Annotated in this window: 51 protein-coding genes, 1 tRNA gene and 2 pseudogenes (1 of these 54 running past the window's edge); 23 read left to right on the forward strand and 31 right to left on the reverse strand. The window is 36.5% G+C overall.

The features are described 5' to 3' along the window. Both AsFPU1_RS12490 and AsFPU1_RS12495 read right to left on the reverse strand, forming a co-directional pair. Window positions 1-1,071 carry the 5' portion of a glycosyltransferase gene (locus tag AsFPU1_RS12490; protein ID WP_227873595.1) on the reverse strand. It extends 129 nt beyond the left edge of the window, so the window shows 1,071 of its 1,200 coding nt (coding positions 1-1,071); it begins with the start codon at window positions 1,069-1,071; its stop codon lies beyond the left edge, outside the window. Between the two features lie 17 nt (window positions 1,072-1,088). Further along, window positions 1,089-1,841: an LmeA family phospholipid-binding protein gene (locus AsFPU1_RS12495; RefSeq protein ID WP_124976788.1), complete on the reverse strand. Its 753-nt coding sequence runs from the start codon at window positions 1,839-1,841 to the stop codon at window positions 1,089-1,091. 359 nt (window positions 1,842-2,200) lie between these two features. Between AsFPU1_RS12495 and AsFPU1_RS12500 the strand changes: the two genes are divergently transcribed. The 3 genes from AsFPU1_RS12500 to AsFPU1_RS12510 all read left to right on the forward strand — a co-directional run bounded on the left by AsFPU1_RS12500 (window position 2,201) and on the right by AsFPU1_RS12510 (window position 5,363). Continuing rightward, on the forward strand, window positions 2,201-3,355 hold the full coding sequence (locus AsFPU1_RS12500; protein ID WP_124976790.1) for a ferrochelatase: 1,155 nt from the start codon (window positions 2,201-2,203) through the stop codon (window positions 3,353-3,355). Window positions 3,356-4,033: 678 nt separating this feature from the next. Further along, window positions 4,034-4,672: a pyridoxamine 5'-phosphate oxidase gene (gene pdxH / locus AsFPU1_RS12505; RefSeq protein WP_124976792.1), complete on the forward strand. Its 639-nt coding sequence runs from the start codon at window positions 4,034-4,036 to the stop codon at window positions 4,670-4,672. 193 nt (window positions 4,673-4,865) lie between these two features. Continuing rightward, window positions 4,866-5,363: an HNH endonuclease gene (locus tag AsFPU1_RS12510; RefSeq protein WP_124976794.1), complete on the forward strand. Its 498-nt coding sequence runs from the start codon at window positions 4,866-4,868 to the stop codon at window positions 5,361-5,363. A gap of 12 nt (window positions 5,364-5,375) precedes the next feature. Here AsFPU1_RS12510 and AsFPU1_RS12515 read toward each other — a convergent pair whose 3' ends face one another. Then, window positions 5,376-5,576 carry a hypothetical protein gene (locus AsFPU1_RS12515; protein ID WP_124976796.1) on the reverse strand — a complete coding sequence of 67 codons (201 nt, stop codon included), beginning with the start codon at window positions 5,574-5,576 and terminating at the stop codon, window positions 5,376-5,378. A 230-nt stretch (window positions 5,577-5,806) separates the two neighbouring features. On the opposite strand from AsFPU1_RS12515, the gene glyA reads away from it, so the two are divergent. Continuing rightward, window positions 5,807-7,090: a serine hydroxymethyltransferase gene (gene glyA / locus AsFPU1_RS12520; protein ID WP_125061113.1), complete on the forward strand. Its 1,284-nt coding sequence runs from the start codon at window positions 5,807-5,809 to the stop codon at window positions 7,088-7,090. Window positions 7,091-7,226: 136 nt separating this feature from the next. Here glyA and AsFPU1_RS12525 read toward each other — a convergent pair whose 3' ends face one another. Next, window positions 7,227-7,562, reverse strand: a complete 336-nt coding sequence (locus tag AsFPU1_RS12525; RefSeq protein WP_125061114.1) for a DUF8822 family protein — start codon at window positions 7,560-7,562, stop codon at window positions 7,227-7,229. Between the two features lie 30 nt (window positions 7,563-7,592). On the opposite strand from AsFPU1_RS12525, the gene aat reads away from it, so the two are divergent. The 6 genes from aat to AsFPU1_RS12555 all read left to right on the forward strand — a co-directional run bounded on the left by aat (window position 7,593) and on the right by AsFPU1_RS12555 (window position 16,321). Next, on the forward strand, window positions 7,593-8,174 hold the full coding sequence (gene aat, locus AsFPU1_RS12530; RefSeq protein WP_124975233.1) for a leucyl/phenylalanyl-tRNA--protein transferase: 582 nt from the start codon (window positions 7,593-7,595) through the stop codon (window positions 8,172-8,174). 104 nt (window positions 8,175-8,278) lie between these two features. Further along, entirely contained in the window at window positions 8,279-9,520 is a 1,242-nt protein-coding gene (locus AsFPU1_RS12535; protein ID WP_124975235.1) for a putative hexosyltransferase, read from the forward strand. Between the two features lie 141 nt (window positions 9,521-9,661). Next, complete coding sequence (locus AsFPU1_RS12540) at window positions 9,662-11,038, forward strand: DUF2079 domain-containing protein (RefSeq protein ID WP_124975237.1); 1,377 nt, start codon at window positions 9,662-9,664, stop codon at window positions 11,036-11,038. Window positions 11,039-11,516: 478 nt separating this feature from the next. After that, complete coding sequence (locus AsFPU1_RS12545) at window positions 11,517-12,461, forward strand: lysylphosphatidylglycerol synthase transmembrane domain-containing protein (RefSeq protein ID WP_124975239.1); 945 nt, start codon at window positions 11,517-11,519, stop codon at window positions 12,459-12,461. A gap of 394 nt (window positions 12,462-12,855) precedes the next feature. Continuing rightward, window positions 12,856-13,332 (forward strand): DUF2656 domain-containing protein, encoded by a 477-nt coding sequence (locus AsFPU1_RS12550; RefSeq protein WP_124975241.1) that lies wholly within the window; start codon window positions 12,856-12,858, stop codon window positions 13,330-13,332. A gap of 322 nt (window positions 13,333-13,654) precedes the next feature. Beyond that, window positions 13,655-16,321, forward strand: coding sequence for a PAS domain S-box protein (locus tag AsFPU1_RS12555; protein ID WP_124975243.1), 2,667 nt, complete (start codon window positions 13,655-13,657; stop codon window positions 16,319-16,321). Window positions 16,322-16,324: 3 nt separating this feature from the next. On the opposite strand, the pseudogene AsFPU1_RS12560 reads toward AsFPU1_RS12555, so the two are convergent. Together AsFPU1_RS12560 and AsFPU1_RS12565 are read right to left on the reverse strand one after the other, a co-directional pair. Next, window positions 16,325-16,649: pseudogene (locus AsFPU1_RS12560) on the reverse strand (hypothetical protein). After that, window positions 16,615-16,899: a DUF2281 domain-containing protein gene (locus AsFPU1_RS12565; RefSeq protein ID WP_124975247.1), complete on the reverse strand. Its 285-nt coding sequence runs from the start codon at window positions 16,897-16,899 to the stop codon at window positions 16,615-16,617. Before AsFPU1_RS12565 ends, AsFPU1_RS12560 begins: the two are co-directional and overlap by 35 nt. Before the next feature lie 100 nt (window positions 16,900-16,999). On the opposite strand from AsFPU1_RS12565, the gene AsFPU1_RS12570 reads away from it, so the two are divergent. Together AsFPU1_RS12570 and AsFPU1_RS12575 are read left to right on the forward strand one after the other, a co-directional pair. Continuing rightward, a complete protein-coding gene (locus AsFPU1_RS12570) occupies window positions 17,000-17,374 on the forward strand; it encodes a type II toxin-antitoxin system RelE/ParE family toxin (protein ID WP_124975249.1) in 375 nt (124 codons plus the stop codon). After that, complete coding sequence (locus tag AsFPU1_RS12575; protein WP_124975251.1) at window positions 17,371-17,649, forward strand: helix-turn-helix domain-containing protein; 279 nt, start codon at window positions 17,371-17,373, stop codon at window positions 17,647-17,649. Before AsFPU1_RS12570 ends, AsFPU1_RS12575 begins: the two co-directional genes overlap by 4 nt. A 173-nt stretch (window positions 17,650-17,822) precedes the next feature. On the opposite strand, the gene AsFPU1_RS12580 is transcribed toward AsFPU1_RS12575, so the two are convergent. The 5 genes from AsFPU1_RS12580 to cpeB form a co-directional block, all read right to left on the reverse strand. Beyond that, window positions 17,823-18,497 (reverse strand): response regulator transcription factor, encoded by a 675-nt coding sequence (locus AsFPU1_RS12580; protein WP_124975253.1) that lies wholly within the window; start codon window positions 18,495-18,497, stop codon window positions 17,823-17,825. Continuing rightward, complete coding sequence (locus tag AsFPU1_RS12585; protein WP_124975255.1) at window positions 18,494-19,105, reverse strand: HEAT repeat domain-containing protein; 612 nt, start codon at window positions 19,103-19,105, stop codon at window positions 18,494-18,496. Before AsFPU1_RS12585 ends, AsFPU1_RS12580 begins: the two co-directional genes overlap by 4 nt. Window positions 19,106-19,190: 85 nt before the next feature. After that, a complete protein-coding gene (cpeY, locus tag AsFPU1_RS12590) occupies window positions 19,191-20,465 on the reverse strand; it encodes a C-phycoerythrin alpha-cysteine-82 phycoerythrobilin lyase CpeY (RefSeq protein ID WP_124975257.1) in 1,275 nt (424 codons plus the stop codon). A 351-nt stretch (window positions 20,466-20,816) separates the two neighbouring features. Further along, window positions 20,817-21,311 (reverse strand): C-phycoerythrin subunit alpha, encoded by a 495-nt coding sequence (gene cpeA, locus AsFPU1_RS12595; RefSeq protein WP_124975259.1) that lies wholly within the window; start codon window positions 21,309-21,311, stop codon window positions 20,817-20,819. 78 nt (window positions 21,312-21,389) lie between these two features. Beyond that, the gene (cpeB, locus tag AsFPU1_RS12600) at window positions 21,390-21,944 is read right to left on the reverse strand and encodes a phycoerythrin subunit beta (RefSeq protein WP_124975261.1); all 555 of its coding nucleotides are present in this window, start codon (window positions 21,942-21,944) and stop codon (window positions 21,390-21,392) included. 201 nt (window positions 21,945-22,145) lie between these two features. Here cpeB and AsFPU1_RS12605 point away from each other — a divergent pair, with 201 nt between their 5' ends. Beyond that, window positions 22,146-22,691, forward strand: a complete 546-nt coding sequence (locus AsFPU1_RS12605; protein ID WP_124975263.1) for a phycobiliprotein lyase — start codon at window positions 22,146-22,148, stop codon at window positions 22,689-22,691. A gap of 3 nt (window positions 22,692-22,694) precedes the next feature. Next, window positions 22,695-23,279 carry a chromophore lyase CpcT/CpeT gene (locus tag AsFPU1_RS12610; RefSeq protein ID WP_124975265.1) on the forward strand — a complete coding sequence of 195 codons (585 nt, stop codon included), beginning with the start codon at window positions 22,695-22,697 and terminating at the stop codon, window positions 23,277-23,279. 179 nt (window positions 23,280-23,458) lie between these two features. Here the strand turns inward: AsFPU1_RS12610 and AsFPU1_RS12615 are convergent, their stop codons facing one another. From AsFPU1_RS12615 to AsFPU1_RS12625, 3 genes and pseudogenes are all read right to left on the reverse strand, one after another. Further along, window positions 23,459-24,997 (reverse strand): serine/threonine-protein kinase, encoded by a 1,539-nt coding sequence (locus AsFPU1_RS12615; protein ID WP_124975267.1) that lies wholly within the window; start codon window positions 24,995-24,997, stop codon window positions 23,459-23,461. A 150-nt stretch (window positions 24,998-25,147) separates the two neighbouring features. Beyond that, window positions 25,148-25,591: a hypothetical protein gene (locus AsFPU1_RS12620; protein ID WP_124975269.1), complete on the reverse strand. Its 444-nt coding sequence runs from the start codon at window positions 25,589-25,591 to the stop codon at window positions 25,148-25,150. Between the two features lie 204 nt (window positions 25,592-25,795). Further along, window positions 25,796-26,941: pseudogene (locus tag AsFPU1_RS12625) on the reverse strand (anhydro-N-acetylmuramic acid kinase); the annotation flags it as partial. Between the two features lie 227 nt (window positions 26,942-27,168). Here AsFPU1_RS12625 and AsFPU1_RS12630 point away from each other — a divergent pair. Then, window positions 27,169-29,148, forward strand: a complete 1,980-nt coding sequence (locus AsFPU1_RS12630) for an ABC transporter ATP-binding protein/permease (RefSeq protein WP_124975273.1) — start codon at window positions 27,169-27,171, stop codon at window positions 29,146-29,148. Window positions 29,149-29,328: 180 nt separating this feature from the next. Here AsFPU1_RS12630 and AsFPU1_RS12635 read toward each other — a convergent pair whose 3' ends face one another. From AsFPU1_RS12635 to cbiT, 4 genes are all read right to left on the reverse strand, one after another. After that, window positions 29,329-30,171 (reverse strand): PEP-CTERM sorting domain-containing protein, encoded by an 843-nt coding sequence (locus tag AsFPU1_RS12635; RefSeq protein ID WP_227873539.1) that lies wholly within the window; start codon window positions 30,169-30,171, stop codon window positions 29,329-29,331. Between the two features lie 386 nt (window positions 30,172-30,557). Beyond that, window positions 30,558-32,183, reverse strand: a complete 1,626-nt coding sequence (locus AsFPU1_RS12640; RefSeq protein ID WP_124972238.1) for an IS1634 family transposase — start codon at window positions 32,181-32,183, stop codon at window positions 30,558-30,560. A 243-nt stretch (window positions 32,184-32,426) separates the two neighbouring features. Then, window positions 32,427-33,314 (reverse strand): phosphatidate cytidylyltransferase, encoded by an 888-nt coding sequence (locus tag AsFPU1_RS12645; protein ID WP_124975275.1) that lies wholly within the window; start codon window positions 33,312-33,314, stop codon window positions 32,427-32,429. 131 nt (window positions 33,315-33,445) lie between these two features. Further along, entirely contained in the window at window positions 33,446-34,036 is a 591-nt protein-coding gene (gene cbiT, locus AsFPU1_RS12650; protein ID WP_124975277.1) for a precorrin-6Y C5,15-methyltransferase subunit CbiT, read from the reverse strand. A gap of 109 nt (window positions 34,037-34,145) precedes the next feature. On the opposite strand from cbiT, the gene AsFPU1_RS12655 reads away from it, so the two are divergent. The 3 genes from AsFPU1_RS12655 (at window position 34,146) to AsFPU1_RS12665 (ending at window position 39,036) form a co-directional block, all read left to right on the forward strand. Beyond that, the gene (locus tag AsFPU1_RS12655; protein ID WP_124975279.1) at window positions 34,146-35,096 is read left to right on the forward strand and encodes a homogentisate phytyltransferase; all 951 of its coding nucleotides are present in this window, start codon (window positions 34,146-34,148) and stop codon (window positions 35,094-35,096) included. A 21-nt stretch (window positions 35,097-35,117) separates the two neighbouring features. Further along, entirely contained in the window at window positions 35,118-37,250 is a 2,133-nt protein-coding gene (recQ, locus tag AsFPU1_RS12660; RefSeq protein ID WP_227873543.1) for a DNA helicase RecQ, read from the forward strand. A gap of 85 nt (window positions 37,251-37,335) precedes the next feature. Next, entirely contained in the window at window positions 37,336-39,036 is a 1,701-nt protein-coding gene (locus AsFPU1_RS12665) for an ABC-F family ATP-binding cassette domain-containing protein (protein WP_124975283.1), read from the forward strand. A gap of 83 nt (window positions 39,037-39,119) precedes the next feature. Here the strand turns inward: AsFPU1_RS12665 and AsFPU1_RS12670 are convergent, their stop codons facing one another. Next, complete coding sequence (locus tag AsFPU1_RS12670) at window positions 39,120-39,590, reverse strand: DUF29 domain-containing protein (RefSeq protein WP_124975285.1); 471 nt, start codon at window positions 39,588-39,590, stop codon at window positions 39,120-39,122. Window positions 39,591-40,032: 442 nt separating this feature from the next. Then, window positions 40,033-41,109 carry a magnesium-protoporphyrin IX monomethyl ester (oxidative) cyclase gene (acsF, locus tag AsFPU1_RS12675; RefSeq protein ID WP_124975287.1) on the reverse strand — a complete coding sequence of 359 codons (1,077 nt, stop codon included), beginning with the start codon at window positions 41,107-41,109 and terminating at the stop codon, window positions 40,033-40,035. A 318-nt stretch (window positions 41,110-41,427) separates the two neighbouring features. On the opposite strand from acsF, the gene AsFPU1_RS12680 reads away from it, so the two are divergent. Then, window positions 41,428-42,288 carry an MBL fold metallo-hydrolase gene (locus tag AsFPU1_RS12680; protein WP_124975289.1) on the forward strand — a complete coding sequence of 287 codons (861 nt, stop codon included), beginning with the start codon at window positions 41,428-41,430 and terminating at the stop codon, window positions 42,286-42,288. A gap of 76 nt (window positions 42,289-42,364) precedes the next feature. On the opposite strand, the gene rsmG is transcribed toward AsFPU1_RS12680, so the two are convergent. From rsmG to fabI, 6 genes are all read right to left on the reverse strand, one after another. Next, window positions 42,365-43,111, reverse strand: coding sequence for a 16S rRNA (guanine(527)-N(7))-methyltransferase RsmG (rsmG, locus tag AsFPU1_RS12685; protein WP_227873540.1), 747 nt, complete (start codon window positions 43,109-43,111; stop codon window positions 42,365-42,367). 9 nt (window positions 43,112-43,120) lie between these two features. Further along, window positions 43,121-43,555 carry a DUF6334 family protein gene (locus tag AsFPU1_RS12690; protein WP_227875720.1) on the reverse strand — a complete coding sequence of 145 codons (435 nt, stop codon included), beginning with the start codon at window positions 43,553-43,555 and terminating at the stop codon, window positions 43,121-43,123. A 58-nt stretch (window positions 43,556-43,613) separates the two neighbouring features. After that, entirely contained in the window at window positions 43,614-45,494 is a 1,881-nt protein-coding gene (locus tag AsFPU1_RS12695) for a calcium-binding protein (protein WP_124975293.1), read from the reverse strand. Window positions 45,495-45,670: 176 nt separating this feature from the next. Next, window positions 45,671-45,847: a hypothetical protein gene (locus AsFPU1_RS22660; RefSeq protein WP_172957511.1), complete on the reverse strand. Its 177-nt coding sequence runs from the start codon at window positions 45,845-45,847 to the stop codon at window positions 45,671-45,673. Window positions 45,848-45,999: 152 nt separating this feature from the next. Then, complete coding sequence (locus AsFPU1_RS12700; RefSeq protein ID WP_227873541.1) at window positions 46,000-46,311, reverse strand: PDDEXK family nuclease; 312 nt, start codon at window positions 46,309-46,311, stop codon at window positions 46,000-46,002. 222 nt (window positions 46,312-46,533) lie between these two features. Beyond that, window positions 46,534-47,310: an enoyl-ACP reductase FabI gene (gene fabI, locus AsFPU1_RS12705; RefSeq protein ID WP_124975295.1), complete on the reverse strand. Its 777-nt coding sequence runs from the start codon at window positions 47,308-47,310 to the stop codon at window positions 46,534-46,536. A gap of 231 nt (window positions 47,311-47,541) precedes the next feature. On the opposite strand from fabI, the gene ntcA reads away from it, so the two are divergent. Genes ntcA through AsFPU1_RS12720 form a run of 3 tightly spaced genes read left to right on the forward strand, consistent with a single transcriptional unit; the run spans window position 47,542 to window position 50,135 of the window. Then, a complete protein-coding gene (gene ntcA, locus AsFPU1_RS12710) occupies window positions 47,542-48,219 on the forward strand; it encodes a global nitrogen regulator NtcA (protein WP_124975297.1) in 678 nt (225 codons plus the stop codon). 26 nt (window positions 48,220-48,245) lie between these two features. Next, window positions 48,246-49,715, forward strand: a complete 1,470-nt coding sequence (locus tag AsFPU1_RS12715) for a DUF3084 family protein (RefSeq protein WP_124975299.1) — start codon at window positions 48,246-48,248, stop codon at window positions 49,713-49,715. A gap of 21 nt (window positions 49,716-49,736) precedes the next feature. Then, a complete protein-coding gene (locus tag AsFPU1_RS12720) occupies window positions 49,737-50,135 on the forward strand; it encodes a pre-16S rRNA-processing nuclease YqgF (RefSeq protein WP_124975301.1) in 399 nt (132 codons plus the stop codon). 4 nt (window positions 50,136-50,139) lie between these two features. On the opposite strand, the gene AsFPU1_RS12725 is transcribed toward AsFPU1_RS12720, so the two are convergent. The 5 genes from AsFPU1_RS12725 to AsFPU1_RS12745 form a co-directional block, all read right to left on the reverse strand. Then, window positions 50,140-50,212: transfer RNA gene (locus AsFPU1_RS12725), tRNA-Ala, on the reverse strand. Window positions 50,213-50,619: 407 nt separating this feature from the next. Further along, a complete protein-coding gene (locus AsFPU1_RS12730) occupies window positions 50,620-51,411 on the reverse strand; it encodes a DUF1828 domain-containing protein (protein ID WP_124975303.1) in 792 nt (263 codons plus the stop codon). A 9-nt stretch (window positions 51,412-51,420) separates the two neighbouring features. Beyond that, window positions 51,421-51,909, reverse strand: a complete 489-nt coding sequence (locus AsFPU1_RS12735) for a hypothetical protein (RefSeq protein ID WP_124975305.1) — start codon at window positions 51,907-51,909, stop codon at window positions 51,421-51,423. 186 nt (window positions 51,910-52,095) lie between these two features. Continuing rightward, a complete protein-coding gene (metH, locus tag AsFPU1_RS12740; protein WP_124975307.1) occupies window positions 52,096-55,671 on the reverse strand; it encodes a methionine synthase in 3,576 nt (1,191 codons plus the stop codon). 631 nt (window positions 55,672-56,302) lie between these two features. After that, window positions 56,303-56,998 carry a Uma2 family endonuclease gene (locus AsFPU1_RS12745; protein WP_124975309.1) on the reverse strand — a complete coding sequence of 232 codons (696 nt, stop codon included), beginning with the start codon at window positions 56,996-56,998 and terminating at the stop codon, window positions 56,303-56,305. A gap of 129 nt (window positions 56,999-57,127) precedes the next feature. Here AsFPU1_RS12745 and AsFPU1_RS23565 point away from each other — a divergent pair, with 129 nt between their 5' ends. Beyond that, window positions 57,128-57,592 carry a PEP-CTERM sorting domain-containing protein gene (locus AsFPU1_RS23565; protein ID WP_438357516.1) on the forward strand — a complete coding sequence of 155 codons (465 nt, stop codon included), beginning with the start codon at window positions 57,128-57,130 and terminating at the stop codon, window positions 57,590-57,592. Window positions 57,593-57,671: the final 79 nt, after the last annotated feature.

The raw sequence follows: 57,671 nt of genomic DNA on the forward strand, positions 1-57,671 counted from the left end.
CTTAAATAATACTACCCCTAAATTTTGATGGGCAGGGGCATAAGTAGGACTCAAAGATAATAATTTCTCATAAACATTAACCGAGTCTCCAAATCGTCCCATTTGACTGTAGGTCATGGCTAAATTATAATAGCCTGTAACAAATCCTGCGTCAATTTGTATGGTAATTCCATACACTTCTGCTGCTTTTTTTAAGTCACCAATACCCTGTAATACTACTCCTAAATTGTTATAAGCCCCTAATTTTAAAGGCCCCATAATTTTCTGTTCAATTGCTTTTTGATAATGTTTAATCGCGTTTTCGTAATTTTGTTGGCGAGTATAAGCATTAGCTAAATGATAATGTAATTCAAACAAAACATGAGTATCTGCTAGATTAGATTTTAACCCCTGTTTCAGTAATTTTATGCCTTTTTTCTCTTGCTCAACTTGTAAATAAAGGGCCCCCAATTTACTACAAGTATAAGCATCAGTTGGATGTTTCTCTAAAAATCCTTCCATGGCTTTTTGCGCCCTGGTATACTTATCTAAAGACGCGATCGCCCCTGGTGTATAACCATAATGAAACATAGAAACAGCAGGAAGTTCAGCAATTTTCCAGTGATTTTCTTTCTTTAATAATTCCGTCACACTATCATCAATCATGGCATGATAAGGACGAGAAAATTTAATCTCTGGATGTTTACGAAATAACCGAGAAACTAAAGAATAAGGAGACTGAGACGCGCCAATTTCATGACGGACTAAATTAACTACTAAACTATCTGGATTTTCGATAGCTTCTTTGAGTTGTTCGACAACTTTATTGTTTAAAAGTTCATCAGCATCTAATACTAATACCCAGTCTCCTGTGACATATTCTAATGCCACATTACGCGCGATCGCAAAATCATTACACCAAGCAAAAAAAGGAACCGTCGCCCCAAATTGTTTGGCAATTTCTACCGTTCTATCTGTTGATCCGGTATCCATTACTATCATCTCATCAACAACGTTTTTAACGCTGTCTAGACATTGAGGTAGGTTCTGTTCTTCATTTTTGACAATCATGCACAGACTGAGTTTTGTCATAGTTCCTCATTATTTGATTACTTACGTTGAGGAAATTGATCGATTTTCGCCATTCCATAAAAGATAATTTGTTGATTACGAATGCGAATCCGATCAACCCGTAATTGGGTTCCATCTAAGGCAAATTTATCTAAGTCTAGCAAAGCATTTACATGATCGATCAACGCTTTTCCTAATGCGATCGCTTGCTCATTTCCTTGATAAACTACATCAATAAATTGTAACTTACGTCGCTCCTCAACTTGTAATTGAGCAGTAATATCTACTTCAATGATTTCTGATTGGTTCCCTAAACTAATCTGACTTTGAATACCTAAAGACTTATCATCATTGACTTTCATTTTGGTATTCTGAAAGTTGAGAGATTGTCCCTCATATTCCAACTTTTGTAATTTTTCTACTACAAAGGGAGTATTAAATGAGTTGGTTAAGTCTTCTTCCGTTAACATCACCCTCATGGTGGCTTGGGTGGGTTGTCTTAATTGTACCTGCCCTTTGAAAATTGCTCCGAAATCGATAGAAACTGCTTCGACATACAATTCCATGTCTTCAATGCGTAAGCCATTGTACATCAACATTCCATTGCCGATGAAGTCAAATCCGTCTACACTGCCTTGGAGTAACTTAGCAACGGGTTCGGCCCGTACAGTCGCGGATATTTTACCTGTTCGCTTGAACAAGGCTGAAATAGCCGCGCTAACTGCTTTGCTGACGATTTTATCGCCACTTTGATTGGGGAAGGGTAAGGTGCCAAACACGAGTGCTGTCATTTCCATTACTGGGTTGTACGCATTTTGATTTTAACATTAAGAATTATTAAGTGCTGTAACATTTCTTTACAAAGATTTGTACATAGAGATTAGTCAATTGAGACCATTTAACTTAATCTACAATTACAGCACACCCTCCAGGGAGACTCAAGGAACTTAATTAAATAAAGTTTAAATCTTTGTTGGCAAAAGCTGGATTTTGGATCTCTTATCAATGAGTTAACTTACACTGACTTAAATCTATCTTGAAATTATCCCCCCCCAGGGGAGGGTATCTTATACTGAGAATAAGAGGGTTTGTACAAGATAACCCCTAAATGTAGATTTACTAATTAGCAAGTGCAGTTGAGGGTAAGAACATGGTTGCCACATCCGAACAAATATATCAACAGTCTATAACTGGGTTAAAGGCCAGCGATCGCGTGGCTGTGTTATTAATGGGTTATGGTGAAGTGGAAAGTTATGAAGATTTTGCCAATTATAATGAACAAGCATTGAATCTTTTGACGGCTAAATTTGCTCCTGTTCCTACTTGGTTTTATCCTCCCATAGCGAAGTTATTGGCTATTTTTGATTTACATGAATGGCAACATCAACACGATCATTTTATTTCTCCTCATAATCATATTTTTGAACATCAAAGAGAAAGTATTGAGCAACAATTACAAGAAAAATGGGGCGACCGTGTTCAAGTTTTCAAAGCTTTTAATTTCTGTAAGCCTTTTTTACCTCATGAAGTTTTAACGGAAATTAAAGCGCAAGGATTTGAGAAAATACTGATTTATCCTTTGTTAGTGGTAGATTCTATTTTTACCAGTGGTATTGCGGTTGAACAAGTGAATAAATCTCTTGAACAATTAACTGAAGGAACGGAACATTGGGTCAAGGGTTTAAGATATATTCCTTCCTTTTATAATGAACCTAAATATTTGGACTTAATGGCCAAATTAGTTGAGGATAAAATTACTGAGGAATTAGGGAATAAATATCTTCCGTCTCAAATTGGTATCATTTTAATGAATCATGGTTGTCCCCATGAAGCAAAAGGGTTTACTTCAGGTATTGATGAAAGTCAAATGTTATATGAATTAGTCAGAGAGCGATTAATTCATCGTTATCCTTTAATTTCTGTAGGTTGGTTAAATCATCAAACTCCTTTGATTAAATGGACTCAACCTAATGCAGAATTAGCAGCTAAAAACTTGTTGGAATTAGGAGCAAAATCTTTAATATTTATGCCTATTGGGTTTGCTACTGAAAATCATGAAACTCTCTTAGATGTGGAGCATATTATTCATCATTTACAGCATAAACATTCGGATGTTACCTATGTGCAAATGCCTTGTGTGAATGATCACCCCGAATTTTGTAAAATGGTGGCACAATGGGCAGATTCTCACATTGCTGATTTATTATCAGCCGAAGCGTTAACTGTAAATCCCTCTTTAGCGAGGGTAAAATTAAATGCTGAACATCATCATGATCATGCTCATAATGGACATCATCATCACTAATTAATAATAAATAATTGTAGGGACACATGGGGCAAGGACATATTAACATTTAGTTGACAATCATAATTTTCCTATGCCTTGCCCCTACAATTATTAATCATTGATAATTAATGCAAAAAACCTTGTCAAACTTGACTTGACATGATATTATATAGATAATGGAGAATCTGCGCGCATATAACCTGTCTCCTAACAGCAAAAAATGTAGGGACACGACGTTAACAATCTTCGTATAAAACCATAATCTATAAATTGCCGTGTCCTATTAATTAAATCAGCGATCGCCTAATATGGGGCAAGGCAATATTAGAATTTAGTTGACAATCATAATTTTCTCATGCCTTGCCCCTACAATTATTAATCATCGATAATTAATGCAAAAAACCTTGTCAAACTTGACTTGACATGATATTATATAGATAATGGAAAATCTGCGCGCATATAACCTGTCTCCTAACAGCAAAAAATGTAGGGACACGACGTTAACAATTTTTGTTTTAAACCATAATCTATAAATTGCCGTGTCCTATTAATTAAAACAGCGATCGCCTAATATGGGGCAAGGCAATATTAACATTTAGTTGACAATCATAATTTTCTCATGCCTTGCCCCTACAATTATTAATCATCGATAATTAAGGAAAAACCCTAACTAAAACTTTATTTACATTAACAACAATGGATTTAGGCGCATTAAGAGAAGACTACACCCGCAACGGATTATCCCGTGAAGATCTTAATATTAGTCCTTTTAAACAGTTTGAAAAATGGTTTCAACAAGCTTGTGAAGCTGAGTTACCTGAACCGAATGCGATGAGTTTAGCGACTGCTTCGTCCCAAGGAGAACCATCATTAAGAACGGTTTTATTAAAATATTTTGATGACAAAGGGTTTGTTTTTTTTACCAATTATGAAAGTAAAAAAGCACAACAAATTGCTGAAAATCCAAAAGTAGCTATCTTATTTCTGTGGTTGCCATTAGAACGTCAAGTAAAAATTCAAGGAACAGCCACTAAAATTACCACAGCAGAATCTTTGAAATATTTTGTCACCCGTCCTAGAGGTAGTCAACTAGGGGCCTGGTGTTCTTCCCAAAGTTCAATTATTACCTCACGACAACTATTAGAAATGCAGTTTGAAGAACTCAAGCAAAAATTTGATCAAGGAGACATTCCCTTACCTTCATTTTGGGGGGGTTATCGCATTATTCCTCGACGTTTTGAATTTTGGCAAGGACGACCTAACCGATTACATGATCGCTTTTCTTATACAATAAAAGATCAAGAAAATTGGGAAATTCATCGTTTAGCACCGTGATTTTTTTATGCTACTGAAAACGGAAATGACCCTCTGTTGGGTTTCGTTCCTCAAACGCCACTTCCTCTACTTGGGGTCTCCCCAACCTACGGAAATTATTTATTATTTAATTACAATATGTTAATCTCGAAGCACATAAACAACCAATTATGCTAGTATCTGGGATAAATTTACAACCATTTCTTGATCACCTATGGGCAAGGTTCTGGTGCTAAACGCCTCTTACGAGCCGCTCAATATCACGAGTTGGCGCAGAGCGGTTGTCTTGTTGCTTAAGGGGAAAGCCGAGCAACTTGAAGACAATGGACAAATTCTCTATCGTGATTTTCCCTTTCCTTCTGTAATTCGGCTACGGCACTATGTAAGAGTTCCCTACAAAGAAATACCTTTAACCCGGCGTAATATTCTCGAACGAGATCGCCACGCTTGTCAATACTGTCACTATAAAGGAGAACAATTAACTCTCGATCATGTTTTTCCGCGATCGCGTGGTGGTGGAGATACCTGGGAAAACCTAGTTGCTGCTTGTGTGCGCTGCAACGTCAAAAAAGGGAATCGTACCCCCAAAGAAGCCAATATGATCCTGCGATCGCAACCCCGTCGCCCCTATAGTAGTCTACATTTTGAACTCGTTAAACATACCAGAGGAAATCTTAATCATGAGTGGCGAAAATATGTGATCGGCATTTAATTAATAGCCTTGTTAACCTTCTAATTGTGCCACCTGAAACCCCATTTCACATTCATAAACAGCCGCTTGATTATTCCCTACTGTACCAACAGAGTGACCACAATCTAGCTTACCATGATGCCAACGGGGTAAGCCTTGACGATCAGCCAATAAACAGCCCTGACAAACTTGTTGGACAGATAAAATATTTTCACGGGTTAAGACAACCAACATCTAACACCTCTCCTTAATGTCCAATGATCTTGAATTTCATTGTAATCCGTTAACAGGAAAATTATGGTTTTATCAAAAAAATTGCTACATAGCTTAATTTATTGTAATTATTTTCAAAATTAGACCCAAATTTTGGGAGGCTGAGGTTCATTGAGTTGGCCTTGCCAGTGAAATTAACTATAATGTTTAATTTGGGACATTGTGAGCCAACACAAAAGGATTGACAAAACGTGACTGATACTAATTTAGATTTTTTGGCCAAAACCGATCCGGCGATCGCAGAAATTCTTCAAGGAGAACTGCAACGTCAAAGACAGCATCTGGAGTTAATTGCTAGTGAAAATTTTACCTCGGCGGCGGTTTTAGCGGCTCAAGGTTCGGTTTTGACCAATAAGTATGCAGAAGGACTGCCAAAAAAACGTTACTATGGCGGTTGTGAACAGATTGATCGGGCCGAACAATTAGCCATTGATCGGGCTAAACAACTTTTTGGTGCAGCCCACGCCAATGTTCAGCCCCATTCAGGCGCACAAGCTAATTTTGCGGTGTTTTTGACCCTTTTAGAACCTGGAGATACCTTTTTGGGCATGGATTTATCCCATGGAGGACATTTAACTCATGGTTCACCTGTAAACGTTTCTGGGAAATGGTTTCAAGCGCGTCATTACGGTGTTGACCCCCAGACAGAACAACTCGATTATGATCAAGTTTTAGAGATCGCCCGCAAAGAACGACCTAAGCTGATTATCTGCGGTTATTCTGCTTATTCAAGAATTATTAATTTTGAGAAATTTAGAGCGATCGCCGATGAAGTGGGAGCCTATCTATTGGCTGATATCGCTCATATTGCCGGATTAGTAGCCACTGGACATCATCCTAACCCGATTCCCTATTGTGATGTAGTAACAACGACTACTCATAAAACGTTGCGGGGGCCCAGAGGTGGCTTAATTCTGACTAAAGATGCTGAATTAGGCAAAAAATTAGATAAATCGGTGTTTCCTGGGAGTCAAGGTGGGCCCTTAGAACATGTTATTGCGGCTAAAGCGGTCGCTTTTGGAGAAGATCTCCAACCATCGTTTAAGACCTATTGTGGCCAAGTTATTGCTAATTCCCAAGCTCTAGCCCATCAACTCACTGAACGGGGCTTAAAAATTGTTTCTGGTGGCACTGATAATCATTTAATGGTGGTAGACTTGCGTTCTATTGGGATGACAGGTAAAGAAGCTGATCGTTTGGTCAGTGAAGTTAATATTACTGCTAATAAAAATACCATTCCTTTTGATCCTGAATCTCCCTTTGTCACCAGTGGTTTACGGTTGGGTTCTCCTGCTATGACTACACGGGGTATGGGAACTGAAGAATTTAAGGAAATTGGTAATATTATTGCTGATTGTCTCTTAAATCGGGAAGATGAAGCGGTTAAACAAGATTGTTTACGTCGGGTTAAGGTTTTGTGCGATCGCTTTCCTTTGTATCCTCATTTGACAATTCCAGTTCCAATGCTTGTATAATAGGCTGTCACCCCGTCAGACCAAAACCCTCTATAACCATTTTAAATGCTTAATAGCTTAGGGATTACTTAGGGGGATAATGATTCCCCCTTCACAATGACAATAAATAATTATTTTTTGTTAAGCAGTATGAGCGTTAACTTTGTCCGCAACAACGATCAATACCTAAACTATCAAGAATTAAATCACTCACAGCATTAGCCACGGCAAACTCACTAAAAAAACTCTGGCGAAAGTCAAAAGCTTGCATCTCCGTTACAATCGCAATAACCAGAGAACCTAAATCATTTTCTCCTTCAAGTCGTTGGCGAACAAAAATTTGAGCCGCCCGTTTAGCAATAATCTGATTAACTAATTCAGGAATAAATTCTTCATCAAGCCAAGTTTGTAAAGCTACTCTTAGCCATTCCCCTTCCTGTTGGGGATTACTGATTGGGGGTAAAGTAATAGGAGGGATGGGTTCGACCGTCATGGGAATTTGCTGATTACGGACAGTGAGAAAATGGAATTTGCCGGAGATATAGAGTCTATTATACAAGGATATGCCCAAGGTTATTTTTTAATGGCGGATGATTTGGATATTCTTAGTTGGTATTCCAGTCGTCAACGGGCATTAATTCCCCTTGATCATCGTTTTCGTTATCCTAAATCATTACGTCGTGTTTTGAATCAAGAACGATTTTCTGTGGCTATTAATCGGGATTTTTTAGCGGTTTGTCAAGGTTGCGCGGATAGAGAAACTACCTGGATTTCTCCAGAATTAATGAAAATCTACTATCATCTGTATCAGGCAGGTTGGGCCCATAGTTTTGAAACTTGGCAAGGAGATGAATTAGCTGGCGGTATTTTAGGTATCGCCATTGGGGGGGCTTTTATTGGTGAATCTATGTTTTATCGTATTCCTGATGGCTCCAAAGTGGCCATGGTTCAATTAGTGGAACATTTAAAAGCGCGGGGTTATGTTTTATTTGATGCTCAAATGCAAAATCCCCATTTAGCCAGATTTGGAGCTTATAAAGTCAATAATAAAGATTATCAAGTTTTATTAGAAAAAGCCTTAACTCTTTCCTGTGTTTTTGCTTAAAAAGACTTACACAATGCCTCTAAAAATTGTTTATTTTTTATAGAGTCAATTCATGAATTACCCCTACAAGTATTAGTACTACTTAAAACAAATTAACTAACAAAATGCGGTCTGATTTCTGGTTTGTCTTAGCAATGTGGCTATTAAGTCGTGGGTTAATTCTCATAGCCTTATTAGGGCTTGCTCCCTTATTATCTGCCCCCCCTGGAGCCATTCAAGCTCAATTTGGTTGGGATGTATTTTCTGCTTGGGATAGTAATTTTTATGAACAAATTGCTACCACAGGTTATGAAGGTATTGGTAATACTCCTGGCTCTAATGTAGCTTTTTTTCCACTTTTTCCCTTAATTATTAGGGGGTTCATGAGTTTAGGACTTTCTGCTAAAGTAGCAGGAATTTTAATTAATAATAGTGCCTTATTAGGAACCTTATTTGTTCTCTATTATTGGGTTAAAAGAACTAATGGAATTAAAGCTGCTTGTTGGACAACAGCCATATTAGCTTGGTGTCCCTTATCTTTGTTTGGTACAGTTGTCTATACAGAGGGATTATTTTTATTATTCAGTACCTTAGCCTTATCTGCATTTGATGGGGAACATTATAAGAAAGCAACGGGATGGGGTATTTTAGCGACTGCTACCCGTATTACTGGACTAGCTTTAATTCCTGCTTTTTTGCTAACTGCTTGGCGTAGAAATTCACCAATAAGTGTCTATTTAGGAAGTTTATTTAGTGGTGGAGGTGTCTTACTTTACAGTGGTTATTGTTGGTTAAATTTTCATGATCCTATTGCTTTTATTACTGTACAACATACCCAATGGCAAAGAAAACAAGGTTTTGACTGGGAAGGTTGGACTAAAATGTTCGGGGAAATTACATTAGGAATTAAGAACTGGGAACAAGGCAGTCTTCAAGATCCTTTACATCCATTATTATTTTTGTTAATTAGTATATTAGCCTATGGATTATGGCATTATCGTCATCGTTTAGGGATAATTTGGTTTGACTATGGTTTTTTTACATTGTTCTTCTTATTATGGCTTTTAGTTGGAGATCCTTTGCTTAATACTCTCTTTATTTTAGGCGGTATTTGTTTATTATGGCAGTTGCGTTATGAGATGAATTTTGTGGCTTTTGTTTACGGGTTATGCGCCTTGGGACTATTATTAAGTTCAGGGGGAACTATTTCTTTAAATCGTTTGGCTTACGGTATTATTTCTCTGAGTTTAGCTTTAGGAATATTAGTTTCTCAATATACTCGTTGGGGATATGCTATATTGATTTTTTTCACCCTTTTATTGATGATTTTTTCAGTTCGCTTTGCTCAACATCAGTGGGTTGCTTAAAGCAGTGAACAGTAAACAGTTATCAGTAAAGGAATATTCTCTACTGTTAACTAGTTAATTTTGTCTACCTACTTAACTGAAATGACCCCTACTATTAATGACTTATAACCTAAGAACAGTTCAGGATAATAAAACGATAAGATGAAAATACCTCGTTTGCTTGGATTAATAATTGTAATTAGTGCTTTAATTTTATTTATTTGTGCTAGTTTAAGACACTGGTTATTTCAATCAAATGCGTTAGATTTAGGTTGGTTTGATCAAGCACTTTATCTTATTAGTCAAGGAGAAAACCCTATTGTTTCTTTTTCTGAGGATCATATTTTAGGGGATCATGCAGCTTTTATTTTTTATCCTATTGCTTTATTATATCTTATTTATCCTAGTGTTCATTGGTTATTTGCCATTCAAGCGATCGCGTTATCTATTGGTGCATTACCCACATGGCAATTAGCAAAACAAGCAAATTTATCAGATAATTTATCTTTAACAATGGCGGAGGTTTATTTACTTTATCCCCTCATTTTCAATATTAATTTATTTGATTTTCATTCAGAAGTCATTGCCTTACCTACTTTCTTATGGGCAGTTTTAGCGGCAAGAAATAGCTATATTTGGAAATTTTTAGTAGCTATAATTATTATTTTAAGTTGTAAAGCGGTTCTCTCTTTAACAGTAGCAGCAATGGGATTTTGGTTACTATTATTTGAAAGAAAACGTCTTCAAGGAAGTTTAGCATTAGGGTTAGGCTGTTTTTGGTTTCTAATAACAACTCAATTAATTATTCCTAGTTTTAGTGGTAATGAAGTCGCCGCAGTAGGACGTTATTCATTTTTAGGAGATTCAGTAACAGAAATTATACAAAATTTATTATTTAATCCTGGCATTATTTTAAATAGAATTTTTACAAAAGTTAATTTAGAATATGTCATTTTATTAGTAGCTCCTGTTATTTGGGGACTATCTCCAAATCATTTAACCCCATTAGTAGCTGCTTTACCCGCATTAGGATTAAATTTATTAACAGATTATCAACCTCAAAAAGATTTAGTTCATCAATATTCTTTGCCTATTTTACCCTTTCTTTTGTTATCAGTAATTGCCAGTTTAGCTGCAGGTAAAGGATGGTTACGCCGTCCTAAAATGATCATAATTTGGTCATTAATTTGGTTTTTAATCTTAACTAAATATACTTATTTTGGCTCAAAATATTTAGAGCAATTAGATACATTGTCTGCTATGAGAGAAGCAGTAACATTAGTACTTGAGCAAGCAAAAGTGTTGACTTCTCCTCAAATTGCCCCTCATTTAACCCATCGTTCTTTGATAAAATTAGCCATTAAAGAAGCAGAACCTATTAACATTGAATCCTTTGATTCTATTTTATTAAATAGACGTTATCCCAGTTGGGATAATTCAGAATATTTAGTAATTAAATTAGTTGATGATCTGCAAAAAAATAGTAAATATAAGTTAATTTATCACCAGAATGATGTATTTTTATTTAATATTAAATAATTTAAGCAGATACGGTTCTACCGGACAAACTATGCTAAATTAATAATGAATAAAAGGCTAAAGCCTTATGCTATGGAAACAAAGTCCACCTTCGTGGACTAAATTCTAGGTGTGGAACGCCGCATACTTCGTCTTCGCTCAGTACAAGTCTTGCCTGTTTTGTAGGGGTCAACGTGGAACGCCGCATCTTTCCTGTGCTTGACCCCTACGATGAACGAGTTAAAGTCCTTTATTTGTAATAATAAAGCATAACTTGTCCGGTAGAACCAGTTAATTTAACTCCTTATAATCAGGGTTTAATTTAGCCTCCCTTCGGAGGCTTCGTTCCTATAGTACCAGACTTTAGTCTGTTTGTCTGTCTGTAGAAGTTAATTTAACTCCTTAAACCTTGAATTTATAATTTATAATTTATAATTTATAATTTAATAATTTTTATAATATGATATAATTGAATTAAATATTCTAATTATTTTTACCTATGAAACGATTTATTTCTATTGCTGTTAGCGTTGCTATTTTACTAATTATTTACTCAAAACTTGATATTAATGGCTTATTTAAAGTCTTTCAAAACTCCAATATTATTGTTTTGATAATTAGTCTAGGTATGGTAATACCAATTACCTTATTTACCTCTTGGCGGTTACAACAATTAATGCCTAAAGGAACAAGTCTAGAATTTATTGAAGCTAACCGTCTAATTTTAGGAGCAAGTGTTTTAAATATGGTACTCCCTTCTAAAATGGGAGATATTGCTAAAGCTTATTTTATGCGAGATAGAGGACATTTAAGCGGTTCTTTATCTGTCTCTTTGGTAGTCTTTGAAAAATCCTGTGATATGTTATCGTTGTTAGTTTGGTGTGTCTTTGGGTTGATGCTTTATCCCGAAAAAAATGGCTTATTTTGGACAATGACAATGGCAGTAACTGGAGGATTAATTCTAGGCTTATTATTACTTGGTTCTCGTAAATTTGCTCAAATATTTTTTGAATTAGCTAAAAAAGTAGCCCCTAAAAAATTAAAAGAAAAACTACAAAACATGCAAATCTCTTGGGGAGAAATGCACGATTATTTTTGGGGAGATAAACAACAATTATTTAAAATAGCAAGCACCTCTATTTTTATCTGGTTTTTACATCTGTTTCAAATCTGGTTATTTATCCTTGCGTTGAGAGCTTCAACCCCATTTTTAATCAATTTAGCCCTTTCTCCTTTAGCTATTTTAGCAGGTTTACTACCCCTGACTTTTGCCGGTGTAGGAACTCGTGACGCGGCTTTAATCTTTTTTTATCACCCTTATTTTGATGCACAAACAGGAGCAGCATTAGGATTATTATGTACATCAAGATATTTTCTCCCAGCCCTTATTGGCTTACCATTTCTAGGTGAAATGATGAGTGCTGTACGAACTTTTTCTAAGTGAAATTTTACCTTAATTTTTAATCGTTTTAGTGATCGCAGGTAACTGTAAATAAGTGCGAAATCTAACCGAAAGAATGAGTTCCTGTGAAATAATTACTTTTATTTGAGACTGATTATTTGTTGTATAATATCCTAACCATTTACTGATGGATTGCGCTATCGCTTAACCCAACCCCAATTGCGATTAAAAGCCAATATTCACATCTACCTCTCGCAAAAGTATCAAAGGCTACAATTTAAGAAATATTTACATTGCTCTCCCCAATCAGCGATTTACGGGGGAAGGAGTCTCAGGTGGTTTCCCCTGTTTTATGCTAAACTCGTAAAGAATCAGAAGTAGCCGTTCAATTAATAATTAAATTAGCAATTTCTAAATTTAAGTAATCAATACAATTATGACTACATTTCAAACAGGAAGAATGTTCCTTTCTCACAATTTTGATATCTCAGAAGATATCTTTCCTCAATTAAGTAGAGAAGAATTTACTCAGGTATTTACTGAGGGATTAAGTGCCTATACTCAGATTAAATGTCGTCAATTAAATCATCCCCATTGGATAGTTGAAATTGTCTTTTCCTCTGATTATTTTTCTCCCTCTGAAATTGGCTCACTTTGCAGTAAAGTCTTATTAGAAAAACGAATAAGTCAAACAACAACTGATTCTTATCTTCCCGATATTTTAATTTTAGGAGGTGTAAAAACAACTCCAGCATTAAATGATTCGACCGATACTCTCCAAACTGGAGAATGGGGAGTTGATGTGGTAGAAACTGAATCAGCAGAAAAATTTTTAGTGGCAATCGAATGGGAGGAAAAAACAGCAAATAAAACAATCAATGATGTTTTCAAAATTGAAAAAAGAAAAGGATAACGGTTGCATGGAACTTATTATGCTAAATTAATAATGTTTGGTAGGAGTCTTGTGGTACAGGTATCTTGCCTGTGGTTAACCCCTACTATGAAAAGTTAAAGTCTATTATTTAGGTAAAAAAAACAGGGCGGGTTTATCTAGTTTTTTGGTGAGAATCATTGATTTATGTAAAAAACCCAGGGCGGGTTAAGAAAAACCCGCCCCTACGAATTTTATGTAATTAATTTTGTGTGACTACTTATAGCATTTTTTGGACTCATGAGGTACACTCTATTTATCCTCTTTTACTTGTTGCCTGTTGCCTAAAACTAGAATTATTTTGATGAATGTTTTCTCTGTTAATATTAATTTATTTCACTTGATCAGTCCTATTCAACTTATAATTGGGCTAATTGTTGTTACGTTTTTTCTAATTTATCGCTGCTTTCAAAAAGAAATTAATCAACGTCAAAAAGCAGAAATTAGCCTCAGACAACAAACAGAAAGAGAAAGATTAGTTAACCAAATTGCTCAACATATCCGTCAATCTTTAAATCTAGAAAAAGTTTTAGTAACGACGGTTGCCGATGTTCAAGAATTTTTACAAGTAGATAGAGTCTTGATTTATCGTATCTGGGAAGATGGAACAGGTAGCGCAATTACAGAAACAGTTTCTCCTGAATATCCGAGTATTTTAGGACAAACCTTTCCCGAAGAAGTTTTTCCGACTGAGTATCATCAAACTTATAGTTTAGGAAAAATTCTTACTATTACAAATATTGATCAAGAAGAAGTTGAACCTTGTTTAGTAGAATTTGTTAAACAGTTTGACGTAAAAGCCAAATTAGTTGTGCCAATTTTACAACAAATACGAGAAAATTCTCAGAGTTCTCTAGATAATAATCCCCATCTGTGGGGATTATTAATTGCCCATCAATGCAATAATTCCCGTCAATGGCAACCTTGGGAAATTGAATTAATGAAACAACTGGCAACTCAAGTAGCGATCGCAATTCAACAATCAGAACTTCATGAACAGCTACAAAAATTGAATACAGAATTAGAAAAGCGAGTGCAAGAAAGGACAGAAGAACTGGCAAAAACTAATGATTCTTTAAGGGATGAAATTGTGGAAAGAAAACGCACAGAAGCCGCTTTACGTCACACAAATTATACCCTACAATCCCTTATTGCTGCCTCTCCGCGAGCGATTTTTACTGTCGATTTAGAGGATAAAGTTAAAATCTGGAATCCCACCGCAGAAAGGATGTTTGGTTGGAAAGAAAGTGAAGTCATCGATCATCTTAACCCGATTATTTCTGAGGAAACGGTTGAAGACTATCAAACCATTAAACAAGCAATTTTGCAAGGCATTACCCCTTCAAGTTTAGAACTATGCCGCCCTAAAAAAGACGGTTCAGTGATTGATATTGTCTTTTCGGCCGCTCCTTTGCAAGATAGTGAAGGTAAAATTAACGGTATGGTGGCGGTTGTTGCTGACATTACGGAACAAAAGCGACAAGCTGAACAAATTCGCTTACTTCAGTCAGTTGTTGTTAATACCAAAGATGCGGTTGTTATTACGAAAGCGGAACCAATTAATGAACCAGGACCAACAATTATTTATGTCAATGAAGCTTTTAGTCGCATGACTGGTTATACCTCCGAAGAAGTGTTAGGAAAAACCCCTCGAATTCTGCAAGGAATAAAAACTAACCGCCGCGAATTAGACAAGGTAAAAAAAGCTTTACAAAAGTGGGAATCTATTACAATTGAAGTTATTAATTATCGTAAAGATGGTTCAGAATTTTGGATGGAATTTAGTATTGTTCCTGTTGCAGATAAAAAAGGTTATTATACTCACTGGATTGGTGTACAGCGAGATATTACAAAACGAAAAAGTACAGAAGAAGCCTTAAAAAGAAGTGAAGAACGCTTTCGTTCTTTGATTGAAAATGCTTTAGATATTATTACAATTATTAATTATGAAGGCACAATTTATTATGAAAGTCCTTCCGTAGAAAAAGTATTAGGTTATCCAGTTTCTCAATTAATTGGGCAAAACTTTTTTGCTTATATCCATCCCGATGATTTTGAGCAAACGAGTTACAGTATTACCAATGCTATCCAAAATCCCGAAGTCGCTAAACCGATTGAATTTCGTTATCAGCATCAAGATAGTTCTTGGCGCACTCTAGAAGCCATTAGTCAACGATTTGTTGATGATTCAAATGAGTCTCGAATTGTTGTTAATTCCCGCGATATTACTGAACGTAAACGTCTGGAAGAAGTGCGTCTTGCTTTAGAAAGAGAAAAAGAATTAAGCACTTTGAAAACTCGATTTTTCTCCATGGCTTCCCATGAATTTCGCACTCCTCTGAGTACGGCTTTAGCGGCGGCACAATTACTAGAAAATTCCTTGACAACTTGGGATGATACTGAAAAACGCTTGAGAAATTTACGGCGTATTCAAGATTCAGTTAAAAACATGGTGCAGCTTTTAGATGATATTTTAATGATTAATCGTGCGGAAACAGGAAAACTAGAATTTAATCCACAATTGCTGGATATAGAGAAATTTTGTCGTCAATTTGTGGAAGAAATTCAACTGAGTGTTGACTCTCAATATCCCATAAATTTTGTTTGTGAGTCTGATAATAATCAGGTTTGTTTAGATGAAAAATTATTGCGTTCAATTCTCGCTAATTTACTCTCAAATGCTATTAAATATTCGCCTCAAGGTGGAGAAATTAAGGTTTCATTGAAGTTAGATTTAGAGACTGTTATTTTGCAAATTTCAGATCAAGGTATTGGCATTTCTTCTGAAGATCAAAAACAATTATTTGAACCTTTTCATCGAGGCAAAAATGTACGCAATATTTCTGGAACAGGTTTAGGCTTAGTTTTTACTAAAAAATGTGTTGATTTACATGGAGGTAATATTGCCGTTAAAAGTGTTCTTGATGTAGGAACAATGGTGACTGTTACTCTCCATCGTTACTCAAAGTAGTCATTATTTTCTTTTATTCGCTTTTTCATAAGCTGGATTATGTTCAGCAAAACTCAAAATCATAACTCGTTTCGGTGCAGGTTTTTCATAAATACGATAAACCAAGCGATAACTCACTTCATTCCAATGAATTTCTAAAGGCCCGATATCCCCTTAAATCACCCTTAAGAGTATGATTATTTAAACCAAAACAATTATAATGATCTTCGACAAAGATGGAATTACAAAAATCTTCAAAGTCTTTCCTTAATTCTTTGGGTAATTCAGGTAAATCCTGCTTCCTAACAAGATTATTAACTTTGACTTGATATTTTGACTTTATATCCACGTTTTCTTAAATTCTCCAAACTAGATTCAACATCAATTTCATCATCAATATTTATCATCGTTTCCCATTTATTAGGATTATCAGCATCCTCAACATCTTTTAAACGTTCAATTGCTCTTTGTTCGGCTGATTTTTTTGCATTTCCCTGTTGATACTTTACCATTAAAAATTCTACAAAATCTAAAACTTGATCTTGTTTGTCCAGGGGTAAAAATTGCATTTTTTGGGTAACTAAATCAATAGTATTCATTAATTAAGCCTCAATCTACTTACCAATAATAACTATTATACACTTTTCATGTTTAAAATGGTGCTATAGTGATTTCTGGAGTTAAAAAATTTCCAATAAAATGACTAACAGTAAGGAAAATATAGACGTTCCCTTACGCCCTTTGGTTTGGATGGGAGATTCTCGCAAAAATATCCGTGAGTTTCCAGAAGGAGTTCGTGTATCGATAGGCTATGGGTTACAATTGGTTCAAGCGGGGGAAACACCTCTAGAAGCCAAGCCTTTTAAGGGAGTTGGAAGTGGGGTGTATGAAATCGTTAAACGCTATGATACTGATACTTATAGGGCAGTTTATGCTGTTAAAATTGGGGAAACAATCTATGTTCTGCACGCTTTTCAGAAAAAATCAAAAAAAGGTATCAAAACACCACAAGTTGACGTTGAATTAATTAAACAACGTTACAAAGATGCAGTAGCAAGGGAGAAACTAAAATGACACAAGAACAAGTTTTTGAAGAAAGTAGCGGTAATGTATTTGCTGACCTCGGTTTGGAGGATGCAGACGAGCTTTTTGAGAGTGGAAAAATAGGAATTAAGGTGATACGTTTGCTGAAACAACGCAACCTTAAACAGCCCGAAATTAGCGAAATTCTTGATATTACACAACTAGAAGTGTCTCATTTGATGAAGGGAGAATTTCATCATTTTAGTAAGGATAAATTACTCAATTTTCTCCAGCGAATTGATAAAAGCCTTTTAATACAGAATTAGTTTTGAACAAAATTGTTTCGCGCAGTCCCCATCTAACATCTTGGCGTTGCATCACTACGGGATGATTTAACTTTTTCCTAATTTTTAAAGTTTCTAATTTTAGCCGCGATCGCTGCCATAAAATTTTCTCCTTAATTATAAATCATCCCGTAACTGTGCAACGCCCGATTTTGCTAATACAGCATTAATCGATAACCAATACCATGCACTGTTTCAATAAAATCTTCTGGCGCACCTGCTGCTTTAAGTTTTTGACGTAAACTTCTAATATGAACCTTGATAGTATCCCCTTCGGGGGACGTTTCTAAATTCCAAATTTTATCAATAATAACGCTACGACTTAAAACCCGCCTACCATTGCGCAATAGTAATTCTAAAATGCTGTATTCTTTAGGCGTTAACTGTAAGGGACGATCAGCATAACTCACTTCGTAGGTACTAGGATTAAGCTTTAAATGACCCCATTCAAGAATCGGCAAACAACAAACTCCACCCCGACGCAATAAAGCCCGAATACGAGCAAATAATTCGCCTAAGTCAACAGGTTTAATAATATAGTCATCTGCACCCGCATCTAACCCCGTAATCTTATCTGTGACTGTATCCCTTGCAGTTACCATAAGAATTGGCATAAGATAGCCATTAGCTCGCAATTGTTGACAGAGACTAATGCCATCTAGCTCAGGTAACATCACATCTAAGAGCAGTAAATCATAGTCGAGTGCTTTAGCATAATCCCAAGCTAACGCGCCATCAGGGGCAATATCAACCGCGTAGCGTTGATCCATCAGTGCTTCTGCCATAGTTTCGGCTAAAGGCAGATCATCTTCGACTAAAAGAATCCTCATCTTGCCCCTTTATAGTTCATTACCAAATCTAACCGGGATAAAGAACTTGTAGCAGATTCGCGCACATAGGAATCTACGGATTCATTATTAGCAAAAGTGGTAAGAACTTCCATACAGCGCGCTTCCCCGATGGATGCAAGAGCATTAACAATTGCTACCTGTACCGCCACATTATCAGTTGTATTCAAGGATTCTACCAAAATATCAAAAGCAGGAGAACCCATCTCACCCAAGGCCATCACCGAGGCAATATGTACCACTGGATTAGGGTCATTAATGGCCGCTTTTAATCCCTGTAAACCTGCTTCTGGGAAAGGCAAATCTCGATAGTTAACTGCAATCTGGGCCAATGCTTTGGCTGCACTGCCTCGCACCGTTACATTATCACTGTGTAGCAAGGCCTCAACAACTGATGGTACAGCATCTGCACCAATCACTCCCAAAGCTTTAACTGCTGCGCGACGATAGATGACATCCTCATTATCTAAAATACTGATCAGCCGAGAAATTGTATTTTCGTCACGGGAATCAGCTATTTCTAGCATTGCCCGTTCTCGTAGATGGGGATTAGGATGTTTTAGTTGTTCAAAAAGAGAATCTGTAGTCATGGTTTAGGGGTTAGGGGTTAGGGGTTAGGGGTGTTTGTACTTGGGAACTTCTGAGTTGATAAAGGATTTTGCTGGGTTTCGTGCCTCAACCCAGCCTACTAGATTTTAACCGTGCGGAGTATAACCAATCTTCATCAGTCGTGACGATTTCAATCTTACTATCATCACCAAGTTTTTCGAGTGCCATCAATGCCGCATATTTGAGATCCCAGATTTTAGTCTCTAGACTAGCTTTAAGATCTCCAATAGCCCGTTTATCACCCAACTCTCCTAAGGCAATGGCGGCCGCAGCACGGGATTTCTGAAACTGAGGTTGTTTGTTATGCAATGCCTCAATCAGAAGATCATAAGCTGGAGAATGTTTCAACCAACCGAACAATTTCATAACATGAAAATGGGCCCCATAATCATTCCTTGCTTCTTCTTCATAAGTAGCAAAGAGGGCAGCCGGGGCAGATTCTGAATAATGATCAAGAATCGTTTTAGTCGCTAGATAACAACGTCCAAAGTCAGTTTCGTATAATTCTCGTACTAGAAAAGACAAATCCGGTATATCTTCGTAACTATGGACTAAATCTAGAGAATCTGGATGATCCCGCAAAGTTTGCTCTAAATGAGGCTGAATCGTCGCAAAAGTGATTGCACCTGCTGGTATTCCCACTTCCGCCAACATTCTAATGCCCCGTAACCGAAAGACTAAAGATACTGGACATCGGGCAATATGGGGAATAGCATCATAGTAATGGGCATCAATCAAATCCTGAATCGACAACCGCCGCCCCAATACCTTCGGATGTTGCAACATGGCCACCACCTTATCCATCTGGGAATAATCCCCAGTTAAGCGGCAAATAGCAGAAATAGCAGCACTAGCAGTAGGCGCGTCAGCATCATCAACAAATTTACGAATTCTCTCTATAGCAGGCTGATAATTTAACTTTGTCAGAGTGTGAATAATCACCCGATAGGTTTGTCCTGGCTTCTCTAATAACTTAGCCACTTCTTCAAGTACATCTCCATTGTTTGTACCAATTTCACCGATCGCCCAAACAGCATTTTCTACGGTATAGCAATCCGTATCAGCCAGACAAGTATAAATTACTGGTAATGCTTGTACTGCTTGTAGTCGTCCCAAGGTTTCTATAGACTTGCGGCGCACGATGCGGTTATCTAAAATGGGATCATCTTCTTGTACAGCACGAATTAGAGCCTCTATTGCTTGCTCAGTGGGGAAATTAATTAAATGGGAAGCGGCAATGTAGCGCGAATCATTCTCAGTGATCTGAGCTTGAGGCGTATCTAAAATAGCGATCGCTTGAGCTTCTGTCAGATTAAAGAAAGAAAAAAAACGTTTATCCATAAAATTAGTAGGATGCGTTCCCTAACGCATCCACTTCAACAAAATTGGGAAATTTGGGGAAATTTATTAACATTTAACATTATAGCAAAACCGTAAATTTAATTAACCTTGGTGCGTTAGGGAACGCACCCTACGACTTGTTAGGGAACATAACGACTGGATGCGTTAGGGAACGCACCCTACGACTTGTTAGGGAACATAACGACTTGGTGCGTTAGGGAACGCACCCTACGATAACAAGCCTAGAGGGTCTTAACCATCACTTAACATTTAGTCAAGCGAAAAATCAAGAGCCTCCAGACTTGTCTGGAAAATATTATCCTGTTACAAGATCACAAATCTGTCTATTGACTAGGACAGAGAGTTGATCGCATAATCAAGGAGGGCATTGTACTCAGTCAGAGCTTGAGGAGATAAATCACGGGGAGCACAACCGCGATTACGAGCGAAGCTGAGAGCTTCAACATAAGGAGCAGTAGGTAAACCTAAAGCGCGATAGACTTCACGTTGTCCAGCAATACCCCACTCATCAAGAGGACCTGTACCACCTACGATTAAGCTATATTGGATCAAACGCATATAGTGTTTGATATCACGATGACATTTTGCTTTGAAAGTATCGGTAGAATTAGCTTCACCTGCATTATTGAGGTAAGGATATTTCTTGATACAAGCATCATAAGCTTCTTTAGCAACACTGTCGATATTATTGCCGAGTTTTTCAGCAGCTTCTAGACGAGCAGCAGCCCGTTGAATAGAACCTTGTACGGATTCTAGATCGGAAGTGCTAGGAAAACGACCTGCTGCATCAGCAGACGCGATAACGGTGGTAACAACTGATTTCATGTTTTGAGATCTCTCCAAAAATTAGATGTTTTGACGATTAATTAAATTAGCTAATAGCGAGTTGCTATCGGCGTTTACTTAGCTAAGAGCAGAGATAATGCGATCAAAATAGCTAGAGGCTTCAGCAACTAGGGTAGCGCAACGATCTTCGGTGACGATGGAACCCATTTTGCGTAATTTAGCACCAGCAAAAGCTTCACTGGGGGTGTCTTGGATGTGAGCCGCAGCTTGAGCTTTCATGATTTGAACAGCACGCACGGTTGAAGTTGTAGGTACACCTAAAGCTGCATAGGTTTCTTTCAAACCGTTTAAGCAACGATCGTCTAAAACAGACGCATCACCAGCTAAAAGAGCGTAGGTGACATAACGCAAAATGATTTCAGCATCACGCAGGCAAGCAGCCATGCGACGGTTGGGGTAGCAGTTACCACCAGCTTGAATTAAACCTTGGTTTTCGCAGATCATTCCAGCTACAGCATCGGAAACCATGCAGCTGGCATTACTAGCAATTGCATTTACAGCATCTAAACGTCTGTTACCACTAGCAACAAAGGCTCTGAGAGCAGCAATATCAGAAACGGTGGAAGTGCTGGCATCGGCCGCAACTACAGCTCTTGAAAAAGCATCAAGCATTGATTTCTCCTTAACTTTAGACGTTGGACAAAAAATGATTTTCTATCAGAGTTGGTCAGTATTTGTGACTGACTGGGTATGAATATATATTTGGAATGTTACCCTTGTCTCACTCCTTAAAAACAAAGTAATAATTTGTTACTTTTGTCACTAAAAGTACATTTTTGGGCTTGGGGTAAAGTCTCAAGTATAATAAACCTCATGAATATTACACAGTTTGTCGAACATTCCCTGGGACGTTGGCGATCGCAACGCAGCGCGCATCACTTGATTTTCAGTCACTTTGAGGCTGTACAGTCGGTCATTGATATTGTTCCCCTTTCCCCTGATGATGAGGAGGTAATTAACCTCTGTAACTCTTATGATATCGCTCCAAGTCTTGCTGTATCTCCTTTTGGCATGAGTTGGGAAGGAGAGTCAGATTGGGATGATAACGCTCAGGTCAAGGGAAGTTGTATTTTGGTACCAGTACCCGATCCAATTATACCCAATCGGGGTAAGTTGCTACGAGATCAAGGATATGCCGAAACCATTGCAGCAGCAGGTGACTATCATATCACGGAGGATGGAACTTTTGTCTTATTAACAAGCTATGATCGAGCGGCCGCTGAGGAAAAAATCTGGTTTGCTAATCCTAATTTACGGTTTCGAGTTTCTCTGATCAAAACCAGTGAGGGAAGTGGAGTGGTAACAGCATCATTTTCTTCAGAAATTCGCTCACTTTCGGATAATAAAATAGACACTTAAATTATGACTCAAGTTAAAAATAATGACTTAATAACTCTGGCTCAGTGGATGGCCGGTGACTTTAGTAACTATAAACAATCGTTGGAAAATCCACAACAATTTGCTCATATTCGGATCTTTTTTCGTCCCTTACCTTTTGAGTTTTTTAATAGTATTGGCTTTTATTCTGAACAGGTTTATGATCACGATTTATGGACTCCTTATCGTCAAGGAGTTCATCGTTTAATTGATCAAGGAGAGCAAATTTATATTGAAAATTACGGTTTGAAAGATCCCATTCGTTATGCTGGAGCAGCCAGAGAATTAAGCATTCTTAAGACTATTACAGTAGATTCTTTAGAACGCCGCTATAATTGTTCTATGGTTTTTAAACGAGAAGGTGAACTATTTCGCGGTAGTGTAGAACCTGGAAATAAGTGTTTAATTGAAAAAAAAGGTTGTCTAACTTATTTAGTTAGCCAAGTAGAGATTACTCAAACAACCTGGAATAGTCTTGATCAAGGTATGGATGTTAATACTCATCAACAAGTTTGGGGATCATCTTTTGGTTATCTCCAGTTTGAAAAGCGTGAAAGTTTCGCGCTTTGAATTATGCTTTTGAAACTAATATTTTACAAAATCAAGAAAGGGTGTTTCTCCCTACACTCCCGGTAGGGGCGGGTTTTTTGCATAAATCAATGATTCTCACAAAAAAGTTAAATAAACCCGCCCCTACACCACATTTCCTGCTGTGATAGATAGTGGGGTAACGCGCATCGGATTTATTCTTAGAATGTGGCAATATCTTGAGGACGAGAAGGGTTAGTATTAACATCTTCAAGTCTAGCTAAAATTGTTGGTTTGAGCTTCTCAAATTCTTGTCTTAACATTCTTTTGGTAATTTGTGGTTTACCCCCTCGCATCAGTTGACTTTTATCTGACCATTCTTGCAGGTTTTTGCACTGGTTAGGGGCTATATTCGTAGTAAGGACGTGCTGACAACGGTCGGTTCCTTCGACGGGAAAAAATAAAAGCCAATAAGAACCTAATTCTCCTAATAAACGAGCAAATCGCTGACCGGAGGGGGTTTTTAAGTCGAGATAACAGGGTAGCCATCTGGGGCCATGTTCACGATGATAGAGAACCGTTAGCCAGAGTATCATCGGATGGGGACTGGTCATAAACACAAATTGATTGTAACGAATACTCGACATTCGATTGAGGATATCTTGCTGGTCGAGCATCACCCATAAACTAGCAAAAGTTCCCTCTGAGGCCCGCATCACATGGGGAAAAACAATTTTTTGTCTAGGTTTATCTTGAGGCCAAGCCATTTTTAGACAGATATCTTCCGCTTTAGCTAAGGATTTTTTAGCATTGGGAGTATCAGCAATCATGGTAGGCATAGCTACCAGGGTTTCTTGACATGATTCGGGTTGACTCGGTTCTAGACTTTCTAAAGAGTTTAGTAAATCGGTAATAGTTTGAGGACGGTCATTAGAAGCTTTAGCTAAACATTGCATAATCAGCTTTTCTAAAGCCTCTGGGAGATTAAGCTTAGTGGGGAAAGGTTTGGGTTTAGAATAGTGATGGGCTTCATACCAGCCACCAAATGATGAGTTTTCGGGGAAAATAGGCATTTCTCCGGTAAGCATTTCATACATCATGATGCCTAAACTGTAGATATCTGAGCGACTATCTAGTTCTTTACCTTCTATTTGCTCAGGGGAACAATAGGCCAGAGTTCCCATAAACGACTGAGTTTGAGCTTCTCCTGACTGAACTAATTTAGCAATACCAAAGTCGAGTATTTTAACCAATTCTCCTAAAGCCGGATCATGTACTACCAGCACATTACTCGGTTTAACATCTCGGTGAATAATAGGACACATTTCCCCTTCAAACATAATGCCTTTGTGGGCGCATTCGAGTCCAAAACAAATTTGTCGGGTTACTTTGAGAAATCGAGATAGGGATAAAGGACGAAACTTAATAATTTCGCAAAGACTTTCTCCTTGAAGATATTCCATGACATAAAAAGGAATTTCTTTCTCATCAACTCCATAATCTCTAACCCGAACAATATGATTACTTCTTTCTCCCAACAAAGCAGAAATAGTAGCTTCTCGTTCAAATCGTTCTCGCATACGATTATTGAGTAAAGCTTGGGAGAGGAATTTAACGGCGACAGTGACACCACCTAGTAATTTATCTTCTCCCCGATATACTTGGCCCATAGCACCACTACCAACTAATTCTATGAGTTGATAGCGATTAGCCAGTAAACGTTGGTGGCGAGAATCATTCGTTGTACCTGGGCGACTCATAATAATTTGTCAATAATGGCTAAGGTGAGTAATTAACAGTTATCAGTTATCAGTTATCAGTTATCAATTATCAGTTATCAGTTATCAGTTATCAGTTATCAGTTAAAAGTTTTGGTAACTGTTTACTGTTCACTGTTCACTGGTTTAAGGTTAGGGTTGACGTTCTAAAACGGCTTCCATCGTGCTAGTCAGATAATGACCCGCTAAGATGCCACTAGAAAGGTGGTAAGTGTTGTTGTCAAGACGATAGAAGGTTTCAAAGCCACTACGCCGTTGACGGTCGCTTAAGACCCAGTATCGTTGAATAATAGACTCAGGGCCTATCCATCCTTCTCCTTCTACTTGTCCTAATAAACTTTGTTGTAGTACATAAGTATATTGTTGTTCTTCTCCATTAAGGCGGCCACGATATTGAAAGGAAATTTCAGGGCGATCGCTATTAGGAAAGACCAATTTAGTTACCATCGTGAACCAATTATCTTGACTCCAGGCGACAATGGTTCGACCCTTAACAGGTAAGGGCATTTCATTGCGTTCGAGCCAATGTCCTTCAATTGTCCAACGTCCAACTTCCATCAAAAAGCTATGAGCCAACGTTTTGCTCCTTATCTCCTAACAATAATCATCAGATCCTTATATGGAAAAGAGTAACTCTTTCTAGATTTATAATTCCCTAAAATTACAGGAAACTAACAGTTATTTAAAATTCAATTTGAGGTTTCACTTCTGTAGGGGCGGGTTTTTGCCTAAAATTCTCTAATTTTAATCAATCCTTCCGATAAACCCGCCCCTACATACTCATAAGGGAAGATGGACATCACCGAGTAACATTGGTTGTTTGGCCCCTGTTACTTTGGGTAAATTGCCTGGTACACCCTTGACAAACCGCCAATAAGCAAGTACCGCAAAGGCGATCGCTTCTTTATAATCTGCATTCATACCGACTTCATCAGTAGTTAAAATATTGGCCTGGGGTAAGTGTTGTTTTAGTCTTTGTTTTAAGTATAAATTGTGACTTCCTCCTCCACATAAAAGAACTTCATTAATAGGTTGTTTAATAAATTGACCATAACTATCAGCAATAGAAGCGGCGGTAAAGTCGGTAATTGTTGCTAAAAAGTCTTCTTCTGATAATTGATAAGCAAGTGATTCTTGCCAACATTTTTCTAAAAATTCTACGCTAAATAATTCACGCCCGGTGGATTTTGGAGGTTCTTTTTGAAAGAATTCCTGATTTAACCATTGTTTAATTAAAGATTGATTAGGGGTTCCTTTGGCTGCCCATTCTCCATTTTTATCGTAGGTTTTTTGGCCGTTTGTTAATTTTTGAATTGCCAGATCAATTAATACGTTACCTGGGCCTGTATCCCATCCCATAACTTTATTTTCCCAGTCTATTTCTTGACGAGGAGGTAAATAAGTTACATTGCCAATGCCGCCGATATTTTGCACACAACGATAATGATTAGGATGACTCAAAATATAGGCATCTACTTTGGGGACTAAAGGCGCACCTTGTCCCCCGGCTGCCATATCAGCAACGCGAAAATTATTAACCGTAGGAATTTTTGTTAAATTCGCAATTATTGCCCCTCTGCCTAATTGTAAACTATAGCCTAATTCATCTTTTTCTGGGGGACGATGAAAGACAGTTTGTCCATGGGAACCAATTAATTCTATAGGAGTATTATTATTTTTTAGTTGATTAACTGCTTCGACAAAAGAGAAGGCTATCGCTTCATCTAATTGAGCAAATTCTGTCATAGAAAGTTTTTGTTCTGCACATACTTCTAATATTTGATGCCTGAGTTTTTCTGGATAACAATGAGTAATTCCTGCTATAAAATTTATCTTTAAATCTAATTCTGTTCCGGTGATTTTTACTAAAGCGGCATCAATTCCATCTACAGATGTGCCACTCATTAAGCCAAGACAATACATAGATTTACCTTGAGAATTTTGATGCTAATCATTATCATATCACTAAATGACAAAATTTTTGTGGAATAGGCATCTTGTGTGGAATAGGCAATGGGCTTCTTTTGTGGAATGGGCATCTTGCCCGTTTACCCCTGCGGATAATTCAAAATTCAACTTGACTTTTAATACTTTTTACTGTAGGCTATATTTAATTTTGTTGAAATTTTCAAGATTAAATACCTAATAATTTAATGACAAATTCTTCTCGTTTTGAGTTTAATAAGAAACTTTGGCTACGTTTCATTGAAATAGCACAACCTTATTTTTTTCCAGTTGCTGCGGGGCAAACTCGACTTTTTTTCGGATTGATTTTTACTTTATTATTAGGGGTTATTTCTTTCGCTTTCTTCCTGACGGTTGGATTAACTTTTTTAGGTGAAGCTGTTCTTCCTGCTTTTTTTAATAGTTTTGCTAAAGATTTAATTACTGGTATCAACAGTTTATTAAATAGTCCTATTCTTTATATTTCATTAGGCGCATTTTTAATTTTTGCCATAAGTTTTGCTTCTCAGAAACAAAAAATTGAGAATAAATGGATACAATGGTCTTTTCTGGGACTTCTGTTATTTTTATTGTTTGCTGTTAATGGCTTAAATGTGGTTATTAGCTATGCTTTACGGTTAATTCAAACTGCTCTAAATGAGAAAAATGCGCCTGTTTTTTGGCAGTATATAATGGTCATTTTCCTTATTTTTGTGGCTGCCATACCCATCATTACTATTTATCGTTATACTAGGGAAAAATTAGGCTTACTCTGGCGAGAATGGTTAACAAAAAGCTTGTTAGAACGTTATTTTAAAAATCGCTCTTATTATGAGCTTGATTCTAATTCGATTAACCCAGAAATTGACAACCCTGATCAACGTATTAGTCAAGATATTAAATCTTTTACAGGTGTTACTTTAAATTTCCTTTTAGATATTTTATCAGCCATTCTGAGTCTCTTTTCTTTTACAGCAATTCTTTACAGTATTTCTCCAGAGTTAATGTTTGCATTATTAGCTTATGGGATATTGGGAACTCTAGCAGGTATTAAGATAGGCAAACGATTAATTGGTATTAATTATGAACAATTACGTTTTGAAGCTGATTTTCGTTATAGTTTAGTTCGAGTACGAAATAATGCTGAATCTATTGCGTTTTATAGAGGAGAAGAACTAGAACAAGGTCAAGTTATTAAGCAACTGATGGCAGCTATAAAAAACTTTGATTTCTTAATTATATGGCAATCAATTCTTGTTTTATTTCAGAGGGCGTATACTTATATTCCTGTCGTTATTCCTTATCTTATTGTTGCTCCATTGTATCTGTCAGGTAAGTTAGATTTTGGAGCAATTCTTCAAGCTGATGTTGCTTTTTCACAAGTGTTCTCTGCTCTTTCCCTAATTACGGATAATATGAAAGATATTACTGAATTTGCTGCTAGTATTACCCGTTTAGGAGAATTTTATGAATCTTTAGATGATTCTTCTAGTACCAGAAAAATGACAGATGATTTCCAAGTTGAAGTGACTTATATTGATTATGAATACAAGTCTCAAATAGAGCTTAATCAAGTTACTTTAAAAACTCCAAATTATGTAAGAACTCTGATAGAAAACCTTTCGGTTACTATTAATATCCATGATAATTTATTGATTATGGGAGAAAGTGGTTCAGGTAAAAGTTCTCTATTAAGAGCAATTGCTCAATTATGGACATCAGGAACAGGAATTATTCTCTGTCCAAAACCTGAAGATATGTTATTTTTACCTCAACGTCCTTACATGATTGTAGGAACATTAAAGGAACAGTTGCTATATCCTAAACTCAAAGAAAAAATAGATAATAATAAGTTACAAGAAATTTTAGAAACGGTTAATCTACCAAATTTAGTTGAACGTTTTGGGGGATTTGATGCTCAAGAAAACTGGGAAAATACCCTATCTTTAGGGGAACAACAACGGGTAGCTTTTGCTAGAATTCTAGTTAATCAACCTCGCTATGCGATTTTAGATGAATCCACCAGCGCGCTAGATGTTACTAATGAAGAATTTCTCTATCAACAATTATCTCAACAGGGTACAACTTATATTAGTGTGGGACATAGACCGACTCTGTTACAGTACCATCAGCAATTATTAACAATATTTGACGGAGGAACCTGGAAACTCCAAAAGATTGAAGGTTAACTTTAGGGGCAATTCATGAATTGCCCTATTTTACCGGACTTACTATGCTAAACTAATAATTAATAAAAGGCTAAAGCCTAATCCCATAAAAACAAAGTCCGCCTTCGCGGACTAAATGATTCGGTTGCGTAGGCAACCTTTGTTTTTATAGCTTAACTCTTTAGAGTTTAAGAGATTATCTTATTTTTGTTTTTTAGAAAGTTTCCGTTTAAAGAAACTACCAAATCCTAGAGCTATTGCCGAACCTAAAATGGTAAGGGGTTCAGGAACTAATTCTACCTGAATGCGAGCGACCTGATAACCAGGAGCTAGGAAATTTGCATTAGCAAATCGGGGATCTGATAAAATTGGGCCACCAGGAATAAACCCAGAATGAAGGGCAACAATACCGTTCTCGTCAACACCAGTATTAGGGGTCGCTTGTCCAAAGAAAGCTGTATTAGTGGTGCTTTCATCATTGACCTCTGTACCCCCATCAAGAACACTAGAACCTAACACAATAAAGTCAGCACCGATGAAGTTACCTGAATTATCAAAGATAGGATGAGCTAGGGGATTACCATTAGCAATAAAAGCATCATTACTAGGGATAATCATTGAAGCATAGCTGAAGTAACGACTACTAGCTAGGGTACGATCGACTTCAAAGGAAAGACTTGTGGTTTCACCCGGATCAATGACAGGGGCAGCAGGAAAGCCACCTGGGGCAGTTATAGTGCCTTGGACTGTGCCAGCACCAACGGCATTAAACTGGGCAGAGATGGGCCCAGTGTTTCCATCTTCTATCAGAGCTTCAGTACCAGGAAATGCATTTAAGGAGACACCGCGATCATAAATATCAAAGCCACCGTTATGAAAACCTACCCATAGAGGAGTTAAAAAGGTTCCATTGGTAGGAGATAGGTTAGTGATGGTAACTTTCAGCTTGGCAGCAGAGGCAGCAGAGGCAAAAGTTAATAAAGACCCGGCTGTGAGTAGGGTGATCATAGCACGGAGCTTTAAAGACATTGTGAGAGTATTCATATAGATATTTGATCCCTAAAAAAAATCGAATTCATGAGCCATTAAGCTTCAGTAATCTGAATAATTCGTGATAATTTCCTGAGAATATAATAAGAAATTCAAGAAGACTTTGAATAGAAAAAATGCTAGCTAGATATTATACAACTTAGATTCCGCACTTCAAAATGTAGTATTAAAAAATACAGAGCTTTGAAAAGGCAAAAAATTCAGATGGAATAAAGAAAAATTCTCAATCCATCAGATGTTTGGGTGAACTTATCAAATTTAGAATATTTTAACTCGTTGAAAATTAGAAGAAGTCACCACAAACAGAGGAGTATTTCCCCTCCTCTGTGAATATTATTCAACTCTTATCGATTTATTCTTTTTGTTGTATTTGCTTAAAATTATAGATAATATTTTTGACAAGATGCGGGCAAACAACTTAAAATAAAACGTCTTTCTTCCGTTAAATTAACAATCTGTTTTACTTCGTTTAAAATTACAAAATGAATCCCTTGGAAACATTGAAACATCCATCTCAATGTAGGACGCTCTGTTAATTTACCAACTTGATTTTTGACTCCTACCTTGGCTCTTTTTAAACACTTTCTTAGTTCTCTTTGTCCCAAGTTATACAGGAGCAAACAGAAAGACATCAAAAATAACATTGTCTCTATTCTTTCCGGTTTCTCGACAAAAAAACTATCGGCAAAAAATAAAGGATCTTTCAAGAATCGAAATCCTCTTTCAGAAGATTGCTGATTTTTATAAGTTATGAGAATTTCAGTCGGCTCTAATTTATTTTCCTCTACTAAGTTAGTCGCTAAAATAAATCTCCCTGATTCTTTAGTTCTTTTAGCTATCTCTTCATTATTTTTCTGAGCCAGACCAACAATTTTATAAATCGTTTCATTTTTCTTAGAGCAAGCTTCAATAAGTTCAACTTCTATTATTTCAAAAAATCTCAGTTTTTTGTTAATGGCTTTTAATTTATATCTAGCAGATTGGGGATGCTCAAATTCTTCAGATTGTAATTGTTTAAGAAGTTTTTGGCATTTATCTTCTTCTTGTTTGAGTTGTTTTTCTAGTTTCTCTAAGTCACTTTTTTGTCTTTTTTCACTTGATACTATTAACCAAGTTTGCTTGATTCCACCATAAGTTACTATTTCCTCTTTCCAAGTATAACCTTCTAAATGTAGGTGACTTCTTTTCTTTTTTTCGTCATCTGTTATTTCTTCTATTTCTACATTTTGTATTAATTCTTTCGCTTTTTTGAGGGTCATTGGAACCCTAGTTATCCATTTTAAATGTTGGATTAGTTTGAGATTTTCTTGACTATATAAAGCACTATCACAGACCATGATACTGTCAAACTCTATTTGTTTTTTAAATTCTACTAAGATTTTTCCAAATACGGCTTTGTCAGCCTCATTTCCATCTCCAACTCTGACAAATAAGGGTAAGTCTCCATCTTGGGTTGTTATTAAGTCTAAAACGCATTGTTTTAAGTCTGGTCGATGGTCACGAGAGTATCCTTTCTTAATAAAAATTGGTCTTTCTTTTATAATCTTTTCTTCTTGCTCTTTCTCGTATTTTTCTTCACTTTTATATTCTCCATCTAGATGGAATGATGTGGCATCTAAATGGGAATATTTAATCTCTATTTCAAATTTATTTATAACTTCTAAGATAACTTCTATAAAGAGATTATTTAGTCCATATTTATATAATTCATCCATGACTCTCCCAATTTTATCATCATTTATATAATTAGGTTCTATTCCTTCTCCTAATAATTTTTCGACGGCTTTATCTTCAAAAAATTGGCTAAATAAATATAGGGGTCTTGAGACAAATCCTAGTCCATTGATGAGAATGGACTTAACTACCGTGCCTGCTGAGATTTTTTCTCTGACATCTATTCCTAATTTATTATTGATTATTTTGACTATTCCTATTTCATCAATTAATCCGGCTACTATGCCTAAATGGTCTATATTTTTAACTTCTATTTCTTCTAGATAAGACACTTTTTCGTTTTTCTTTATGGTGGATAACTCAAACAATTATCTCATCTTTTTGCCTCATCTTCTTTAAGCAATTATACTTAGAACAAATTAGAAAAGACTGTAGTATTTAATACTACTTTTTTGAAGTGCGGAATGTGGGATACAATTAATAGGTTAAAAAATCAATGAAAATATAAATATTGTGAAAACAGGATTTTTAATCTATTTTTTAAGTTAGTCAACAAATTTTAAGCCAAAGTCTTTCTACTGTAATAATGGTAAAAATAAGGTGACAAAATAGTAAACTAAAGGGGCTGTAAAAACATAACTATCCGTTCTATCTAAAATACCTCCATGACCTGGAATTAACTGTCCTGAATCTTTTACTCCAGCATCTCGTTTCATCATCGATTCAGTTAAATCCCCTAATAAGCTAACAATCCCAATTAATACTCCTAATAACATTCCTGTCATATACCAATAGGGCCATTCCAGATACCAAGCCCCAATTTCTGCGACAATAACACTGCCTAATATTCCAAAAAATGCCCCTTCTACTGTTTTTTTCGGACTAATATCTGATAAGCGAGTTTTCCCTAACCATTTTCCCATAATATAAGCCCCAATATCAGCAGCCCAAATACAACCAAACGCTAAAAAAGTAACGGTTAAAGCAGGAGGAAATAATTTAGGATGAGTCCAAGACTCCGGCCAATATCCCATCAAGTGTAAGTTACTACTAGCAATGTCTATGGTAGGGACAGGATGAGTAAATCCTACTCGTAATCTTACCCAATAACTCGGCAAATATCCTCCATAAAATAATCCTAAAATAGAGGTTGAAATATCAGCAATGGTGGCTAATTTTGGTTGGAATAACAGATAAAAACAAATCAAGGCCCCAGTCAAAGGAAATAGGGCATCTGTAAGGGAAGAAGCCACCGCAGAGGTAATGAGTAATATTTGAGACAGAACAAGGGTTGTTTTCCCTGCTGGTGCAATGCCTTTAGCTCTTACTAACTGAAAGTATTCTAACTGTCCCAGGAAGACAATGACACAAAATCCCAGGGTAAAATACCATCCTCCGATAATAAGCATTGCCAAAGCAAGGGCTAGAGCAACAATTGTACTGACAATGCGAGTCCAGGGCATAAGTAACCGTAAGAGTTAAATGGGAAGTAAGGTAAGCACGATGTTAAGAATTCTTTATGAAAGGTTAACAAATTATGCTACCTAAATTGTATAAATTTCCTTGAATTCTTGGTAGTCCCATTTTTATTCCCTTAAAATTTCTCTCCACTTAGGATAAAAATAGGGTCAACGGCCGCAAAAGTTTGATTTATCCCTCGCGTTTCTAAACGGTTGATGCCTGATTGTACTACTTCTATGTTACGCGCTTGTAATTCGGATAATCCTTCAGAGATGAGATATAAAGTTTCTAAATTTCCGGCTGTGGCGACTAAACGTCCTTCTGGCTTTAAATATTGCCAAACTTTGAGTATTATCTCTTTAATGGGACGACCTCCTTCGATACACACCCTATCGGGTAGGGGTTGTAGTTCCCCTAGACAGTCGGGGGCCTTTCCTTCAAAGATTTTGACGTTCTCGACTCCAAAGCGATCACAATTTTGCCGAATTAATTTAACTACATCTTCGTCCCGTTCTACGGCAATAATGGTATTTTCTGGGCAAAGTAAACCTATTTCTACAGGAATTGTTCCAGTTCCTGCGCCAATATCCCAGATGACTGAGTTTGATTTAAGTCTGAGGGCAGAAACCAGCAATAGACGTACTTCGCGTTTACTTAGAGGAATACCTGGTAAACGTTCAAATAGTTCGTCAGGAATGCCAGGAGTTTTGTAGGGCCAAAGCATGATTATAAGGTGGGGAGGAGAAAAGATTAATTAGGGTTGCGACATTAATTATAAAACCCTTTATGATTTAATAAAGTATCAACATAAAAAGAAAGACTAAAGTTATTCTATGCCTCAAATTTCTTTGGTGAAGCCTAAAAATTTTACAGCCTCTATTTTTTCTGGATTATGGAGTTTTTGGAAGTTTTCCCGTCCTCATACCATTTTTGGCACGAGTTTAAGTGTTTTATGTTTATATTTTATTGCTTTGCCAGCTACTAATAATGTTATTAATTTAAGTAATTTCGTTTATTTATTAGGGGCTTTAATGGCTTGTTTATGTGGCAATATTTATATTGTAGGATTGAATCAATTAGAAGATCGAGAAATTGATCAGATTAATAAACCTCATTTACCTATTGCTGCGGGAGAATTTTCGGTTAAACAAGGCATATTAATTGTTGCAATTACAGGTATTTTATCCTTAGTATTAGGTTTTATTTTTGGTTGGTGGTTATTGGCAACTATTGGCATTAGTTTAGTCATTGGGACAGCTTATTCTTTGCCACCTATTCGTCTGAAAAGATTTCCTTTTTTTGCCGCTTTATGTATTTTTACTGTAAGGGGTTTAATTGTTAATCTAGGATTATTTTTGTATTTTACCAGCCGTCTCAGTAATACTGCTTTTTTGCTTCCTTCTATTTGGATTTTAACTGGTTTTATTGTAGTATTTACTGTAGCGATCGCCATTTTTAAAGATGTTCCAGATCTCGAAGGTGATAAACAATATAATATCATAACTTTTACTTTATTACTAGGAAAATCTAGTATTTTCAAGATAACTTGTGGCATCATTATTTTTTGTTATTTGACCATGATTGTGATAGGAATATTTCAGATATCTGGTATAAATTCTTGGATTTTAATATCTTCTCACCTTAGCTTATTAGGGTTAATAATTTGGCGTAGTCAAGGAGTTGATTTAGACAATAAAGGAGAAATTACTCAATTTTATCAGTTTATTTGGAAACTCTTTTTCTTAGAATATTTCCTGTTTCCTACCGCTTGTCTTTTCTCTTAAACAATTATCCATTATCTAATGATGTCTAATTTTGATTCTCTTGAACAGTCCCTAAAACATTTTTTTGGTTACGATACTTTTCGTCCAGGACAGGCTAAAATTGTCGAAGAAGCTCTACAAAATAGAGATTTATTAATTATTATGCCCACAGGAGGAGGCAAGTCTTTATGTTTCCAACTGCCGGCCCTTCTGAAACCAGGATTAAGTGTAGTTGTCTCTCCTTTAATTGCCTTAATGCAGGATCAAGTAGATTCTTTATTAGACAATGGAATTGGGGCGACCTTTCTTAATAGTACCCTAAGTTGGGAACAATTACAATCACGAGAACAAGCTATTATTAAAGGTAAAATTAAATTACTTTATGTGGCCCCAGAAAGATTATTAAATGACAAATTTCTTCCTTTTCTTGATTTTATTGCTTCTAAAATAGGACTATCTGCTTTTGCCATTGATGAGGCCCATTGTGTATCAGAATGGGGTCATGATTTTCGTCCAGAATATCGACAATTAAGACAACTGCGTAAACGATATCCTCAAGTTCCTGTATTTGCTTTAACTGCCACAGCAACTAAACGAGTTAGAGAAGATATTGTACAACAATTAAATCTCAGAGAACCAGGAGTTCATCTTGCTAGTTTTGATCGACCTAATTTATATTATGAAGTAGTTCCTAGATCTGGTAATAATTATCTTGAATTAGTTAAATATGTTCGCCGTCAAAAAGGGTCAGGAATTATTTATTGTTTTAGTCGTAAAATTGTTGATGAAGTAGCTTTTCTTTTACAAGAAAATGACATTAAAGCTTTACCTTATCATGCGGGATTAAGTGATGAAACCAGAAGTAGTAATCAAACTCGTTTTATTCGAGATGATGTTCAAATAATGGTAGCTACCATTGCTTTTGGTATGGGAATTAATAAGCCAGATGTTCGCTTTGTTCTTCATTATAACTTACCTCGTAATTTAGAGAGTTATTATCAAGAATCAGGACGAGCAGGTAGAGACGGAGAACCAGCAAAATGTACCCTATTTTTTAGTTTATCAGATTATAAGAAAATTGAATTTTTAATTGAACAAAAAAGCAGTGCAGCAGAACAAAAGATTGCTCGTCAACAGTTAAGTCGAGTCATAGATTATGCAGAAGGTACTGACTGTAGACGCACCATTGTTTTACGTTATTTTGGAGAAAGATTTCCGGGTAATTGTGGTAATTGTGATAATTGTCTTAACCCTAAACCAATAGAAGATTGGACAATTGAAGCCCAAAAATTTCTCTCTTGTGTTGCTCGTTGTCAACAAAAATTTGGTATGATTCATATTATTGATGTTTTAAGAGGGTCAAAAAAGCAGAAAATAGAACAATATGGACATCATTTACTCTCAACTTATGGCATTGGTAAAGAAAGAAGTGTTAACGAATGGAAAATGTTAGGACGTTCTTTAATTCATCAAGGATTAGTAGATGAAACCACAGATGGTTATCCCATTCTTAAACTCAATAAAAAGAGTTGGGAAATATTCCGAAATGAGCGCAAAGTCGAGATTTCTATTAGTGATTCTTCTGCTTCTAAAGCCTTAGAAAATTATAATCCTAGAGCAGCAGAAAGTGATTTATTATTAGAACGTTTAAAACAGTTACGCAAGTATATTGCCGATGCTAATCGAGTTCCTCCCTATGTGATTTTTGCCGATTCAAGTCTGAGATTAATGTCCCATATTAAACCTCAAACCGTAGAAGATTTTCAGAAAATTTCTGGTGTAACTCAATATAAAGCTGAACAATATGGAGATAATTTTGTTTCAGAAATAAGGTCTTTTTGTCAAGAGCAAATATTACCTATTTCTTTGCCTTCTCGCAGTAATATGACTACCCTTGAACTCTATCAACAAGGATTAAGTATTACAGAAATTGCCCAAAGACGAGGATTGAAAGAAAGCACAATTTATTCTCATATATCAGAACTTATTGAAATGAATCAACCTATAGATATTAATCAATTTGTATCACCCGATAAACAAGCCATTATTATTGAGGCACTTACAACCCTTCAAGAATCATCTTTAACCCCCATTAAAACCTATTTAGGAGACAATTATAGTTATAGTGAAATTCGCTTAGTTATGGCTTGGCATAGACGACAAAATAATGGATAATTAACAATGATTAGTTATTGCTTCTAACTTCTGCTATAGTGCTTATATATGAAACTTTTAGTATCCCCAAACGAGAGAAAATTCAATGTTACGACTTGAACACATCAGCAAAATTTACTCTACCGGAGAGGTATTAAAAGATGTCACCTGGGAAGTTAAACCAGGCGATCGCATTGGTTTAGTTGGGGTTAACGGGGCCGGAAAATCCACCCAACTTAAAATCATTATGGGGGATATTGAACCTACTTCTGGGGAAATTATTCGGCCTGCTAGTTTACATATTGGTTATCTAACGCAAGAATTTGAAGTTGAACCGAGTCGAACCGTACAAGAAGAATTTTGGACAGTTTTTACGGAAGCAAATAAGGTACATCAAGCACTAATTCATGTGCAACAAGCGATGGAAACGGCAACTCCAGAAGAACTAGATAAACTAATTCATAAATTGGATTCTTTACAACGACAATTTGAAGCTTTAAATGGTTATGAATTAGATTCTGTAATTGCTAAAATTCTGCCAGAAATGGGGTTTAAAATAGAAGATAGCGATCGCTTAGTCAGTGCCTTTAGTGGGGGTTGGCAAATGCGAATGAGTTTAGGAAAGATTCTCCTGCAAAAACCTGATATTTTATTATTAGATGAACCGACAAATCATCTCGATCTAGAGACAATTGAATGGTTAGAAAAATACCTCAAAGGTCTTAATACTCCGATGGTCATTGTCTCTCATGATAGGGAATTTTTAGATCGTCTTTGTACCCAAATTGTGGAAACAGAACGGGGAGTTTCTACCACTTATCTGGGTAATTATTCAACCTATCTTGAACAAAAAGCATTCAATCGTGAGATTCAACAAAATACTTACGAAAGTCAGCAAAAAGAAATCGCAAAACAACAGGTATTTGTTGACCGTTTCCGGGCTAGTGCTACTCGTAGTACCCAAGCAAAAAGCCGCGAAAAACAACTTGATAAAATGGAACGGGTTGATGCACCTATCAATGATCTAAGGGGTTTACGTTTTCAATTTCCTCCTTCTCTTCGCAGTGGTCAAGAAGTAGTTATAATTGAAAATTTAGTGCATATTTATGATGAAAATATTCTCTTTTTAGAGGCATCATTATTAATTGAAAGAGGCGATCGCATTGCATTTTTAGGACCAAATGGTTGCGGAAAATCTACTTTACTCCGTTTAATTATGAATCTGGAAACGCCTACAGATGGGTTAATAACATTGGGTAAACATAATGTTATTCCTGGTTATTTTGAGCAAAACCAAGCAGAGGCTTTAGATTTAACTAAAACAGTTATTGATACCATTCATGATGAAGTTCCCCAGTGGAAAAATGTAGAAGTTCGCTCATTATTAGGGCAATTTTTGTTTACGGGGGATAGCGCATTTAAAAAAGTAGAAGCCTTAAGTGGAGGTGAAAAAGCCCGACTTGCTTTAGCTAAAATGTTGTTGACTCCGGTTAATTTACTAATTCTTGATGAACCGACCAATCATTTAGATATTCCGGCGAAAGAAATGCTAGAAGAAGCACTTTCTAAATATGATGGAACCGTATTATTAGTGTCTCATGATCGTTATTTCATCTCAAAAGTTGCTAACAAGATTGTAGAAGTTCGAGATGGAGATTTAGTCGTTTATCCAGGAGATTATCATTATTATTTAGATAGATTAGAGGAGGAAAAACAGAAGGCAGAGGAAGAACAAATAAGGGCTGAAAAAGAAGCAAAAGCTGCCGCTAAACGGGCTAAAGAAAAAGCTAAAAAAGGTAAGAAGTAATAGGATATAACAGTCCTGACTCATTTTTGAGAAGTGGCACGCCGCATCTTGCCTGTGAGATGTGTTAAATTCTATCAACCTACTTAATATTCCCCATAAAAATCATCATCCAAAATTTGTTGAAAGGTAAAAGGACATTGACTCGGATATTCAGATTCATTGGGCATACGAATACCAAAAGATGTCCTTTTTCCTTCTTTTATAGCAATATCTCGGCCATCGGTATAAGCTTCTTGTAAAATAGTGGGTAAATAAGCTTTTAGAGAAGGAGTTTTAGAAAGTTGCTTTTTGATTCGTTTTCGATGTTCAATTACTGAATTATACCAACTATTTTTCATGGTTTCTGGTGCATCTGCTTGAATATTTAATTTTAATAAATGTGCCAACAAAATCATTAAATTACTTTCTAACGCATTCTTCTCAGCTTTCCCCAAATCTCTTAATTCCTCAATAAGATTAGCAATATCTAAAGACTCAAATTCCTGGTTTGCTAATTGTTCAATGGTTTGTTCTATCCATAAATTAAAGTCTTTTTCGTAAAGTTTTGTACTCATTATAAATCCCTTTTTAAAAAGCAAATTATCGAAAATTAATCAAGTAGGGGCATATGTAGGTTGGGTTGAACGATAGTGAAACCCAACACAGGGGTTTGGTTGGGTTTCGTTCCTCAACCCAACCTACAAACTGCGATAACTCCTAACTCATATGAAATGGAAAAAAGAATGCTACATAAGTCCTCTAGGGGCGGGTTTATCTAATATCCTGGTTAGAAGCATAAACTGTTGTAAAAACCCGCCCCTACACCCGACCTTATTTGTAGCAAACATTTAGCGATTCCATATCAGGTTGTTGGGTTTCGTTCCTCAAACTTAGGTTGTTGGGTTTGGTTCCTCAACCCAACCTACAAGAGGGTATCAAAACCCTAAAAATAGGGGTAAGATATATCTCACCCCCGCCTGATCAATTTTCACTAAATTTAATTACCACCAGAGTAAATTAACGGACAGTTCCAATTAATTGATCAACCCGAATAGGCTTCATGAAATAGAGTTTTAAGAATTGCACTCCATTAGACACAAAAGCAGGTAATTTTTGCAAGAATTTGATGGGTTCAGCACTATTAGAAGCATCAATTTCCCGTAATCTTTCGTTATTTTTGATGCAGATTTCCAAGGTTCCATAGAATTCAGGATTTTCTACATCTAACATCACAGGGAAAACTCTTCCAGCAGTTTCATTGGTTTTCTCAATGACATATTTATCATAACTTCGTGCATCTAATCCCAGAGACGCATAAAAATCAGACCGTTGAATATCATTAAGATACATGGTCGCAAATACAGACAACAGGAAGAAACGACACCATAGACGGGCTTTCCAATCATTTAAAATATCAGGACTAGCCTTCATAATGGCATCAAAAAAGTCGCCGTGACGGTTTTCATCCTGACACCAATTTTCAAAGAAATGGAAAATGGGATAAACTCTGTTTTCGGGATGTTGTTCTAAATGACGATAAATGGTAATATAACGCCAGTAACCAATTTTCTCAGATAAATAGGTCGCGTAAAAGATGAATTTAGGCGCGAAGAAAGTGTATTTACGACTCTTAGTTAAAAAGCCTAAATCTAGAGACATATTAAAATCTGACAATGCTTTATTAAGGAACCCCGCATGACGGGCTTCGTCACGAGACATCAGATTAAAACACTCAGCTAAGACAGGACTTTTTCCTTTTAAACGTCTGCCTAATTCTTTGTAGAGAAGGAACCCCGAAAACTCCGCCGTACAGGAACGTTCTAAAAATTCCACAAACAAGCGACGGGTATCCCCATCAATATGTTCCCATGATTGATCAAACAATTCATTGCGAATGAAGTGATGACGGTTGTAGTCAGTGCGAAATTCTTCGAGAATGGCTTGTAATTCCTCTTCGTTGACTGAAATGTCCATCTTGGCCATCGCGTCAAAGTCTGTGGTATAAAAGCGAGGGGTGAGAATGGTTTCTTTAGCAGGAACTTTGATACCTGGGCGTAGTTCCTCAAACTCAGGTTTTTGAAGGGTATTGACCATAGCTTGTTTAAAGGGATTTTTCTTTAATCGGATAGAGTCAGCAACAAAAAGTTACTTTATTTTGGCCTTGTTAGACGCGGCTTGTATCATAGTTTATCAGCCTCTAGGTCAATATTGAGCTTTCTTTTTATTAAGAGTTACAACACAATGTCAAGTTATGTTAAAAATAAGGTCATTAACTAATAAATAAGGTAAGTATTTTTCCGTGAATGGGAAACTTGACCAAAAAAATCCGACCGATAGAGCCAACATATTGATACCCTAGTGAATAGTCCGATTAAATAAGGGTTTTGCTTTAGCCGCTTGTTTAGGAAATTTATGTCTAATATTGATGATCGCTTTGAAATAAAATTTTGGGGGGTTAGGGGGAGTATTCCTTGTCCTGGAACCGAAACCGTCCGTTATGGGGGGAATACCTCTTGTGTAGAAATGCGTGTGGGAAAAGAACGCTTAATTTTTGATGGGGGGACAGGACTGCGAATTTTAGGACAGTCAATGTTATCAGAAATGCCTCTTATGGCCCATTTATTTTTTACTCATTCTCATTGGGATCATATTCAAGGATTTCCTTTTTTTATTCCTGCTTTTATTAAGGGAAATAAGTTTAATATTTATGGTTTACCGGCCCCCAATGGAGCAACAATTAAACAACGTCTTCATGATCAAATGTTGCATCCTAATTTTCCAGTTCCTTTACAAATTATGCAAGCAAATTTAGAATTCTATGATATAGAAGCTGAAGGAAAAATTACAATTGGGGATGTTATTATTACCACAGGAAAGTTAAATCATCCAGGGGAAGCATTAGGGTATCGTGTTAGTTGGAAAGGTTCAACAGCCGTTTATATTACGGATACAGAGCATTTTCCTGATCGTCTTGATGAGAATGTTTTAAGATTAGCACAAGATGCTGATGTGTTAATTATTGATACTACTTATACTGATGAAGAATACTATCAGAAGGGTTCTAGTAAAGTGGGATGGGGTCATTCTACTTGGCAAGAAGCGGTTAAGATAGCCAAAGCTGTTAATGTTAAAAACTTAGTTCTTTTTCATCATGATCCTGCCCATAATGATGATTGTTTAGATCGTATTGGAGAACAAGCAATATCAGTATTTCCTAATACTGTCTTAGCCAAAGAAGGATTAATAATTAAATTAAAACATCCCTTATCATAATCATTGTTACTATTTTAAAATTAAATTAATCGGTTATACCAAACCTAGTATGTAAAACCATGCCACAATAAAAAGTTTATAAAGGATGTTGTTTAGGAATGCCAACCTGACGGGGAAATTGAGGGGGAGTTTTAACAATTTTTTGTATATAAATAAAATGACGGACACTTTGAGTTAGTGGGGTTTGTAAGGGTCTAATTAAAGCCATTTTACCCCCTAATTGTTTTAATGCTAATTCAAGTTTTAAGGTTTCTTCTTCTTGCCAATGTCCTCGATATAATATAGCAATTCCCCCTATTTTTAATAAGGGTAAGGCATATTCAGCACAAATAGAAGGTTCTCCTACTGCTCTAATTAAGGCTATATTATAATTTTCTCGATAGTGTTTAGTTTGTCCAATTTCTTCTGATCTTCCGTTTAAAGTTTGACAATTTTTAAGTTCTAAAATCGGCAAAAGACAGTCAATAAAATTAACTTTTTTGCGCGTTGAATCTAATAAGGTAATTTGCCAATTAGGAAAAGCGATCGCAATGGGAATTCCAGGAAATCCGGCTCCGGTTCCAATGTCAATAACTTGTAATAAATTGTTAGGATTAACTAAATCTATGCCGATAACACCTGCTAAAGAATCCCAAAGATGTTTTTCCCAAAACTCATTAGGATCAGTAATTCGAGTGAGATTAATTTGGCGATTAGCTGCTAGAATTTCTTGATATAATCTTTGGTATTGTTCTTGTTGTTGTTGATGAGGTTGCCATCCTAATGTTTGCTGCCAAATTTCATTAAATTCTGGTAAGGTTTCATCGTTCATGACCGTAGACATTGATTTTATTTAACTGATAAGAACTTGATTATACTGTAATTTTGTGTCAGACAAAACACGGTAAATTGGCTCATAGTTAAATACTTTAATCACTGAACCTTCAGAAACAAAAGCAAGACTAGGTCGTAGATAACCAAAAGCAAAAATAACTTGATCTTGATATCCTTGATCGTTATCACATACCCAGACGGTCATTAATTTTTTGTTGATAAAAGATTCACACCAAGAAGGACTATTTGTTATGTACTTATCAACTTTATTCTCTTTGATGATTTTTATTTCATCTGTATCAGATATTGGTAAGAGAATAATTGTTTGTTCTAGAAAAAGTAATTTCACTTGTTCTAGACAGAGTTCATTTCCACCAAAGTCTTTGTCTTCAATAACTGTGACTCCGGTTAAGGTTTGTCCAATGGGAAATTTATTGTTTATCAAATTTCTCACAAAAAAAAAGTTTCACAAGCATTGTACCAGTGAAACGCTTCTTTGTCAGTCTTATTATCTAAACAACAACAAAGGAACTATCAGTTAAGTTGAGATTGGCAGAAACATCCTGAATAATACCAATGAGTTCTCGACGGGCTGTTACTCCTGGATCGTACAACACAGCAGCATTAATTGATCCTTGTGAAGTTGTATAAAAATCAAGCTTATAATACTCAATGGGGCCATGTAATTGAATAACATCTTGATCAGCTTGGAAATCAGTAATCAAAGCATAATCAAATTCACCCAGAGAAACCGGATCACCATCATCATAATAGACTTTATTGGCATCTCCTAAGATAAAGCGATCGCCACCAGAACCTCCTGTTAAAGTATCTTGTTCAAAAGCACCACCTAAGCTAATATTAGCCCCAATTAAAGTATCATTCCCGTCTCCACCAGAAAGCAGGTCACTTCCTGCGTCACCAAAAAGCTTGTCCCGTCCCTGGCCACCAGAAATAGTGTCTTGGCCTAAACCTCCACTAAGGACATCATGGCCATTACCACCTTCAATATTGTCGTTTCCGTCTCCACCAGCGATGCTATCTTGCCCCTGGCCACCAAAAAGGGTGTCATTGCCTAAACCACCACTAAGAACATCATTTCCTTGTTGTCCAGAGATAACATCATTTCCTGCGTCACCAGTAATGACATCACTACCACTACCACCGTCAAGGTTGTCGTCTCCGTCTCCTCCTGAAATGGTGTCGTGTCCTTGTTCTCCTAAAATGGTGTCATTACCTAAACCACCACTCAACTGATCATTGCCATTTCCACCTGAAATATCATCATTGCCTTCATCACCAGAGAGGGTGTCGCTTCCGTCTCCACCTGAAATGGTGTCATTGCCTAAACCACCACTGAGGTCATCATTACCCTGATCTCCTGAGATAAAGTCATTTCCTGCGTCACCAGTAATGACATCATTACCTAAACCTCCTTCTAGACTATCATCTCCATCTCCACCAGAGATGGTGTCATGTCCTTGTCCGCCAAAAATTGAATCATTACCACCGAGGCCCGAAAGATCATCATTCCCTTGGAAACCGTAAATGATATCTCTGCCATCCGTACCAACTAAAATATCATTTCTTCGGGTTCCGTTAATGATATTAGGAGGAGTATTAATAACTGGGCCAGGAATAGGAAACGGATAAACAGGAAAAGGCGGGAACGTTGTTATGATAACTCCTGTTACATTGTTATAGTTTCCTGGTGGCAAATCTATCAAAGGGGTAAAAATCTGATTGTAGAGACTTTCATAATCATTTTGTTGATAAATAAAGGAAGAATCTGTCAATTGTAAAGTTGGGGAAACATTCTCCAAAATACCAATTAATTCTCCTCTGGCAGCAACTCCTGAATCATAAACAATGTCTGCTTTAATTGTGCCATCACTTGTAGTGTAGAAATCTAAGCTATAAAGTTCGGCTGACCCATTGAGTTCAATAACATCTTGACCAGGGGTAAAATCAGTAATTAAAGCATAGTCTCCACTTCCTGGCGTGGTGGCATCATTATCATTGTAATAAACATGATTTTTGTCCCCTAAAACAAATAGATCTTGATCCGCTCCTCCTGTTAAGATATCTTGTTCAAAAGTGCCAAATCCTGATGTGGGGTTAACTCCTATTAAGACATCTTGTCCACTGCCACCAGAGACACTATCATAGCCGTCATGACCAAAGATTAGATCGTTACCTTCACCTCCATCAATGGTGTCATTTCCTTTATCACCAGAGATAGCGTCGTTGCCGATGAGTCCCGAAATATTATCATTTCCGCCTCGACCATCAATAACATCATGTTCTGATGTTCCTATTAGAATTTCACCATCATTAGTGCCAATAATGATCGTAGAAAAGGGGATAGGAATGTTTACTGTATTATTAGGCATGGTTTTTTCTTTTCCCTTACAAGTTTTGTTGTAATCGCCAGAAAAATGTTGTTTAGGATGTAATTTTGGGCTTAAAAAAGTATAGGGAACAGAAAAGTCCTAAATTTTATTTCAACTTATCTGCGGTTTCTTACTATGTAGTATAGCAAATGAATAATAAATGTGTCAATACATTGTTATTGATTTTGGCTCTCCCGTACCTGTGGTGATAAGTAAAGCTTATAATTCGTAGGCTTAGCAAACATTTCCGGCGTAATCTCTGGACAATCTGATAAATCAATATCTTCATCACTCATCGCATCCAATCGTTGCCAATCAGTTTGAGAGTTGCTCGAAGTAGGTTCGTTCTTCATATTTCGTCGCTTTTCTTGCAGAAATAATACGGGTCTTCAACCTTTCGCGCATAATCATTTTGCCAGTTGCTACTCACAACTTCCGCGACAAATTTAATTGAACTACCCAGAGTTAGGATCGACTGGTCAGACCAAAGCAGTTCTTTAGTAAGTTAGTTTCGATCAACAACGGCAACATCAGGTCTAAATGCTGTCATATCAGTATTAGAAGGGCACAATAGTCCCCTCTGAAGCACAAACCAAGGTAAACCTATTCCGTCGATCTCGACACAGATCTTTGTAGTAATGAAAGCGGCAACTTCCTCATTTTGGCCAGTTGGTTCCAAGTCGAATACTTCTCCATCAATCAGTTCATAGCGGTTATCACCACCATAACAGGCGAGAAACTCATCAAAGTTAAGCGGTTTCTGTTGTATTTGTTGGCCGTTCGGCGTTGCCGTCCCGGAGGGAATCCCAATGGTCATAGGTCAATTTAGCCCAATTAATGCCTTCAGTCTAAGCTAAGACGCATTTAAAATGGTTATAGAGAATTTTAGTACAAAAGCTCAAGCTCTTTCTCCCTGCTCCCTTGCCGTCTCAACTACCAATTTAGATTCGTGACAGCTTAGCACCACGTTCTTAACAGAAGCTCTAAGTTAGCAATAAGCAGAATGAGGGCATAAAATATAAACCCTCATTCTTAATTTTTACATACCCATAATTTCGTAACCCGCATCCACATAAATCACTTGTCCGGTGATGCCACTAGCGAGGTCACTAGATAAAAATGTAGCAGTATTTCCTACTTCTAATTGAGTCACTGTACGCCTTAATGGGGCAACCGCTTCTACATGATGAATCATATCAAGAATACCCCCCACTGCCGAAGCCGCTAAAGTGCGAATTGGCCCAGCAGAAATAGCATTAACTCGAATATTTTGGGGGCCTAATTCAGCCGCTAAATAACGTACTGTCATTTCTAATCCGGCCTTAGCAACTCCCATTAAATTATAATTAGGAATTACCTTCACTCCCCCCACATAAGTAAGAGTAACAATACTGCCTCCTTCACTCATTAAAGGTTTAGCATACTTAGCCATATTTCCTAAAGAAAAAGTACTAATTTCTAAGGACTGAGTAAACGATTCTCTGGAAATTCCCGAAAAATCACCGCTTAAGCCTTCCTTATCCGCAAAAGCTAGACAATGGATGAGAATATCGAGTTTACCCCAAGTTTCCTCTACTACTTTAAATGTTTCTTCCATCTGGGCCTCATCTTGTACATTACAAGGCACGAAAATAGAAGGATTCAGAGGTTCTACAACTTCTCGGACTTTTTTCTCAAAACGGCCCTTTTCATCCGGTAAATAGGTAACACCGAGGTTTGCACCCGCTTTATGAAGTTGTTGGGCAATTCCCCAAGCAATCGAGCGATTATTAGCAATTCCTGTTACTAGAGCGTTTTTTCCCGTTAAATCTAACATAGTTTATTCAGCAATTGTACAATTTTGAGTCAATTAAGTTACCCCGTTCTAAATATGGATGGTTATAATCATTGACAGAACAGGGTACTTGTTATCCTCATAGAAACATTGTCAAGCAAAACGTAGCACAAACCTCTGAAGATACGCTAAAGTGATGTGTCTATAGTTGACGATTAAGTTATTCATGCTGTTACAATGGTTCATTCTCCTGTTAACTTTAAGTGAAGTCTAATGGAACTATCTCTGCCACAAGATAAACCCCTAGCAGCCGTCTTTCGTCGAATTGGAGGCGGCCCGTATCCTCCTGTTGTCGAAGCGTTTGAACGGGGTAAGACAATCTTTTTTCCGGGTGATCCGGCCGAGAGAGTCTATTTTTTACTTAAAGGTGCGGTCAAGCTTTCTCGTGTTTATGAAGCAGGAGAAGAAATAACGGTGGCTTTATTGAGGGAAAATAGTGTATTTGGTGTTTTATCCCTGATTACTGGCCAACGTTCTGATCGCTTTTATCATGCGGTGGCTTTTACCCCAGTAGAATTACTTTCTGCTCCTATTGAGCAAGTGGAACTGGCCTTAAAAAATAATCCCGATTTGTCAATTTTAATGCTTCAGGGGTTATCATCTCGCATTCTACAAACAGAAATGATGATTGAAACCCTGGCCCATCGTGATATGGGTTCCCGTTTGGTCAGTTTTCTCTTAATTTTATGTCGAGATTTTGGCGTACCCACCACTGATGGTATCCGTATTGATTTAAAATTGTCTCATCAGGCGATCGCTGAAGCAATTGGTTCTACCCGTGTGACCGTGACCCGTTTATTGGGGGATTTGCGTGAACAAGAAATGATTTCTATTCATAAGAAAAAGATTACAGTTCATAACCCTGTCGCTCTTAGTCAACAGTTTACTTAATATTCTGTGTTCACCACTAATCACCCATGACCAGTGCTTATATTTTAATTGCAGCAATTTTAATCTTGGGTGGCTTAATTGCAGCATTAGGCGATCGCTTAGGAACTAAAGTCGGTAAAGCTAGAATGCGTATCGGCAACTTGCGTCCTAAGCAAACTGCAATTTTAGTGACAGTGATGACGGGAACCCTAATTTCTGCTTCTACCCTAATTATTCTTTTTACCTTGAGTAAATCGTTACGAGAAGGGTTATTTCAACTTGATGAAATTCAAAAACAATTACGAACAGCTAAGGGAGATTTAGAAAGGGTTGCTAATGATAAACAAGATATTGAGAAACAGTTATATACGGCTAAGACGGAACAAAAAACAGTTCAAAAACAATTAGAATCTATTAATCAGAATTTTACCAAAGCTCAACAACAACTGAAAACGGTTGTTAGTCAAGGGAAAAAACTACGAGAGGATATTCAAACATTACTCAAAGAAAGAGAAGAACTGGTTCGCAATAAAACTCAACTTGATCAACAAATTAGCCAACTACAATCAGAAATTCGTAATCGGGATACAGAAGTTAAAAGAGGTAAGACAAAAATTTCTGCTCAAAATCGTGTTTTACAAGAACGACAAAGCCGTTTGAAACAGCTTGAAAGTCGCTTGCAAAATTTACAACAACAACAAAGTAAATTACAAACAGAAATTGATAATAGAGATGTGCAAATTGTTCAACTTGACCAAGCAATTAACCTAAAAGATTTAGCGGTAAAAAATAGAGAATCTCAATTAAAAAAATCCGAAAGAGAATTGATTTATTTGCAACGACAAGTAGATATTTTAGAACAATACTATCAGAATTATCAAGACTTACGAGAGCGACAAATTGCCCTTGTTAAAGGTCAAGTGTTATCTATAGGAGGAGTTCGCATTGTTGATCCTAATGCCGCTATTCAAGCTATTGATGAACTACTTAGACAGGCTAATCGCACAGCAATTGAATCAGTAGGAACTGAAAAAGTTGATCCTAATGATCGGGTGGTTAAAATTACTAAATCTCAAGTTGATCAGTTAAATGAACAACTCAAAGATGGTAAAGAATATGTGGTCAGAATAATTTCGGCAGGGAATTATGTAAAAGGAGAAAAAGAAGTTCGAGTTTTTGCAGATGTTGTCCCTAATCAAAAGATTTTTAACGCTGATGAAACTATTGCGACTGTCTCTATGGAATCATTGGATTTAACGGAAGAAAATATTCAAAAAAGACTTGATATTCTCCTTGCTGCTACTCAGTTTCGCTCCCGTAGTGCTGGAGTTGTTGGTAATATTCAAGTGGGGGATGGACGATTGAAAACTATGCTAAATTTTATTGAACAAATTAGTAAAGCAGAAAATGGTTTAGATGAAATTAGAGTCATTTCTCTTGATGATACTTATACCATTGGCCCCTTAAAAGTTCGCTTAATTGGTATTAAGAATGGAGAAATTATTTTTGGAACTTAAATTATTATTTATAGGTGATTTATGTTATTAGGATTTGACCCAGGACGAGATAAATGTGGTATTGCTGTTATCAATAAAAATAACCAATTACTTTATCATCAAGTTATTAATTCTGAGGTAGCAATGACGACTATTAATGATCTTTGTCAACAGTTTAAGATTGAACTTTTGGTGATGGGAAACCAGACTACATCTAAACAGTGGAAAAAACAGTTAGACGCTGAGTTATCTTCCGGGATTTGTGTTATTATGATAGATGAGCGTAATAGTACACTAGAAGCCCGCGATCGCTATTGGGAAATGTATCCTCCCAAGGGATTCGCTCGTCTGGTTCCACCAGGTATGAGGGTTCCCCCCCGTCCTGTTGATGACATTGTGGCTATATTATTAATTGAGCGATATCTAAAACAACTCAGATAACTTATGGAGATAAGCGGACTCGAACCGCTGACTTTCACAATGCCATTGTGACACTCTACCAACTGAGTTATATCCCCGTTATGCGCATTTATTATTATGCCTTACTTATTTAGGATTTGTCAAGCCCTTAGCCTAAAAGATGGCTCTCCCGTACCTGTGGTGATAAGTAAAGCTTATAATTCGTAGGGTGGGTTAGACGCGGCTATGATTTTGATGAAAAACCCATAACTTTTAAGGCGCGTCGTAACCCACCATCTTAAGTATTGTAACTTATTATACATTTTATCCCAAGATGATGAAAGATTATCGAAAGGAAGTCGAATTATATCATTATTCTTTGCAATTTTGATTAGCTCTTGCAAAAATAGCATCAACTGTTTGATCCTGATATAAATATAATTTATTCATATAAAATTGTTTCAATACCAATGGGTGAGTCTTTTTGTCGAATATCATATTGTTCGTGTTTTTTTATATTTTATATTCATCTACCATTTTTGAGCTTTTCATTTTCCTTTAAGTAATGAATAATTTCTTGTTCATGATTAACTAAGCTAGGAAATTGCTGATCACAAACTTTTGCAAGCTTTTTTAAGCCTTTTTTACTAAGTAATTTTTCATCTTCAAAAATAGTAACAGGTTGAAATTGATGACTCCACTTTTCAAATTGAAATAATGAAATAGTTGTATCCTTAACTTGATTATCATTAGAAATCGCATAAATATATAGTGGTCTTTCTAAATTATTTATGCGACAATCAACTTCATAAACTCCCTCTGAGTCACGTTCTTGATCAAACCAATCAAAAGTGTATCTTTCTTTAGAAAAATTTTGTTGAATTAACTTTTTGAAGTCTTCATAAAAAGTTGATTTTATTCTTTCTCGTGATAAATAATTAACATCACATATTTTTAATAAAGCTTGAATAAATCCATAGAAAGTACTTCCACATTCATCACTATTGTAGATAGTAACGAATAATTCTCCATATCTATCTTGAATTTGAAATTCATTTAAAGCATAATCAATTAATTCTTTGCGTGTTCCACTTGTCAAGTCAGAGGAATCAATCCAATAACTCAAGTGCATAAAAGTATGACCTTCATCAGAAATTATCCATTGATTATTTTCTTTTTTAAGAACAATACTTAAATGATCACCATCATCAAAACGAAAAGGAGTAAATAGTCGAAAACGATTTTTTCCCTCTTCTAAAAGACGGATTTCATCACATACTTGTTTTTTAAATTGTTGAGTAATGGTGTCTGTAATCATCGCTTTCGTTTAACTAAACAACTGTATCTCCATTTGAGAGTTATCTGGCTTAATAAATCCACAATCTGCTAACATACATTTTAAAGCTTCACTAAAATCAATAAATCTATCGGTTGGTTGAGCATACTTGTCTTCTTCTCCATTACCATAGACTTGATATCTTTCTGTTGCTGTATGAATATGAAAGTCATAAAACGTCTCTCTTTCAATAGTATTCGTATGTTCATGAGATTTCCCGTCATAACGTTTTAATCTAAATGGTTTATTAGAACCTTGAGGATAAACACCCAGAATAATTGAAAAGTCTAAATCATTAAATCGACTTTGACGTAAAATAACTCTAAATCTATTTTGATTCTCACCCACAATCTCAAATCCTCCTTCTCTAGATGCTCCTTTTTGACTAAGATTTAGCTTAATTTTAGACTTCCAATCTAAAGATAATTTTTTAGTTTCATTGATTAAGTCATCAATTTCATTATCTGAGTATTTAACCACCTTGATATTGATTCAAAATAAGTGAACAAAATAATAGCATTTTGACAAAATCAATGATCTCGCTTTACTACAGCCTTTACACTCTAATCTAGAATATTTAATCATTTATAGCACCACTTAATTATCAATCTTAACAAACCGATAATTAAGTAATACTAGAATTTTAGCTTTAATCCTACTTAGACACTAAGCACTAAAATATTTAGCCACAGGATGATAAGTAATAATCGCAGTAGTAGACTGTTCAGGATAGATTTGTTCACTCTCATCCATATACATATTAATGCGATCGCAGCCTAATAATTCCAATTGTTTATATTGGTCTTGAATATTAGGACAAGCAGGGTATCCGAAGCTGTAACGGGAACCTTGATAATGCTGTTGTAACATTTCTCGAATATTATCCGGTTCTTTGTCCCCAAATCCTAATTCTCGGCGAATTTTGGCGTGTGTCCATTCTGCTAATGCTTCGGCGGTTTGAACTGCCATGCCATGAAAATAAAGATAATTGGTGTAATCATTAGCCGCAAAGAGTTTTTGTGCGTATTCTGTGGCAATTTCCCCTACTGTTACCGCTTGCATCGGAAATACATCAGTTAAACCTGATTCTTTGGGGGCAAAAAAGTCAGCAATACATAAACGACGACCTGATTTTTGACGGGGGAATTCTAATATCCAAATAGGGTCTAAATTTTCGGGTATTTTATTATCAGAATTTTGGATAATTTCGGGGTCATAAATTAACAAATTATTGCCTTCAGATTGACAAGGAAAGTAACCATAAATAACCGTAGGATGCAAGAGATTATCTGTGATAACTTTTTGTTTCCATTCCTCTAAAATAGGATAAACTTTTTCAGCTAAAAATTGTTCGTATTCTTCCCGTGATTGTTCTTTAGGTTTCCGAAATTGCCATTGACCTGCTACTAATGCTTGTAAATCTAAATACCAGAAAAGTTCACTTAAATTAAATTCCTCTGGTTTTAATAATTGAGTTCCCCAGAAAGGAGGAGTTGCAGGTTCAATTAATTCTACAGCTTCAGACCTTTTTGTATCGATCACTTTAGGGGTTTCTAAGGTTTCAGATTTACCGTTTTCTTGAGCAGCTTTTGCGGCTGCTTTTTCTGCCCTTTCTTCTTGGAATAAACTATTATTAGTTTCAAATTTGCCTAAAAATCCTTGTAAATCATCCCAATTTTTAGCGGATTTTGCGGGCATTAATTTGTCCATAAAGTGTAAATCAGAAAAAGCATCTTTACCATAAACGACTTTTCCTTGATAAGTATTTTGACAGTCTTCATGAACAAATTTAGGAGTTAATGCTGCCCCTCCTAAAATAACAGGAACAGTGATTCCTCGCTCATTAAATACCGCTAAATTATCTTTCATAAAAGCAGTTGATTTCACCAATAAACCACTCATGGCGATACAATCTGCTTTATGTTCTTCGTAAGCTTGAATAATGTTTTCTACAGGCTGTTTAATACCTAAATTAACTACTTTGTAGCCATTATTAGAGAGAATAATATCAACTAAATTTTTGCCAATATCATGTACATCCCCTTTAACTGTCGCAATAATAAAAGTCCCTTTTCCACTGCCATCACTATCTGCTTTATCCATCAAAGGTTCTAAATAAGCAACCGCAGCTTTCATAGTTTGAGCAGATTGTAACACGAAAGGTAACTGCATTTGTCCCGAACCAAATAACTCTCCCACTACCCTCATTCCATCTAATAAAAAGATGTTAATAATATCAAGAGGTGGATATTGTTTTAAAGCTTGTGTTAATGCGTCTTCTAACCCTAACCGTTCCCCATCAATAATATGTTGTTTGAGACGTTCTTCTATGGGTAAATTAGCCGTTGTTGCGGCATCTTTTTTAGTGGTTTTACCAGCAAATAATTCTGTTAATTTAGTTAAAGGATCATAAATACAAATATCTCCGTCAAATTCTCGTAAATCATAGATTAAATCTCGACAGATTTTTTGATATTCTGGTTCAATTTTAGCTAAAGGTAAAATCTTGCTGGCACTTACAATAGCACCATCTAAACCGACTTGCATTGCTTCATATAAAAACACAGAATTAAGCACTTGTCGTGCTGCCGGATTTAAACCAAAGGAAATATTAGAAACTCCTAATAAAATATGACAATCTGGTAATTCTTGCCGAATACGACGGATAGATTCAATAGTAGCTTTGCCATTTTCTCGGTCTTCTTCTATCCCTGTAGAAATCGGTAACGCTAAGGTATCAAAAAAGATTTCATAAGCAGCAAGTCCGTATTCTATAGCTGCATAATAGGCCCGTTTTGCTATCTCAAATTTCTTATCAGCAGTACGTCCCATTCCTTCCTCATCAATGGTTCCTACCACTACACCGGCCCCATATTTCTTAGCTATTTCTAATACTTTTAAAAAGCGTTCCTCCCCATCTTCATAATTAGTAGAATTGAGGATACATTTACCCCCCGCAACCTTTAACCCTGCTTCCATTTTCTGCCATTCAGTTGAATCAAGCATCAACGGTAAATTGATATTATTAACTAGACGAGAGACTAATTCGTGCATATCTCGCACCCCATCCCGTCCCACATAATCAACGTTAACATCTAAAACGTGGGCCCCTTCTTTCACTTGAGATTTAGCTAAAGAGACTAAACTATCCCAGTTTTCAGCATTGAGTAAGTCTCGACATTTTTTAGACCCACTAGCGTTTAATCTTTCCCCTACAATTAAGAATGAATTATCTTGAATATAGGGTTGCGTGCTATAAATTGAAGCAGCAGAAGGTTCATATATAGGATGACGTTCTTTGGGTTTTAACTCTTGAGAAAGTTCTGCTAAGGCTTTAATATGATCAGGACGAGTGCCACAACATCCGCCAATAATTTGCACTCCTAAATCTTCAATAAAGTGCATTAATGCCATTTTTAATTCTATAGGATTTAAGCGATAAAACGCTTGTCCCCCAACATTTTCTGGCAGTCCCGCATTGGGAATACAAGAAACAATAAAAGGAGAATGTTCTGATAAATATTTGATATATTCCTTCATTTGTTCGGGGCCAGTGGCACAATTTAACCCCAAAATATCAATATTATAAGGTTCTAAAATAGCAACTGCAGCACTAATTTCTGTCCCGACTAACATGGTTCCCATTGTTTCCATGGTAATAGAGACCATAATAGGTAAACGCTCATCTTTTTTCTCAAAAACTTCTTCAACTGCGTTTAAAGCTGCTTTAATTTGTAATACATCCTGACAAGTTTCAATGATTAATAAATCTGCCCCACCATCATATAACCCTTCTACTTGTTCAACGTAGGCATTTTTTAAGGCATCAAAATCAATATGTCCTAATGTAGGTAATTTAGTTCCTGGTCCTATAGAACCCGCCACAAAACGGGGTTTTTCTGGGGTAGAATACTCATCCGCCATTCGTTTAGCAAGTTCGGTGGCCCGCTTATTGAGATAATAAGCTTGATCTGCTAAATCATATTCTGCCAGGACTATAGAAGTCCCTCCAAAGGTGTCTGTTTCGATGACATCTGCACCCACTTCTAAAAAGCCTCTATGCACCTTTTCAACTGCTTCTGGTTTGGTATGCACTAGATATTCATTGCATCCTTCATATTCTGGCCCCCCAAAGTCTTCTGCGGTCAAATTTTGGGTTTGTAGAGAGGTTCCGGTTGCACCGTCAAAAACGAGTACAGGACGTTTGGGACTTTTTAGGTAGTTGAGGAATGTACTATTCATGAATGTGACAGAGTGGCAGATTAAGGATTAAGATTTATTATAAAAAATATCTTAACTCAAGGAAAGCAGTTACCAACGCTCTATCTGCAAATCTTCTACATAATCAAAAGCAATATTACCATTCATTTTGATTAACTTGGTTAAATTCCTCGGCAATGGTATTTTTTAAGGCTTCTGCTTCTGAATTGCTGAGAATACCAGCAAATTTGAACAAGGGATGTTCTTCTTCGGGGGATGACCATTCATAGATATTTAATCATAAATATCTATGAATGTCATCCCCAGTATAGCAATGGGATCACATCAGTAACTATTGCGCTATAGTAAGACTCTCAAATATGAAGTCAGAATTAACAGATGACTTCGTAAAATGTTTTGCGTTGCGTTGCCTGAAATAGTTAAACAAACCGCACGAAAAAACTATAAACTTTGGAAACAAAACCCGACACATCCAAGTTTAGAGTTTAAGAAGCTTGACACTAAAGAAACAGTATATTCCTATAAAAACGAAGTCCGACGAGCGCGGACAGGCATTATAGGTTGCGTAGGCAACCTTTGTTTGTATAGCTTAACTATGAACGAGTTGAAGTCTATCTTGTCCGGTAGAACCAGTTTTTGTAGAATTAGCTAATCAAATATCCTCTAGATTAATGCCTAACTCCTTTAATTTTGTTGCTAGTTTCTCAGCCCGTTGACGTTCATTTTCCGCCCGTTGACGTTCATTCTCAGCCCGTTGACGTTCATTCTCAGCCCGTTGACGTTCCTCCGTATAACTCGAAAAGGGTTGTCCATCAGGATAAGAAATAATTAATTCAGGTTCTGCTAATTGAAACCTTATACCTAAACGGGGACTAACCCAATGATCAATTTTTTCAATCACTTCTAAGGTTTGAGCATTTCTTAATAAACCGCTAAAATCATTTTTATCTGGGTCATAAATATAATATTCTTCCACGCCATGATGCTCATAAAATAGCAGTTTTCTATTCATTTCTGTTTGAGTATTTCCTGGAGAAAGTATTTCAAACACTACTTGAGGTGCAATATTATCTTCCTTCCATTGTTGATAAGAGCCTCTGTCACCTTTAGGACGACCAAACACTACCATTATATCAGGGGCTTGTCTTTTTTTGTTATTATTTTCTGTAGGATACCATAGTAAATCTCCTGCTACAAATACCTGTTCATCCTTGGCAAATAACCAATCTAAATTAGCTTTAATTGTTGTAATCCAACGAAACTGAACCGTATTATCCGACATAGGATTACCATCTCTTTCAGGATAAATAATTTCTGGTTTATTAAGGCTTTCTAGTTGAGAAACCATAGAATTAATTATTAAGCATTTAAACGGCTTGTTTTAATTTTAACATAAACGAAATTAAGGAGATCCCATATTTCTAACTATTGCGCTATAGTAACACTCCCAAAACTAAGCGATCGCCATTACCCCACATTGTCTGCAGGGGTTCAAGGCAGTATCACGCCCATTCTCTTAACTGGAGGAAGTGGGAATTTTACGGCTATCGCCGGCAATACCCTCGTCTTCTCTGGACCTACCAGCTTTGGCCGTGTGTCATTCGGTGGCAGCAATACTTTTTCACTAGCGGCCAATAGCACTGAGTTTGCCGGTCTTTATTGGGATGCACAAAATGGTGAATTTAGAATGCCCGTAGGATACAACTACAATAATGGCAGTGCCTTCATTCGTTATTCGGGTGCTAATTCACCGTTAGTGGGTACGCCCATAAGCGGAGGTGCATCAGGAACATTTACCCGAACCTACGACTTCAGCATCACCGTAGATTCTGTAACACAGTCTGTGCCTGAACCCCTAACCATCTTAGGTGCAGGTGCTGCTATCAGTTTTGGTACTGCTTTCAAGCGTAAATTAGCTCAAAAGAAAGATAAAGCGGCTTAGAGTTAAGCGGGATTAATTCCTGTTAGTTTGTGGGCATAATACTATTATGCCCCTACTGGGTTTTGTAGGGGTTTAACAC

Origin of the sequence: Aphanothece sacrum FPU1, assembly GCF_003864295.1 — a bacterium.
GTDB lineage: Bacteria > Cyanobacteriota > Cyanobacteriia > Cyanobacteriales > Microcystaceae > Aphanothece_B > Aphanothece_B sacrum.

Coding starts and splice junctions, on each gene's coding strand:
- AsFPU1_RS12495 (WP_124976788.1), bottom strand. CDS start 1,841: ATGACAGCACTCGTGTTTGGCACCTTACCCTTCCCCAATCAAAGTGGC.
- AsFPU1_RS12500 (WP_124976790.1), top strand. CDS start 2,201: ATGGTTGCCACATCCGAACAAATATATCAACAGTCTATAACTGGGTTA.
- pdxH (WP_124976792.1), top strand. CDS start 4,034: ATGGATTTAGGCGCATTAAGAGAAGACTACACCCGCAACGGATTATCC.
- AsFPU1_RS12510 (WP_124976794.1), top strand. CDS start 4,866: ATGGGCAAGGTTCTGGTGCTAAACGCCTCTTACGAGCCGCTCAATATC.
- AsFPU1_RS12515 (WP_124976796.1), bottom strand. CDS start 5,576: ATGTTGGTTGTCTTAACCCGTGAAAATATTTTATCTGTCCAACAAGTT.
- AsFPU1_RS12525 (WP_125061114.1), bottom strand. CDS start 7,562: ATGACGGTCGAACCCATCCCTCCTATTACTTTACCCCCAATCAGTAAT.
- aat (WP_124975233.1), top strand. CDS start 7,593: ATGGAATTTGCCGGAGATATAGAGTCTATTATACAAGGATATGCCCAA.
- AsFPU1_RS12535 (WP_124975235.1), top strand. CDS start 8,279: ATGCGGTCTGATTTCTGGTTTGTCTTAGCAATGTGGCTATTAAGTCGT.
- AsFPU1_RS12540 (WP_124975237.1), top strand. CDS start 9,662: ATGAAAATACCTCGTTTGCTTGGATTAATAATTGTAATTAGTGCTTTA.
- AsFPU1_RS12545 (WP_124975239.1), top strand. CDS start 11,517: ATGAAACGATTTATTTCTATTGCTGTTAGCGTTGCTATTTTACTAATT.
- AsFPU1_RS12550 (WP_124975241.1), top strand. CDS start 12,856: ATGACTACATTTCAAACAGGAAGAATGTTCCTTTCTCACAATTTTGAT.
- AsFPU1_RS12555 (WP_124975243.1), top strand. CDS start 13,655: ATGAATGTTTTCTCTGTTAATATTAATTTATTTCACTTGATCAGTCCT.
- AsFPU1_RS12565 (WP_124975247.1), bottom strand. CDS start 16,899: ATGAATACTATTGATTTAGTTACCCAAAAAATGCAATTTTTACCCCTG.
- AsFPU1_RS12570 (WP_124975249.1), top strand. CDS start 17,000: ATGACTAACAGTAAGGAAAATATAGACGTTCCCTTACGCCCTTTGGTT.
- AsFPU1_RS12575 (WP_124975251.1), top strand. CDS start 17,371: ATGACACAAGAACAAGTTTTTGAAGAAAGTAGCGGTAATGTATTTGCT.
- AsFPU1_RS12580 (WP_124975253.1), bottom strand. CDS start 18,497: ATGAGGATTCTTTTAGTCGAAGATGATCTGCCTTTAGCCGAAACTATG.
- AsFPU1_RS12585 (WP_124975255.1), bottom strand. CDS start 19,105: ATGACTACAGATTCTCTTTTTGAACAACTAAAACATCCTAATCCCCAT.
- cpeY (WP_124975257.1), bottom strand. CDS start 20,465: ATGGATAAACGTTTTTTTTCTTTCTTTAATCTGACAGAAGCTCAAGCG.
- cpeA (WP_124975259.1), bottom strand. CDS start 21,311: ATGAAATCAGTTGTTACCACCGTTATCGCGTCTGCTGATGCAGCAGGT.
- cpeB (WP_124975261.1), bottom strand. CDS start 21,944: ATGCTTGATGCTTTTTCAAGAGCTGTAGTTGCGGCCGATGCCAGCACT.
- AsFPU1_RS12605 (WP_124975263.1), top strand. CDS start 22,146: ATGAATATTACACAGTTTGTCGAACATTCCCTGGGACGTTGGCGATCG.
- AsFPU1_RS12610 (WP_124975265.1), top strand. CDS start 22,695: ATGACTCAAGTTAAAAATAATGACTTAATAACTCTGGCTCAGTGGATG.
- AsFPU1_RS12615 (WP_124975267.1), bottom strand. CDS start 24,997: ATGAGTCGCCCAGGTACAACGAATGATTCTCGCCACCAACGTTTACTG.
- AsFPU1_RS12630 (WP_124975273.1), top strand. CDS start 27,169: ATGACAAATTCTTCTCGTTTTGAGTTTAATAAGAAACTTTGGCTACGT.
- AsFPU1_RS12635 (WP_227873539.1), bottom strand. CDS start 30,171: ATGAATACTCTCACAATGTCTTTAAAGCTCCGTGCTATGATCACCCTA.
- AsFPU1_RS12645 (WP_124975275.1), bottom strand. CDS start 33,314: ATGCCCTGGACTCGCATTGTCAGTACAATTGTTGCTCTAGCCCTTGCT.
- cbiT (WP_124975277.1), bottom strand. CDS start 34,036: ATGCTTTGGCCCTACAAAACTCCTGGCATTCCTGACGAACTATTTGAA.
- AsFPU1_RS12655 (WP_124975279.1), top strand. CDS start 34,146: ATGCCTCAAATTTCTTTGGTGAAGCCTAAAAATTTTACAGCCTCTATT.
- recQ (WP_227873543.1), top strand. CDS start 35,118: ATGTCTAATTTTGATTCTCTTGAACAGTCCCTAAAACATTTTTTTGGT.
- AsFPU1_RS12665 (WP_124975283.1), top strand. CDS start 37,336: ATGTTACGACTTGAACACATCAGCAAAATTTACTCTACCGGAGAGGTA.
- AsFPU1_RS12670 (WP_124975285.1), bottom strand. CDS start 39,590: ATGAGTACAAAACTTTACGAAAAAGACTTTAATTTATGGATAGAACAA.
- acsF (WP_124975287.1), bottom strand. CDS start 41,109: ATGGTCAATACCCTTCAAAAACCTGAGTTTGAGGAACTACGCCCAGGT.
- AsFPU1_RS12680 (WP_124975289.1), top strand. CDS start 41,428: ATGTCTAATATTGATGATCGCTTTGAAATAAAATTTTGGGGGGTTAGG.
- rsmG (WP_227873540.1), bottom strand. CDS start 43,111: ATGTCTACGGTCATGAACGATGAAACCTTACCAGAATTTAATGAAATT.
- AsFPU1_RS12695 (WP_124975293.1), bottom strand. CDS start 45,494: ATGCCTAATAATACAGTAAACATTCCTATCCCCTTTTCTACGATCATT.
- AsFPU1_RS22660 (WP_172957511.1), bottom strand. CDS start 45,847: ATGAAGAACGAACCTACTTCGAGCAACTCTCAAACTGATTGGCAACGA.
- AsFPU1_RS12700 (WP_227873541.1), bottom strand. CDS start 46,311: ATGACCATTGGGATTCCCTCCGGGACGGCAACGCCGAACGGCCAACAA.
- fabI (WP_124975295.1), bottom strand. CDS start 47,310: ATGTTAGATTTAACGGGAAAAAACGCTCTAGTAACAGGAATTGCTAAT.
- ntcA (WP_124975297.1), top strand. CDS start 47,542: ATGGAACTATCTCTGCCACAAGATAAACCCCTAGCAGCCGTCTTTCGT.
- AsFPU1_RS12715 (WP_124975299.1), top strand. CDS start 48,246: ATGACCAGTGCTTATATTTTAATTGCAGCAATTTTAATCTTGGGTGGC.
- AsFPU1_RS12720 (WP_124975301.1), top strand. CDS start 49,737: ATGTTATTAGGATTTGACCCAGGACGAGATAAATGTGGTATTGCTGTT.
- AsFPU1_RS12730 (WP_124975303.1), bottom strand. CDS start 51,411: ATGATTACAGACACCATTACTCAACAATTTAAAAAACAAGTATGTGAT.
- metH (WP_124975307.1), bottom strand. CDS start 55,671: ATGAATAGTACATTCCTCAACTACCTAAAAAGTCCCAAACGTCCTGTA.
- AsFPU1_RS12745 (WP_124975309.1), bottom strand. CDS start 56,998: ATGGTTTCTCAACTAGAAAGCCTTAATAAACCAGAAATTATTTATCCT.